Genomic DNA, 57671 nt, shown 5'->3' with positions numbered 1-57671 from the left:
GCGGTAAAGCCTATTGCACCGAAGCTCGGCGTGCAGCCGCCCGTCGAGTGAGCGTTACTGAAGCGTGAAGGAGTCGATCGTGGTCTTGACCGTCGGAGCGCCGTCGGTGCTTCCACCCTCGATGCCCTTGTCCGTGACACCGGAGATCAGCTTGTCGAGACCGCTCGTCACCTTGCCGATGACGGTGTAGCCGCCTGCGGGATCCGCGGGGATCGTCGTGTCTTTGTACACGATGAAGAACTGGCTTCCCTGGCTGCTCGCGTTGCCGCTCTGGCGGGCCATCGCCAGGGTTCCGGCGGGATAGACGTTGTCGGCCGGCGCGTTCTCGATCGGGCCGTACTCGTAACCCGGGCCGCCCTGACCCGTTCCCTTGGGGTCGCCGCACTGCAGCACGAAGAAACCGCCGTTCGTGAGCCGGTGGCAGGTGAGTCCGTCGTAGAACTTCGACTGCGTCAGCGCGATGGTGGAGGAGACCGCCTGGGGCGCCTTGGCGCCGTCCAGCTCGACGCCGAGAGGGATGTCGTTGATCGTGAGCGTTCCGGTCCAGTCACGGTTGCCAGCGAGGGTCTTCGGCGGGAGGGTGTGAGCCTGGGCGGACGCGGAGGGCGAGGCGGATGCGCCGGGCGTCGACGGCTTCGCGAAGTACAGCAGCTGCGTGGTCACGGCGAGAGCGACGACGATGATCACGGCGATGCCGGCGATCCAGTTGTCCCGCACACGGCGCTTCGTCTTGGTCTCGTGCACGGTCTGTCGCGCTTGGTAGGCGCGCAGTCGCTCCCGGGCCTGACGGGCTTCGCGTTCGTTCTGCTGTTTTGGTGCCACGTGATTCCTCCGGAGGGCGCGCCATCGTGCTCGAGCAATGCCTGGCGCGGCGTCTCCGGCCGCGGCCAGGATGAACCCTATTGGACCCGGCTATGCCTCACAAAGTCCCGGCTCCCAGTTTCGGTGTCGGCGGCAGCCAGTAGCCTGGGACATATGGTCGACGTGCAACCCGGGCTCCGCGCTGGAGCGACCCCGCTCGCGGTGCGCATGCGTCCCAAATCCCTCGATGAGGTAGCCGGGCAGAGGCATCTGCTGAGGCCGGGTTCGCCGCTGGTCAGCCTCGCGTCAGACCAGAGCGGGGAGACCGGATCGGTCTCGGTGATCCTGTGGGGCCCACCGGGAACGGGCAAGACCACGCTCGCACAGGCGATCGCGCATTCCTCCGGCCGTCGTTTCGTCGAGCTCTCCGCGGTGAACGCGGGCGTCAAAGACGTGCGGCAGGTGATGGACGAGGCTATGTCAACGCGCGACCTCTACGGCGTCTCGACCGTTCTCTTCCTCGACGAGATCCACCGCTTCACCAAAGCCCAGCAGGATGCGCTGCTGCCTGGCGTCGAGAACGGCTGGGTCATCCTCGTGGCCGCGACAACGGAGAACCCGTCGTTCTCGGTCATCTCGCCTCTGCTGTCCCGTTCCCTGCTCCTGACCTTGGAGACCCTCAGCGACGAAGACCTGGGAGTCGTCGTCGATCGTGCGGTCGTCGACGAGCGCGGGCTGGGCGACCACTACACGCTCGACCCCGAAGGCCGTGCCGCGATCATCCGTCTGGCCTCCGGAGACGCGCGCCGGGCCCTCACCGCCCTCGAGGCGGCGTCGGTGAGCGCGGCGTCGTCGACACCGGCGACCTCCAAGAAGAAGCCGGTCATCACCGCCGACGTCGTCGCTCAGGCCGTCGACAGGGCGCTGCTGCGCTACGACCGCAACGGCGACGAGCACTACGACGTGATCAGCGCTTTCATCAAGTCGGTGAGGGGTTCCGACGTCGATGCGTCGCTGCACTACCTCGCGCGCATGATCGAGGCGGGGGAGGACCCGCGATTCATCGCCCGCCGCGTCATCATCCTGGCGTCGGAAGACATCGGCCTCGCCGACCCGCAGGCGCTGGTCGTCGCTGTGGCGGCCGCCGACGCCGTGCAGATGATCGGGATGCCGGAGGGGCGCATCCCGCTCGCTCAGGCGGTCGTGCACCTCGCCACGGCTCCGAAGTCCAACGCCGCGTACATGGCGCTCGACGCGGCGATCGCGGATGTGCGGGCCGGCCGCATAGGCCGGGTGCCGAAACACCTCCGCGACGCCCACTATGCCGGCGCGAAACGTCTCGGCCACGGTAAGGGATACAAGTACCCGCACGACGACGCGCTCGGGGTGCTGCGCCAGCAGTATCTGCCCGACGAGCTCACCGGCACCACGTACTACGAGCCCACGGAACACGGCAACGAACGCGACGTCTCGGCGAGGCTGGCGAAGCTCCGTCGCATCGTGCGCGGAGAGTGACGCGGTTCTGCTAGAATCGACGGGCCTAGAAACTTGTTTCGCGTGCGGCTGCGTCGAAACGGGTTCTCGAAGGGACAGGCCCTGTAGCCGGGCGTCCTCGGCATCATCCCTCTAATTTTTGCAGGACGATCCTGTGTGCCTGCGTAATCCTTATTAGAGAGACAACCGAAAGGAACTCGTGTCTACCAAGTCACGTACCCGTAGCAAGACCCGCCTGTCGCGGTCGCTGGGCATCGCCCTGACCCCGAAGGCCGCCAAGTACCTCGAGAAGCGTCCGTACGCTCCCGGTGAGCACGGCCGCACCAAGCGCAAGGCCGACTCGGACTACGCCGTTCGTCTGCGCGAGAAGCAGCGTCTGCGCGCGCAGTACGGCATCCGCGAGAAGCAGCTCAAGATCGCGTTCGAAGAGGCCCGTCGCACGAAGGGTCTGACCGGTGAGAACCTGGTCGAGCTGCTCGAGATGCGTCTCGACGCGCTCGTGCTGCGCGCCGGTTTCGCCCGCACGACCGCACAGGCCCGCCAGATGGTCGTGCACCGCCACATCCTCGTCGACGGCCAGCTCGTCGACCGCCCCTCGTTCCGCGTGAAGCCGGGTCAGCTGATCCACGTCAAGCAGCGCTCCGAGGGCACCGAGCCGTTCCAGGTCGCCGCGGCCGGCGGTCACGTCGACGTTCTTCCGAAGACGCCGGCGTACCTCGAGGTCGAGCTCGACAAGCTCCACGCTCGTCTGGTCCGTCGCCCCAAGCGCGCCGAGGTCCCCGTGACGTGTGAAGTCCAGCTCGTCGTCGAGTACTACGCGGCCCGCTAGAACAGAAGCGCTCTGCAAGAACAGGGTCGTGGCTTTCGAGCCGCGGCCCTGTTCTTTCGTTGTGCGCCCATTCGTCGTCGAGGAGACTACGCTTGGGGCGTATGCCGTTGACGGAATGGATGGTGACGACGTGTCGTTCGGGGATATCGCAGGACTGATCGCGGCGGTCGTGTTCGCTGTGCTCGTGGGGTTCATCGCGGTGCCCCTGCTGAAATTCGGCCGCGTGCTCGATCAGACCAGGCTCGCGATCAAAGACGCGAGCGATGGCATCACTCCCATCCTCGACGAGACGGCGACGACCATCCAGGAGACCAACAAGCAGTTGGCGCGTGTAGACGTGATCACCAAGAACGTCGCCGACGTCACGGGCAACGTCTCGGCCCTCGTCGCCCTGTTCGCCGCGACGGTCGGAGGGCCGCTCATCAAGCTCGCCGGTTTCAGCGCCGCTGTGCGTGCCGCCTTCCGGGCGACCGGGGGATCGCGCGGGCGCTCGGGCGGAGCTGGGCGCTCGCGCGGGACCACGCACTAAACTGTCCGAGGCGCGCGTCGCGTTCGTGCGTACCGTCGATCGACGGGGATCATCCATGAGGGAGTTATGGGCATGAAGAGTTTTCTGTGGCTCGTCGTCGGCGTCGGGCTCGGATTCGTCGTCGCGCACAAACTGAACGAGACCCAGCAGGGCAAGCAGTTCTTCAGCACGATCGACAAAAAGGCCCGCGACTTCGGCAGTGCGGTCTCCGACGGCTACCACCAGCGGGAGGCCGAGCTCCGTTCGGCCATCGACGGCGACTGACCGCATCCCTCGACACCTTTTCGACCTCGAACACTCGGAACCCATGCAGACTGCTGAAATCCACCGCCGCTGGCTCGACTTCTTCGCCAAGCGCGGTCACACCGTCGTCCCGTCCGCTTCGCTGATCAGCGACGATCCGTCGCTGCTGTTCACCGTGGCCGGGATGGTTCCGTTCGTGCCGTATCTGACCGGTCTCGTGCCGGCGCCGTTCCCGCGCGCGACGAGCGTGCAGAAATGCATCCGCACCCTGGACATCGAGGAGGTCGGCAAGACCCCTCGGCACGGCACGTTCTTCCAGATGTGCGGCAACTTCTCGTTCGGCGACTACTTCAAGGAGCAGGCGATCACGTTCGCCTGGGAACTGCTGACGACCTCCGAGGCCGACGGCGGGCTGGGTTTCCGTCCCGAAGACCTGTGGGTGACCGTCTACAAAGACGACGACGAGGCGCGCGAGATCTGGCGCCGCGTCGCCGGGTTGCCGGATGAGCGCATCCAGGGCCTGGGCATGGAGACCAACTACTGGTCGACGGGGCAGCCGGGCCCGGCCGGGCCGTGCTCGGAGATCTTCTTCGATCGAGGGCCCGCATACGGCATCGACGGCGGCCCCGCCACCGACGACGACCGTTACGTGGAGATCTGGAACCTCGTCTTCATGCAGTACCTGCGCGGCGAAGGCACGGGCAAGGGCGACTTCGAGATCCTCGGCGACTTGCCCAAGAAGAACATCGACACCGGCATGGGCCTCGAGCGCGTCGCCTTCCTCAAGCAGGGCGTCGAGAACTTCTACGAGATCGATCAGGTGCGCCCGGTTCTCGACCGCGCCGCCGAGCTCTCCGGCAAGACCTATGGCGAGGTGCACGACGACGACGTTCGCCTGCGTGTCATCGCCGACCACGTTCGCAGTGCACTGATGCTGATGTCCGACGGCGTGACGCCGTCGAACGAGGGCCGCGGCTACATCCTGCGCCGTCTGCTGCGTCGCACCGTGCGCGCCATGCGTCTGCTCGGCGTCGAACGCCCGACCTTCCCCGAGCTGTTCACGGTCTCGCGTGACGCCATGAAGGCCGCGTATCCCGAGGTCGACGCCGACTTCGCGCGCATCTCGCAGCTGGCGTACGCCGAGGAGGAGACCTTCTTGCGCACGCTCGTCGCGGGAACCGGCATCCTCGACGTCGCGGTGGCCAACACGCAGCGCGCTGGGCACAAAGAACTGGCGGGCGACACCGCCTTCCTGCTGCACGACACCTACGGGTTCCCGATCGATCTGACGCTGGAGATGGCCGAGGAGGCCGGGCTCAGCGTCGACCGCAAGGCGTTCGACACGCTCATGGCCGACCAGCGCTCGCGGGCAAAGGCGGATGCCAAGGCCAAGAAGACCGCCCTCGCGGACCTCTCGGTGTACAGCGCGTTCCGGTCGCTGGGCGAGACCGTCTTCACCGGATACACGGAGCTCGAGACCGAGTCGAGCATTCTGGGTCTGATCGTCGACGGCGCCTCGGTGACCCGGGCGACGGAAGGCCAGGTGGCCGAGGTCATCCTGGGCGCGACGGCGCTCTACGCGGAGTCCGGCGGTCAGGACGCCGACGCCGGAACGATCGTCGGTCCCGGCTACGAGCTCGAGGTTCTCGACGTTCAGAAGCCGGTGAAGGGTCTCATCAGCCACAAGGTGCTCGTGCGCAGTGGCGAGGTCGGGGTGGGTGCTCCCGCGACGAGCCTCGTCGACGGCGACTACCGCCGCGGAGCGCGCCAGGCGCACTCCGGCACGCACATCATCCACGCGGCGTTGCGCCAGGTGCTCGGTTCGAACGCCCACCAGTCCGGTTCCTACAACAAGGCGGGCTATCTGCGTCTCGACTTCTCCTGGAACCAGGCGCTCTCGGCCGAGACCAAGACCGAGATCGAGGAGATCTCGAACAACGCCATCCGGAACAACCTCGAGGTGACGACCCGAGAGATGCCTCTCGCGGAGGCGAAGTCGCTCGGAGCGATGGCGCTGTTCGGCGAGAAGTACGGCGACACGGTGCGCGTCGTCGACATCGGCGGCCCGTGGTCGCGCGAGCTCTGTGCGGGAACCCACGTGTCGTCGAGCGCCGAGATCGGGATGATCAACCTCGTCAGCGAGTCGTCGGTCGGATCGACGAATCGCCGTGTCGAGTCCCTCGTCGGGCTCGAGGCGTTCAAAGACCTCGCGGTCGAGCGCACGATCGTGTCGCAGCTCTCGGGCAGCCTCAAGACGCCGCGCGAGCAGCTGCCGGAGAAGGTGGCCGACCTTCTCGCAAACCTCAAGGCGGCCGAGAAGCGGATAGCCGCGTTCGAAGCGCGTGCGGTGCTGGACAAGGTGCCCGCGCTCGTGCAGAGTGCGACCCGACGCGGCTCCGTGCTCGTCGTCGCCGAAGATGCCGGAACGCTGAACTCCGCCGACGATCTCCGGCTGCTCGCCACGACCGTGCGCGAACGGATCGGCTCCGATGCCGCGGTTGTGGCTCTCGCGGCACGGGCCGGCGACAAGCCCGTCGTGATCGTCGCGACGAACCCGGCCGCGCGCGATGCAGGGGTCAACGCAGGCGCTCTCGCCAAGACCGCTGCCGGCGTGCTCGGAGGCGGCGGTGGCGGAAAGCCCGATCTCGCTCAGGGTGGCGGAACCGACGTCGAGGCGATTCCCGCCGCGCTCGGCGCGGTCGTCTCGGCGATCGCAGGGTAGGGCGCCGGTGCGCTCGGGAGTGCGTCTCGGCATCGACGTCGGGAAGGTGCGGATCGGCGTGAGCCGGTCAGACTTTCACGGGATGCTCGCCACACCGGTCGAGACCGTCGCGCGCTCCAAAGATGCTTCGGATCGCCGGAGGATCGGCGAGATTGTGACCGAACTCGGAGTTTTCGAGATTATCGTCGGACTGCCTTTGGCGCTCTCGGGAGCGCGGACGGCGTCGACGGCTGATGCGGTCGGCTTCGCCCAAGCCCTCGACTCGGAGATCGACGTTCCGGTGCGGCTCGTGGACGAACGATTGTCGACGGTGTCCGCGCATTCGGCACTCAGAGCGTCGGGAAAGAACTCCAAAAGTGCGCGTCCGGTGGTGGATCAAGTGGCCGCCACGATAATTTTGCAGCACGCCCTCGACGCGGAGCGCGCTACAGGTCATCCGCCGGGCGAACCCCTCGAACCGAACATTGGACCCTAGTTTGTCGCAGAACCCACATCCCCCTGGGACCGGCGAGACCACACCCCCACGGGAGAACGAGCGCGGATTCGACCCGTTCGACTCGCTCTTCGGCGGCGCCGACGAGAGTTCACCCGCGCCCGAGGAGCGCCCGGCCCCACCGGTCTTTCCCGACCTCGGCCGGCCGCCGATGACCCGCCGGGAGGCCCGCGAAGCCCGCGAGGCGCAGGAACGCGCCGCGACTGGCGCTCTGCCGATTCAGGGCGGCGGCGACGCTGCCGTCGCTCCGACACCCGCTCCGACACCGGAGCCGACGCCCGCTCCGGCGCCTGAGCCGACTGCCGCTCCCGTCGCCGCCTCCGAACCCGTCGCGGCAGCGTCATCGGTCGGCAGCGCATCCGACGAACCGACGTTCGCCACTTTCGAGGAGCTGACGGCCAAGCAGGAGTCTCCGCTGGCCTGGCGGCAGCAGAACTATCTCTCGCACGGCGAACCGCCCAAGAAGAAGCGCAGTCTCAAGCCGCTCTGGGCGACGATCATCGTGCTCGCTGTTCTGGGCGGACTCGTGGGCGGCGCATACGCGTTCTTCCAGCCGCAGGTCGCGAAGCTGATCGCCGCCGTCACACCGCAAGACACCGACTACAAGGGCGACGGCACGGGAACGGTGAATTTCACGATCCACTCCGGCGACACCGGATCGGACGTGGCGACGAACCTGCAGAAGGCAGGGGTGACGAAGACCTATGAGGCGTTCTACACGCTGCTGCTCCGTCAGAAGCCTGCGACGGAGTTCCAGCCGGGCGTGTTCAAACTGGCCAAGCAGATGAGCGCGCAGGCGGCGTTGCTCGCGCTGCAGGACCCGGCTTCGAAGGTGCAGAACACCGCGGTCATCCCGGAAGGCACGGCCGAGAAGGACATCCTGCCGATCGTGGCGGAGGCGACGAAGGTTCCCCTGGCCGACCTGCAAGCCGCTGCGGCGACCCCCGCCGACTACGGCGTTCCGGCCGAGGCGAAGACGCTCGAGGGATTCCTCTTCCCGGCGACGTACACGTTCCCGCCGGGGATCAGCGCTCACGACGCGATCAAGACCATGGTCGACCGCAGCTTCCAGGCACTCGACGATGCGGGCGTCGCGCCGGCCGATCGGTGGAAGACCATCGTGCTCGCCTCGCTCGTGCAGCGCGAGGCCGGTCTCGCGCCCGACTACCCGAAGGTGTCGCGGGTGTTCCTCAACCGTCTCGCGCAGGGCTGGGACCTGCAATCGGACGCGACGGTCGCCTACGGCACCGGAAACACGCACACCGTCACGACCACCGACGCCGAGCGCGCAGATGCCGGCAACCCGTACAACACCTACGTGCACCCTGGGCTGCCGGTCGGTCCGATCTCCAATCCCGGAGATCTCGCGATCAAGGCCGCTCTGCACCCGGCCGACGGTTCGTGGATGTTCTTCGTCACCTGGAACCTGGAGACCGGAGAGACCATCTTCTCGACGACCGTCGAAGAACACGATGCCGCAGTCGCCAAGTGGCAACAATGGATGAGAGACAACCCCGGCTATGAGTGACGAACGCGAAACGACCCCGAACGACGAGACGGCCGAAGCGGTGACGATCGAGGAGAACGGCGTCTCGGAGGCGTCGGCCGAGGCCTCGATCGCGGCGCTGGTGGAGGCGGAGCGCCGGGCAGAGGCCGAGGAGGCCGCCGTCGAGGATGCCGAACTCGCCGCCGAGCTGGAGGAGCCGGCCGACCCGGAGCCGGACCACCCGGAGCCGCTGCCCGAGCCCGCAGCGACCACGTCGCCCGCCAAGCCGAAGCAGGCGAAGAAGACGAAGCAGCCGGCTCGCAAGCTGGCCGTGCTCGGATCGCCGATCGGCCACTCGAAGTCGCCCGCGCTTCACCGCGCCGCGTACAAGAAGCTGGGCCTGCCGTGGCAGTACGAGACCGCCGACGTGACCGGCGACCGCCTCGCCGAGTTCATCGATGGGCTGGAGCCCGAGTGGCGGGGCCTGTCGCTGACGATGCCGCTCAAGCAGTCGGTGATCCCGCTGCTGGGCGACATGGACAGGCTCGCCGAGCAGACCGGCGTCGCCAACACCGTCCTGCTCGACGACGGGACGCTCCGCGGGTTCAACACCGACGTCTCCGGCATCGTGTGGGCTCTGGAGGCCGTCGGGCTCGAGAGCGCGACGTTCGTCCACATCCTCGGCGGCGGCGCCACTGCGGCCTCCGCCCTGGTCGCTGCGGCCGAGCTGGGGGCCGAGCGTGTCGACATCTTCGTGCGTTCGCTCGAGCGGAGCGTGTGGCTGGAGCCGCTGGCGCACGAACTCGGGCTGCGGGTGCGCATCCGGCCGCTGAGTCAGGCCGACAGGTCGCTCGACATCCCCGACCTCGTCATCAGCACGCTGCCGGGCGGCGTGTCGACGGATGCGCTTTACACGGATTCGACCCGTCGCCGGTCGGTGCTGCTCGACGTCTCGTACGAGCCGTGGCCGAGCGTGCTCGCGTCGGCGTGGCAGGCAGTCGGAGGACGTGTCGTCTCCGGGCTGGCGATGCTCGCCCATCAGGCGCTGCTGCAGGTGCGCATCTTCGTGTCGGGCGACCCCCTGGAGCCGCTGGACGACGAGGATGCGGTGCTCGCCGCGATGCTCGAAGCCGTCGGCATCGACGAGAGCGGCGCCCCGCTGGCGGATTAGCCCGCCGGCGCTATGCCAGAATCGAATCATGCTTCGTTGGCTCACCGCCGGGGAATCCCACGGCCCCGAACTCATCGCCCTCCTCGAAGGGCTGCCTGCCGGTGTGCCCGTGTCGCTGGAGACGATCCGCGCCGATCTCGCGCGCCGCAAGCTCGGGTACGGCCGGGGTGCTCGCATGAAGTTCGAGCAGGATGCGCTCGACATCTCGGGCGGAGTGCGGCACGGTCTGTCGCTCGGCAGCCCGATCGCCCTGCGGATCGGTAACACCGAGTGGCCGAAGTGGGTCGACGTGATGAGCGCCGAACCCGTCGACGCCGAGAAGCTCGCGGGTGGGCGCGGTGCACCGCTCACCCGCCCTCGCCCCGGTCACGCCGATCTGGTCGGCATGCAGAAGTACGGCTTCGATGAGGCCAGGCCGATTCTCGAGCGTGCGAGCGCTCGGGAGACCGCGGCGCGCGTGGCGCTCGGCGCTGTCGCGCGGTCCTTCCTCGAGCAGCTGGGGATCACCCTTGTGAGTCACACGCTCTCCATCGGACCGGTTCGCGTTCCGGAGGGGTCGCCCCTTCCCGTTCCGGCCGATGTCGCAGCCCTCGACGCCGACCCGTTGCGCTGCTTCGACCCGGAGACCTCGGCGAAGATGGTCGCCGAGGTCGACGCCGCGCACAAGGACGGCGACACGCTGGGCGGGGTCGTCGAGGTGCTCGCCTACGGCGTGCCGCCGGGGCTCGGGTCGCACGTGCACTGGGATCGCCGGCTCGACTCGCAGCTCGCTGCGGCTCTCATGGGCATCCAGGCGATCAAGGGCGTCGAGGTCGGCGACGGTTTTCTCACGACGACGCGACGAGGGTCGGATGCGCACGACGAGCTCGTGCAGACCGCCGGCGAGATCGGCCGCACCAGCGACAAGGCGGGCGGCACCGAGGGCGGGATGAGCACGGGAACCGTGTTGCGGGTGCGGGCAGGCATGAAGCCCATCGCCACCATCCCGCACGCGCTCCGCACTGTGGACATCGCCACGAGCGAAGCCGCTCCCGCGCACCACCAACGTTCCGACGTGTGCGCGGTTCCCGCTGCCGGTGTCGTCGCTGAGGCGATGGTCGCGCTCGTGCTGGCGAACTCGGTGCTCGAGAAGTTCGGCGGCGACTCGATCGAGGAGACGTCGCGCAACCTGCGCGGCTACCTCGACGCCATCCCGGAGAACCTGTCGACGACACGACTGTCGTCGCCGTACGCCTGAATGAACGGCGCCGCCGTTCGGAGTGAGAGCACCACGCACGTGACCATCGTTCTGATCGGGCCGCCCGCCGCCGGGAAGACCCGCGTCGGCAAGCGGCTCGCCAAGCGACTCGGCCTGCCGTTCGTCGACACCGACGCGGTCGTCGTGTCGCAGCACGGGCCCATCCCCGCGATCTTCGCCGAGCTGGGAGAACCTCACTTCCGCCGGCTGGAGCGTGCGGCCGTCGCTGAGGCGCTCACCGGGCCCGGGGTCGTGTCGGTCGGCGGCGGAGCAGTGCTCGACCCGGACACGCAGTCCGACCTCGCCGGCGCCTCGGTGGTGCTGCTCACGGTGCGGCCCGAGGCGATCGCCGCCCGCATCGCGAACTCGAAACGACCGCTCGTCAGCGACCTCGAGTCGTGGAAACGGCTCGTGGCCCAGCGCGCCGACCTGTACTCGTCGCTGGCCGACTACACCGCAGACACGTCATCCCGCCCGATCGAGACGATCGTCGAAGAGATCGCCCACTGGATCGACACCACGCGCGCCTCCGGGCGCGACACCGAGGAAGGACAGCGATGACCGACGCCATCGACCACGACGAGCCCACCACGATCCTGGTGGCGGGAGAAGAGCAGTACCCGGTCGTCATCGGCCGCGGTCTCAGGGCCGACGTCGGTGAACACCTGGGCGCGGGGGTCACGAAGGTGCTGATCGTGCACCCGCCGACGCTCGGAGCCGCGGCCGCCGAACTGCGTGAGTCGCTGGTCGACCGCTACCAGGTTCTGCTCGCCGAGGTTCCGGATGCGGAGGCCGGCAAGCGCGTCGAGGTTGCAGCGTTCTGCTGGCAGGTCATGGGGCAGGCCGACTTCACGCGGTCGGATGCCGTGATCGGCTTCGGCGGCGGCGCCGTCACCGATCTCGCCGGTTTCGTCGCGGCGACCTGGCTGCGCGGAGTGCGTCTTGTCCAGATCCCCACGACGCTTCTCGGAATGGTGGATGCAGCGGTCGGCGGCAAGACGGGCATCAACACGGCGGAGGGCAAGAACCTGGTCGGAGCGTTCTACGCCCCGGCCGCCGTCATCTGCGACCTCGACACCCTCGCATCGCTGCCGCGCAACGAGATCCTCGCCGGCTTCGGCGAGGTCGTGAAGTACGGTTTCATCGCCGACCCGGAGATCCTGGACATCATCGAGCGCGATGTGGACCGCGCCACCGATCCGAACACGGCCGAGTTCCGGAGGCTCGTCGAACTCTCGATCGGCATCAAGGCCAGGGTGGTGGGGGAGGACTTCACCGAGCAGGGTCTGCGCGAGATCTTGAACTACGGTCACACGCTCGGCCACGCGATCGAGCACGCCGAACGCTACCAGTGGCGGCACGGCGCGGCTGTATCGGTCGGCATGATGTTCGCCGCCGAGCTGGCCAGATTGAGCGGTCGTCTCCCAGACGAGGTCGTGGACCGCCACCGGCGCATCCTCGAGTCGTTGACGCTGCCGACGACCTACCCTCTCGGCCGCTGGCAGACGCTGCTGGCCACCATGCAGCGCGACAAGAAGGCCCGCGGAAACCTGCTTCGCTTCATCGTGCTCGACGGCCTCGCGCGGCCGACCGTTCTCGCGGGGCCGGATCAGAGCCTGCTGTTCGCCGCGTACCAGGAGATCGGCGAGTAGCCCTGGGCTGCGGGCGACCGCCGGCCCTGCGCCGCTAGGGTAGCGACATGAGCAGTGAGACTTCGCCCAGCATCCTCGTTCTGAACGGCCCCAATTTGGGGCGGCTGGGAACCCGCGAGCCGGACGTCTACGGAGCGGGGACGCTCGGCGATCTCCGCGAGCTGCTCGAACAGGACGCTGCCGAAACGCCGCCCGGGCGGTCGATCGACCTGCGGCAGACAGAAGACGAGGCGGAGCTGCTCCGCTGGCTGCACGAGGCCGCCGACTCGGGCTCGCCGGTCATCCTCAACGCCGGTGCTTGGACCCACTACTCGTTCGCTCTGCGCGACGCCGTCTCGCTCGTGACGAAGGCCGGTGGCACCGTCATCGAGGTGCATCTCTCGAACCCGCACGCGCGCGAGGAGTTCCGCCACACCAGCGTCATCACGGCGGTCGCGAGCGGCGTCATCGCCGGCTTCGGGTTCGACTCCTACCGGCTCGCCCTGGCGCACATCCTGCGAAAAAGCCCGACCATTCGCTGAATCGGGCGGCGCCAAACTAGAATCTTCTGTGGCCGTCGCCCTCCGTCGCCGGACGGGCCCGACCGTCGTGGGCCGCCCAGCGCGCGCACCCACCCGAAACTTCTCCCAATCGAACGGAACACAGGTATGGCTACAACCGCTGACATCAAGAACGGCATCGTGCTCAACATGGACGGCCAGCTCTGGACCGTCATCGAGTTCCAGCACGTCAAGCCGGGCAAGGGCGGCGCCTTCGTTCGCACCAAGCTGAAGAACGTCACCTCGGGCAAGACCGTCGACCGCACGTTCAACGCGGGCTCGAAGATCGAGACCTCGAACGTCGACCGCCGCGACTACCAGTACCTCTACCAGGATGGCGAGAGCTTCGTGTTCATGGACACGAGCGACTACGACCAGCTCACCGTCTCGGGTGTCGTCGTGGGCGACGCCGCCAACTTCATGCTCGAGAACCAGAACGTGACCATCGCGCTGCACGAGAACGAGCCGCTCTATGTCGAGCTGCCCGCCTCCGTGGTGCTGGAGATCACTTACACCGAGCCTGGCCTTCAGGGCGACCGCTCGACCGGCGGCACCAAGCCGGCGACCGTGGAGACCGGCTACCAGATCCAGGTTCCGCTGTTCCTCGAGACCGGCACCAAGGTCAAGGTCGACACGCGCACGGGGGACTACCTCGGCCGCGTGAACGACTGAGCCCGGCAACCGGACACCGCTGACCCATGAGTGCTCGCACCAAGGCCCGCAAGCGCGCTCTCGACGTGCTCTACGGGGCCGACATCCGTCAGATCTCGCTGAGCCAGGCGTTGGCCACCGAGGCCGAGCGCGCTGCGAACGAACCGCAGCGCGAGTCCTCCTGGCTGTACGCGAGGGAGATCGTCGACGGCGTCGTCGACAACCTCGAAGAGATCGACGAGCAGATCGAGACGTACTCGCAGGGCTGGACGCTCGCCCGGATGCCGATCGTCGACAGGGCCATCCTGCGGATCGGCGTGTGGGAGGTCGTCTTCAACGACGAAGTACCCGACGGGGTCGCGATCTCCGAGGCCGTCGAGGCGGCCACCGTGCTGTCGACCGACGACTCCGCGGGATTCATCAACGGGCTCCTCGCCAAGATCTCCCAGAGCAACACCAAACAGAACAAGCAGCACAGCACCGGCACGGAGCGCTGACCCACACGGAGCACTGACCCACACGGAGCACCGACCCATCGGGTCAGATTCCCCTCACCGGCGCAGAGTCACGAAACGAGCAGCATGATACGCACGACCTCCGCCCGTCCCGCCGGCCGACGGGGGATGCGCGCCATCGGCGCCGCGCTCGTCGCGATCGCGCTGCTCGCCGGAACGGCCGCGTGCTCGCTCGGCGGGTCGTCCAGCGTGCCGTCCGCGACCGCGAAGCCGCCGACCGGCACGGCGGGCGCCGTGAACTTCGACAAGGGATACATCCAGGCGGGCACAGGCAGCAAGAAGGTCGACATCTGGTTCGACCCGATGTGCCCGGTGTGCGGCGTGTTCGAGCAGACGAACGGCGACAAGATCACGCAGGCGGTCGCCGACGGCTCGATCACGCTCCGGCTCCACCCGCTCACATTCCTCGACCGGGCCTCGAACGGCACCGGCTATTCGACGCGCGCCGTCGCCGCGCTCACCTGTGTCGCGGTCGACGACCCGGACGGTGTCGTCGGCTACTACCAGGGGCTCTTCGAGAACCAGCCGGAGGAGAACTCCGACGGACTGACGAACAAAGAACTCGCCAAGCGCGCGACCGACCAGGGACTGGCCGACATCTCCGACTGCCTGGCCGACAGCGGGACGTACCAGGCCTGGGCGCAGTCGAACACCGCGGCATCGCAGGCCGGTCCGGTCGAGGCGCCGGGATTCAAGTCCGTGACGATCAAGGGAACCCCGACGGTGCTGGTGAACGGCGAGCAGTTCGCGGGCAGCGTGGACGACGCGAAGGCGTTCAGCGAATTCTTCGCCAAGAACTGACCTCACGCACTGCTAAGCTCGTTCGCGGTAGACAACCTTTAAGAGCCGTCCTGTGAGGCGGGGAAGGGGGTCGGCATGACGGCGCGCACAGTGTTGCACCAAGCTGACATCTCCCGGGCGTTGACTCGGATCTCCCACGAGATCCTGGAGTCCAACCGGGGTACGAACGATCTCGTCATTCTCGGGATCCCCACGCGCGGCGTCGTTCTGGCGCGGCGCATCGCGGAGAACATCCAGCGCATCGAACCGGGCACCGGCGACCTCGTCGGCGCGCTCGACGTGACGATGTACCGGGACGACCTCTCCCGCACCCGCACGCGAACGCCGTCGCCGACCTCGGTGCCGGGCTCGATCGACGGCAAGACCGTGGTGCTCGTCGACGACGTGCTCTATTCGGGCCGCACCATCCGAGCAGCGCTCGACGCCCTCAACGACTTCGGGCGGCCCCGGGCCGTCCGTCTCGCGGTGCTCGTCGACCGCGGACACCGCGAGCTGCCGATCCGCGCGGACTTCGTGGGCAAGAACCTGCCGAGTGCCGCGTCGGAGCGCATCAACGTGCGGCTGACGGAGATCGACGGAGACGAGTCGGTGACGATCGAGGATTCCGCGACGACCGCATCCGACGACGGGGAGGGCGCGGCATGAGGCACCTGCTGTCGACCAAGACGCTTCACCGCGATGAGGCCATCCGCCTGCTCGATGTGGCCGAGGACATGGCCGACGTGCAGGAGCGCGAGGTCAAGAAGCTCCCCACCCTGCGCGGCAAGACGGTGGTGAACCTGTTCTTCGAGGACTCGACGCGCACCCGCATCTCGTTCGAGGCCGCCGCCAAACGGCTCTCGGCCGACGTGATCAACTTCAGTGCGAAAGGCTCGAGCGTCTCCAAGGGGGAGAGCCTGAAGGACACGGCCCAGACCCTCGCGGCGATGGGAGCAGACGCGGTCGTCGTTCGGCACCATGCCTCCGGCGCTCCGCACACGCTCGCGGCGAGCGGCTGGATCGACGCCGGCATCATCAACGCCGGCGACGGAACCCACGAGCATCCGACCCAGGCCCTTCTCGACGCGTTCACGATGCGGCGTCGCCTGCACGGTGCGGCGTCGCGCGGCCGGGATCTCGACGGAGTCACCGTCACCATCGTCGGTGACATCCTGCACTCACGGGTCGCTCGGTCCAACGTGTGGCTGCTGGAGACCCTGGGAGCGAACGTCGCCCTGGTCGCGCCGCCGACCCTCCTTCCCGTGGATGTGAGCGGCTGGCCGGCGACGATCGGCTACGACCTCGACGCCGCGATCGACGCCGGCCCGGATGTCGTGATGATGCTGCGGATCCAGGCCGAACGGATGAACGCCGCTTTCTTCCCGAACACCAGGGAGTATTCGCGTCGGTGGGGGCTCGACGACGACCGTCTCGCGCGCCTCGGCACAGGTAGCATTGTCATGCACCCCGGGCCGATGAACCGGGGTCTGGAGATCTCGGCGGCGGCGGCGGACTCACCCCGCTCGACCGTCAGAGAACAGGTTGCGAACGGGGTGTCTGTGCGGATGGCCGCCCTGTACCTCCTGCTGTCCGGTGCAGATCGGGAGGACGGTTGAGAATGGTGAACGAAACGTATCTGATCAAGGGAGCGACCCTCGTCGACGGTGGCGCGGCCGATCTGCTCGTGCGCGCGGGCCGGATCGTCGAGCTCGGCTCGGGGCTCTCTGCCGCAGGAGCGACCGTGGTCGACGCCGACGGGCTGCTCGCGCTCCCGGGCCTCGTCGACCTGCACACCCACCTCCGCGAGCCGGGCTTCGAGCAGAGCGAGACCGTGCTGACCGGCACCAGAGCCGCAGCGGCCGGAGGGTTCACCTCGGTGTTCGCCATGGCGAACACCTCCCCGGTGGCCGATACCGCCGGAGTCGTGGAGCAGGTGCTGTCGCTCGGCGACGCGGCCGGGTATGCGACCGTCCGTCCGATCGGTGCGGTGACCGTCGGGCTGGAGGGCGAGCGCCTGGCGGAGCTGGGCGCCATGGCCGACTCCCGCGCCGCGGTGCGCGTGTTCTCCGACGACGGCAAGTGCGTCTCGGATCCGCTCCTGATGCGCCGCGCCCTCGAATACGTCAAGGCGTTCGACGGCGTGATCGCCCAGCACGCGCAGGAGCCGCGCCTCACCGAGGGCGCCCAGATGAACGAGGGAGCCCTCTCGGGCGAACTCGGTCTCGCCGGGTGGCCCGCTGTGGCAGAGGAGTCGATCATCGCGCGCGATGTTCTGCTCGCCGAGCACGTCGGCTCGCGACTGCACGTGTGCCACGTCTCGACCGCCGGCTCGGTGGATGTGATCCGCTGGGCGAAGGCGCGCGGCATCGACGTGACCGCCGAGGCCACTCCGCATCACCTGCTCCTCACCGAGGAGCTGGTGCGCGGCTACGACGCCCGCTACAAGGTCAACCCGCCGCTGCGTCGCGACGAGGACGTCCTCGCCCTGCGTGCGGGCCTGGCCGACGGCACGATCGACGTCGTCGCGACAGACCACGCCCCGCATCCCGTCGAGTCGAAGGACTGCGAGTGGGATGCGGCGGCCTTCGGGATGGTCGGGCTCGAGTCCGCCCTCTCCGTCGTGCACGCCTCGGTGGTGCAGAACGGGCTCCTCGGCTGGAGCGACGTGTCGCGGGTGCTCTCGCACACCCCGGCGCGCATCGGGCGGCTCCGGGGCCACGGACACGCGCTCGAAGCCGGTGCCGCTGCCGAGTTCACCCTCTACGACCCGCAAGCGTCGCGCGAGTTCTCGACCGGCGACCTCGCCGGCAAGGGGATCAACTCGCCGTACCTGTCGATGACGCTGCCCGGCCGCGTCGTCGCGACATTCCATCACGGCTACCCGACGGTGTTCGCCGGCGAGGTCGTGGAGGCCGGCGAAGTGGCGGAGAGGGCACGCGCCTTCGCCGTCGACAGTGAGGAGTTCGCTCGTGGATAAGGTTCTTCCGACCATCGTCGTGGTGGTGGTTCTGGTGCTCGCGCTCGGCGCGATGTATTGGGGCTGGCGACGACGCGGGCGCCGCGACGCGAGCGCGGGCGGCGGATATCCGGTGCCGGCCGGGCAGGCCGCGCCGCTGGCCGAGGCGGAGACGTTCTACGTCGCGAGCACGAAGGCGGGCAACCACCTGGAGCGACTCGCCCTTCCCGGACTCAAGTTCCGCGGACGCGCGCGGCTGACAATCTCGCGCGACGGCGTGACCATCGCCATCCACGGCGAAGAGCCGGTCTTCGTGGCCGGAAACGCCATCAGCGCGATCGGCGCGGCCACCACGGCCATCGACCGTGCGGTCGAGAAGGACGGGCTGCTCCGCCTGTCCTGGACCACCACCGGCGGCGTCGCCGCCGACAGTTTTCTCCGGGTCGTCGACCCGGCCGACCGTGCACCGGTGATCGGTGCGATCGAATCTCTTCTCCCCGCCCATTCCCAGGCGGGGTACACGACGGAAAGTGAGGTGTGACGTGGCAGGTGCAGAACCAGCGGTCCTCGTCCTCGAAGACGGAACCCGCCATGTCGGGCGGGCATACGGTGCGGTCGGCCGCACGTTCGGTGAGGCGGTGTTCGCCACCGGCATGACCGGATACCAGGAGACACTGACCGACCCGTCGTACGCGGGCCAGATCGTGCTCATGACGGCGCCGCACATCGGCAACACCGGCACCAACGACGAAGACATGGAGTCGCGCCAGATCTGGGTGGCCGGCTTCGTGGTGCGCGAGCCGTCGCGCATCGTGTCCAACTTCCGGGCGCAGCGCAGCCTCGACGACGACCTGGTCGCCCAGGGAGTTGTCGGCATCAGCGGCATCGACACGCGCGCGGTGACCCGCCACATCCGCTCGGCCGGGGCGATGCGCGCCGGGGTGTTCTCGGGTGCGGACTTCGCGCTCAGCGACGGCGAGCAGCTCGACCTGGTGCAGAACGCCGCCGGCATGACGGGCCGCAACCTGTCGGCCGAGGTCTCGACGCCCGAGCCGTTCACCGTTCCCGCGGTGGGGGAGAAGGTCGGGTCGGTCGCCGTGCTCGACCTCGGTGTGAAGACCTCGACGCTCAACAACCTCGCCGGGCGCGGGCTCGACGTGCACGTGCTTCCGCAGATGGTGTCGGCGCGGGATGTGCTGGAGCTGAAGCCGTCGGCGCTCTTCTTCTCGAACGGCCCCGGCGACCCCGCCGCGTCGGACAAGCACGTCGCGCTGCTGCAGGAGGTGCTTCGCGCCGGCGTACCGTACTTCGGGATCTGCTTCGGCAACCAGCTGCTCGGTCGCGCGCTCGGACTCAGCACCTACAAGCTGCCGTTCGGTCACCGGGGAATCAACCAGCCGGTGCTCGACAAGCGCACGGGCCGCGTGGAGATCACCTCGCAGAACCACGGCTTCGCCGTCGAGGCCCCGGTCGAGGGGACCTTCGACTCGCCCGCCGGGTTCGGTCGCGTCGAGGTGAGCCATTTCAGCCTGAACGACAACGTGGTGGAGGGCCTCAACTGCCTCGACCTGAACGCGTTCAGCGTTCAGTACCACCCGGAGGCGGCGGCGGGCCCGCACGACGCCAACTACCTGTTCGACCGGTTCCTGGACATGATCCGGGGATCGGAGACCGCCGCTGCCGACGCAGCCGGCGCATCCACTGCAGACGAAGAGGGCAAGAACTAATGCCGAAACGTTCCGACATCAGCTCCGTCCTGGTCATCGGCTCCGGGCCGATCGTCATCGGGCAGGCCTGTGAGTTCGACTACTCGGGCACCCAGGCGTGCCGCGTGCTCCGCGAGGAGGGGGTGCGCGTCATCCTCGTCAACTCGAACCCGGCGACGATCATGACCGACCCCGACTTCGCCGACGCCACATACGTCGAGCCGATCACCTGGGAGGTCATCGAGACCATCATCGCCAAGGAGAAGCCGGACGCGATCCTGCCCACCCTGGGCGGCCAGACCGCGCTCAACGCGGCGATCCAGCTGCACGAGCACGGCATCCTCGAGAAGTACGGCGTCGAGCTCATCGGCGCGAAGTTCGAGGCGATCCAGAAGGGCGAGGACCGCCAGATCTTCAAAGAGCTGGTGATCGAGGCCGGCGCCGAGGTGGCGCGGTCGCACATCGCCCACACGGTCGAGGAGGCCGTCGGGTTCGCCGAAGACCTGGGCTACCCGCTGGTCGTCCGCCCGTCGTTCACGATGGGTGGCCTGGGCTCCGGATTCGCGTACACGGAGGCCGAGCTGCGTCGCATCGTCGGCGACGGCCTGCACCAGAGCCCGACCACCGAGGTGCTCCTCGAGGAGTCCATCCTCGGCTGGAAGGAATACGAACTCGAGCTCATGCGCGACACCGCCGACAACACGGTCGTCGTCTGCTCCATCGAGAACGTCGACCCGGTCGGCGTGCACACGGGCGATTCGATCACGGTCGCACCGGCTCTCACCCTCACCGACCGCGAGTACCAGAAGATGCGGGACATCGGCATCGACATCATCCGCGCCGTGGGCGTCGACACCGGTGGCTGCAACATCCAGTTCGCCGTCGACCCGGCGGACGGGCGCATCATCGTCATCGAGATGAACCCGCGCGTCTCGCGGTCGTCGGCCCTCGCCTCCAAGGCCACCGGCTTCCCGATCGCCAAGATCGCAGCGAAGCTCGCGATCGGCTACCGTCTCGACGAGATCCCGAACGACATCACGAAGGTCACTCCGGCGAGCTTCGAGCCGACGCTCGACTACGTCGTGGTGAAGGTGCCGCGGTTCGCGTTCGAGAAGTTTCCGGCGGCCGACCCCACGCTGACCACCACGATGAAGTCGGTCGGAGAGGCGATGGCCATCGGTCGCAGCTTCACGAGCGCACTGCAGAAGGCGCTCCGCTCGCTGGAGAAGCGGGGCTCGTCGTTCCACTGGGCTCCCGTCGACGCCGAGCGGACCGCGAGCCGGGTCGAGGAGCTCCTGGCGAGCATCCGCATCCCCACCGATGGGCGCATCGTCGACGTGCAGCAGGCCCTGCGCCTCGGGGCGACCATGGAGCAGGTGTTCGAGGCGACCAAGATCGACCCCTGGTTCCTCGACCAGATCGTGCTCATCAACGAGGTCGCCGAGCAGATCAGGAACGCCGACACGCTCGACACCGACACCCTGCGCTACGCCAAGGACCACGGCTTCTCGGATGCCCAGATCGGCCAGCTGCGCGGTTTCGGCGAGACCGACGTGCGCGAGATCCGCCACATCCTCGACGTCCGCCCGGTCTACAAGACGGTCGACACCTGCGCGGGCGAGTTCCCGGCGCTCACGCCGTACCACTACTCGAGCTACGACCTGGAGACCGAGGTGCAGCCGAGCGACCGCCGCAAGGTGGTCATCCTGGGCAGCGGCCCGAACCGCATCGGGCAGGGCGTCGAGTTCGACTACTCGTGCGTTCACGCCTCGTTCGCGCTGAGCGACGCCGGGTTCGAGACGATCATGATCAACTGCAACCCGGAGACGGTGTCCACCGACTACGACACCAGCGACCGGCTCTACTTCGAGCCGCTCACGCTGGAGGACGTGCTGGAGGTCATCCACGCCGAGAGCCAGAGCGGAGAGCTCGTCGGCGTCGTCGTTCAGCTCGGCGGCCAGACGGCGCTCGGGCTTGCCAAGGGCCTGGAGGCCGCGGGCGTGCCGATCCTGGGCACGACGCCCGAGGCGATCGACCTGGCGGAGGAGCGCGGCCTGTTCGCCGAGATCCTCGAGAACGCCGGGCTGCTCGCGCCGCGCAACGGCACGGCTCACGACTATCCGGGCGCGGTGCAGGTGGCCGAGCAGATCGGTTACCCGGTGCTGGTGCGCCCGAGCTACGTGCTCGGCGGTCGCGGCATGGAGATCGTCTACGACAGCCCGTCGCTCGCGGACTACTTCGAGCGCGTCGCCGGCCAGGGGATCGTCGACTCGACGCATCCGCTGCTCGTCGACCGCTTTCTCGACGACGCGATCGAGATCGACGTCGACGCGCTCTTCGACGGCGAGCAGCTCTACATCGGCGGCGTCATGGAGCACATCGAGGAGGCCGGGATCCACTCCGGCGACTCGAGCTGCACGCTGCCGCCGATCACGCTCGGCCGCAGGGAGATCGACCGCGTGCGCGACGCCACGCTCAAGATCGCCCAAGGTGTCGGGGTCCGCGGCCTGCTGAACGTGCAGTTCGCGATCGGCGCCGGCGTGCTCTACGTGCTCGAGGCGAACCCGCGTGCCTCCCGCACCGTGCCGTTCGTGTCCAAGGCGCTCGGCATCCCATTGGCCAAGGCCGCGTCGCGAATCATGGTGGGGGAGACCATCGCCTCGCTCATCGAGTCGGGTCTGCTGCCCGCCCAGGACGGCTCCGTCATCCCGATGGATTCCCCGGTCGCGGTGAAAGAGGCCGTGCTGCCCTTCAAGCGCTTCCGCACCAAGGAGGGCAACGTCGTCGATTCGGTGCTCGGCCCGGAGATGCGCTCCACCGGTGAGGTGATGGGCATCGACAAGGACTTCCCCCGCGCGTTCGCGAAGAGCCAGGCGGCCGCCTACGGCGGAATGCCGCTCGGCGGAACGGCGTTCGTCTCGGTCTCCGACCGCGACAAGCGCTCCATCGTGCTGCCGGTGCTGCGCCTGCAGCAGCTGGGCTTCGAGATCCTGGCGACCGAGGGCACCGCGGAGGTGCTCAACCGCAACGGGATCGCGGCGGGCGTCGTCCGCAAGTTCAGCGAGGCCGACGGGGACGACCCGACCATCGTCGATCTGATCAACCGCAACGAGGTGGATGTCGTCATCAACACCCCGAGCGGACGATCGGCACGCGCAGACGGCTACGAGATCCGTGCGGCCGCCGTCGCGGGGGACAAGCCGCTGTTCACGACGATCGCCGAGCTGAGCGCTGCCGTCGCCTCCGTCGACGCCATCCGTGAGGGCTTCGAGGTGCGGTCGCTCCAGCAGTACGCACTCGATCGGGCAGCGCGCGCATGACCTCGGTCGTGGCGGCATTCGGCGACCGGCTCGCCGGCGTCTTCGCCGACCGCGGCCGGCTCTGCGTCGGCATCGACCCGCACTCGCACCTGCTGGAGAGCTGGGGCCTTCCGGTCTCGGCCTCCGGCGTGCGCGAGTTCGGCCTGGCCGTCGTTGACGCGACGGCCGGCCGGGCGGGCATCGTCAAACCGCAGGTCGCCTTCTTCGAGCGTTTCGGGGCAGCGGGATACGCGGCACTGGAAGAGGTGCTCGCGGCAGCCCGCGCCGCAGGCCTCCTGGTGATCGCGGACGCGAAGCGCGGCGACATCGGCACGAGCGTCGCGGCCTACGGCGAGACCTGGCTCACGCCGGGGTCGCCGCTCGAGGCCGACGCGATGACCATCGCGGCCTTCCAGGGCGTCGGCTCCATCGAGGAGCCGATGCGGCTCGCCGAATCCGCCGGCAAGGGACTGTTCGTGCTCGCCGCGACGTCGAATCCCGAGGCGGAGAGCATCCAGAAAGCCGTCGTGCAGTCCGGTCCGCGTGCGGGCCGGACGGTGGCACGTGCGATCATCGAAGACGTGACTTCTTTCAATCGCGCGCAGTCGCTGCACGCGTTCGGCTCCGTGGGGCTCGTGCTCGGTGCGACCCTCGACCTGGGCTCCTTCGGAATCGACACGGCCGCACGCGTGGAACTGAACGCCGCTCCTGTGCTCGCTCCGGGCTTCGGGCATCAGGGCGCCAAGGTGCAAGACCTGGCCCGGGTGTTCGGTTCCCTGAGCGACGGTGTCATCGTCAGTGAGTCGCGCGGACTGCTTCAGGCGGGCCCCGCCGGCCTCGCCGACGCGGTCGCGAAGCGAAGCGACGAGGTCCGGGCTCTCGAGGCGGCAAGGCGATGACGGATCCACAGGCGGTCTCTCCTCGACCGGCGCCCCCCGAGGTCGATCGTCGCGCCGCATCCCAGGCCGCCGTCGCGGCCCGCCGTGCCCGCGCCGCCGTCAAAGCGGCGATCGCCGCCCACGAGGTGTCGCCGCTGGCCGTGCTCGACAAGGCCACAGCAGACCCGGAGGGCGTCGAGGGGCGCCTGAGGGTTACCGAGTTCCTGCTCAGCGTTCCGGCCATCGGCACGACGAAGATGAAGGACGCGCTCGAACGTCTCGCGATCTCGCCGGCCAAGCGGCTCGGCGGCCTGGGCCGCCACCAGCGGCTGCGGCTGAGGGAGTTCCTCATCGAGCGGGAGTCGCGCAGCGGGCGGCAGAAGCACCATCTCATCGTGCTGGCCGGGCCGACGGCGGTCGGCAAGGGCACCGTCTCCACGTACATCCGGGAGAACTATCCGGAGGTGCTGCTCTCGGTGTCGGCGACCACCCGCGCACCGCGCCCGGGCGAGGTCGACGGCGTCAACTACTACTTCGTCGACGACGCCGAGTTCGACAGGATGATCGCCGACGGCGAGCTCCTCGAATACGCGACGGTGCACAACGCCTACCGCTACGGCACACCGCGCGGCCCCATCGACAAGGCGCTCGAGGCGGGCAAGAGCGTTCTGCTCGAGATCGACCTGCAGGGCGCGCGAAGCGTTCGGGCGGCCATGCCGGAGGCGAGACTCATCTTCCTGCTGCCTCCCACCTGGGAAGAGCTTGTGCGTCGGCTGATCGGTCGCGGCACCGAAACTCCCGCTGAACAACAGCGCAGACTCGAGACTGCCAAGGTCGAATTGGCTGCTCAGGATGAGTTCGACCACCGTGTCGTGAACACCGACGTGGCCGAGGCGGCGCGGGAGGTCGTAGACTTGATGAAGATCCGCGCGGCGCCGTCGCGCTCGTAGGCCGTATTCTCGCGTCGGCACTGACGCACGAAGCGCCGCCGCACTCAGCATCGCTGCACTCGTCCACCAGGACGACCGGAACCGTTTGAGCCACCACCTGGCAAGGAGCACTACCCGCATGGCACTCAGCAACAAAGGCATCATCGACCCGCCCATCGACGACGTTCTCTCGAAGGTCGAGTCGAAGTACGCTCTCGTGATCTTCGCGTCGAAGCGCGCGCGCCAGATCAACGACTACTACGCCGACCTCCACGAAGGAAGCCTGTTCGACAACGTCGGACCGCTCGTCGACTCCAGTGTCGACGACAAGCCCCTCTCGGTCGCCCTGCACGAGATCAACGAAGACAAGCTCACCATCAAGCCCATCGTCGAGTAACCGGCCCCGAGCCGTCGAGACAGCACAGCTTCTGAAAAGGCGCAGCCGCTAAGGTTCTGCCGCCGGGCGAGTGGCCCGGGATGTGTGAGGAGATGCCGCCGTGAGCGCACGATTGACCATTGTCGTCGGAGTCACCGGCGGCATCGCCGCGTATAAGGCCGTCGGGGTGATCAGGTCCCTCGTGCTCGAGGGGCACTCCGTTCACGTCGTCGCCACCGAGGCCGCGCTGCGGTTCGTCGGGCGTCCGACGCTCGAGGCGATCAGCCGCAACCCTGTGGCGACCGACCTCTACGAGGGCGTCGCTGAGGTGCGGCACGTGGCGATCGGTCAGTCGGCCGACCTCATCGTGATCGCTCCGGCGACGGCCAACACGATCGCGAAGCTCGCCGCGGGTCTCGCCGACGATCTGCTCGGCAACACCGTGCTGGCCAGCACGGCTCCGCTGGTGATCGCACCGGCGATGCACACTGAGATGTGGCGCAACCCCGCAACGGTGCACAACATCAAGACCCTGCGCGACCGCGGTGTCACCGTCGTCGGGCCCGCCTCAGGCCAGCTGACGGGCAAGGATTCCGGGCCGGGCCGCATGGAGGAGCCCGCGACGATCGTCCGCGCGGCTCTCGAGGCCGTCGGCGCGCATCCCGAGGCCGCGCGGCACGAGGCGCTGGAGGCCGCTGACGAGGCGCTGACCGCGTCGGAGGACGCCGCGCTGACCGACGCCGTCAACGAGGTCGTCGTGCTCTCCGAGCGTCGCCGGGCGAACGAAGCGGCACGCCGGCCCCGCGGCGGCAACGACCTCGCGGGCAAGCGCGTCGTCGTCACAGCGGGAGGCACCCGGGAACCGCTCGATCCGGTCCGCTTCCTCGGCAATCGGTCCAGCGGCCGTCAGGGCGTCGCCCTGGCGCAGGCCGCCAGGGAACGCGGCGCCGAGGTCACCCTCATCGCCGCTCATCTCGAGGTCGAGCCGCCGAGCGATGTCGAGGTCGTCGACGTGCAGACGGCGCTCGACCTGCAGCAGGCCGTCACGGAGGCCGTGGCGAACGCCGACATCGTGGTCATGACCGCGGCGGTCGCCGACTACCGGCCGGCCGAGGTGCGGGAATCGAAGATCAAGAAGGCCGACGAGGGGGAGAGGCTGACGATCGACCTCGTCGCCAATCCCGACATCCTCGCCGGTCTCTCGCGCGACAAGCGCGACGGCCAGGTCATCATCGGGTTCGCCGCCGAGACCGAGCCCGACCCGTCTTCGCTCATCGACCTCGGCCGTCACAAGCTCGCGGCCAAGGGATGCGACTTCCTCGTGATCAACCAGGTCGGCTGGTCGCAGGGCTTCGCCACAGAGAGCAATGAAGTCGTCGTGCTCCGAAGGGGCGGAGATATAGTGATGGAGGCCTCCGGCACCAAGCTGTCGGTGGCCGATCGTATTCTCGACGTCATCGTCTAAAGAGTCTTTCGGGTGCTGCCCGATGAGGGAGAACCATGGCAGATCTGCGCCTCTTCACGTCCGAATCCGTCACCGAGGGGCACCCGGACAAGATTTGCGACCAGATCTCCGACAGCATCCTGGATGCCCTGCTCACCGTCGACCCGCACAGCCGCGTCGCCGTCGAGACCCTGGTGACCACCGGGCTCGTGCACGTCGCAGGTGAGGTCACCACGAACGGGTACGTCGAGATCCCCGCGCTCGTGCGCGACAAGATCGTCGAGATCGGCTACGACTCGTCCGACGTGAGTTTCGACGGCAACCAGTGCGGTGTCTCGGTGTCGATCGGCGCGCAGTCGCCCGACATCGCCCAGGGTGTGGACAACGCGCTCGAAACGCGCGCCGAGCAGAGCAGCGACGACATCGACCGCCAGGGGGCGGGCGACCAGGGCATCATGTTCGGGTACGCCACCACCGAGACGCCGCAGCTCATGCCGCTGCCGATCTGGCTGGCGCACCGGCTCGCCGAGCGGCTGGCCTCGGTGCGCAAGGAGGGCATCCTCGACTACCTGCGCCCCGACGGCAAGACGCAGGTCACCATCGGGTACGAGGGCATCGTGCCGAAGTCGGTGCAGACCGTGGTGCTCAGCACCCAGCACGCTCCGAGCGTGACCAACGAGACGCTGCAAGCCGAGGTGGTCGAGGAGATCATCGCTCCCGTGTTGCACGAGGCGGGTCTCGAATCCTCGCACGTGCGTACGCTCATCAACCCGACCGGTCGCTTCGAGATCGGCGGGCCCAAGGGCGACGCGGGCCTCACCGGCCGCAAGATCATCGTCGACACCTACGGCGGCGCCAGCCGTCACGGCGGCGGCGCGTTCTCGGGCAAAGACCCGTCGAAGGTCGACCGCTCCGCTGCCTACGCCATGCGCTGGGTCGCCAAGAACGCGGTGGCGGCCGGGTTCGCCGACCGGCTCGAGGTGCAGATCGCGTACGCCATCGGCAAGGCCGCGCCGGTCGGTCTGTACGTCGAGACGTTCGGCACGGGCAACGTGCCCGACGACCGCATCATCGAGGCGATCCGCGAGGTGTTCGACCTGCGCCCCGCCGCAATCATCCGCGACCTCGACCTGCTGCGGCCGATCTATGCGCAGACGGCGACCTACGGGCACTTCGGCCGGGAACTGCCCGACTTCACCTGGGAGCGCCTCGACCGCGTGGACGACCTCCGGTCGGCCGCGAGACTCTAACCGTGGCGGCGGCCGGGCGGGTCGCTCGCGTCGTCATCGACTCGGCTCTCCCGCAACTCGATCACTTCTTCGACTACGGCATCCCCGACGAGCTCGCCGATCAGGCCGTTTCCGGCGTGCGGGTCAAGGTGCCGCTGCGCACGGCCGGCCGGATCGCCGACGGGTACATCGCCGAGGTGGTCGACGCGTCCGACGGCGCCTTCGACGGTTCGCTGAGCCCGATCGACTCGGTGGTCTCGCCCGTACCTGTGCTCTCGCCGGAGGTCTGGGCACTGGCGCGTCGGCTCGCCGACCGCAGCGCGGGCACAGCGAACGACATCCTTCGGCTCGCCGTTCCCGGCCGCCAGGTGCGGGTCGAGAAGGCCTGGCTGGCCGCCGACCGGGATGCAGGGGAGCCGACTGAGCATGCCGCTGCCGAGCCGGCGGTGCGCGGCTACGGCGATCGCGTGCTGGAGACGGCCGTCGCCGCGCACGAGAGGATCGCGCTCTTCGCCATCCCGCGCCCGGCGCGGCTTCCCGACGGAAGCTGGGTGGGCGAGTGGGCGGTCACCCTCGCCACCCTGGCGACGGGATGCTGGGCGCGAGGGGAGTCCGCCATCCTCGCGGTACCCGACTACCGCGACCTCGACCAACTGGCCGCCGCGCTTGCCGCGATCGCGCCGCCGGACGCCGTGGTGCGTGCGGACGCCGCCCAGTCGAATCCCGACCGTTACCGGGCCTTTCTCGCCGCGCTGAGCGGCCCGCGAATCGTCATCGGAAACCGTTCGGTCGTCTACGCCCCGGCCGCGCGTCTCGGGATGATCGCGGTGTGGGACGACAGCGACCCGCTGCACGCGGAGCCGCTGAGCCCCTACGTGCACAGTCGCGACGCCGCGCTCGTGCGCCAGGAGCTGCAGGAGTGTGCGCTCGTCTTCGCCGGCCACACGCGGAGCGTCGAGGTGCAGCGGCTCGTCGAACTCGGCTGGCTGAAGGATGTCGCACCGGAGCGCGCGGTGCTGCCCAAGGTCGTGCTCACCGCGAATCAGCCGGCGGCCGAGCCGATCGCCCGGGCGGCGCGCATCCCGTCGACCGCGTGGCAGGCCGCTCGCACCGCGCTCACGGGCGAACGAGGCGACCCACAAGGGCCGGTGCTCATCCAGGTGGGGCGCCCGGGATACGCGCCCGTTCTCGCCTGCGCCAAGTGCGGCCACGCAGCCCGCTGCAACCGGTGCGACGGCCCTCTGGGGCAGTCCCGCGCCGGCGCCACGCCGTCGTGCGGGGTGTGCGGCGCGCTCGCCACCGACTGGCGCTGCGACAACTGCGAGCACGACAGATTCCGGATGGTGACGGTCGGCGCCGGGCGCACCGCGGAGGAGCTCGGGCGCGCGTTTCCCGGCGTGCGCGTGATCGTGTCCGACGGCGAGCATCCGGTGCAGACCGTCGGTGGCACACCGGCCATCGTCGTCGCCACCCGGGGCGCCGAGCCGATCGCTGCCGAGGGCTACCGCGCGGTGCTGCTGCTCGACGGGGAGAGGATGCTCGCGCGAGAGACGCTGCGCGTCGCCGAGGACTGCCTGCGCTGGTGGTCGAACGCGTCGGCCCTCGCCGCTCCGGGTGCGCCGACGATCCTGGTGGGGGTCTCCGGACCGCTCGCCCGCAGCTTCGCCACCGGCCGAACGGCCGAGTACGCGCGCACCGAGCTCGCCGGTCGACGCGAGCTGCGGTTTCCGCCCGCGGTGCGGCTGGCATCCATCACCGGGGCAGCAGAGGTCGTCGCCGAGGCCGTCGCCGCGGTCGACCCCGAACTGCTGATCGACGTGCTGGGGCCGGCGCCGCACGGCGATGGCCAGGTGCGCAGCACGCTCCGCTTCGAATATGCCAAAGGTCAAGATGTCGCGACCGCCGTGCGCGCGGCCTACGTGCGGAATGCGACGCGCCGCCGCCGTGCCCCCGCGGGCAAGTCCGGCTTCCGCCCCGCGCCGAACCTGCGCGTTCGGTTCGACGACCCCGACATCCTCTAGCCGAACCGCCCGCGCAGGGCGGCCGCCAGGCGTTCGGGTGCCGGGTCGGCGGGTAAAATCGTTCCCGACCTCCTCAGAACCGAAAGAACCTTCATGCGCCTCGTCTTCGCCGGCACTCCTGCCGCCGCCGTTCCATCGCTGCGGGAGCTCGCGGCCCGGCACGAGATCGTCGCGGTCATCACCCGCCGGGACGCCGAGGTGGGGCGCAAGCGCGTGCTCACACCGTCGCCCGTCGCGGTCGCCGCCGCCGAGCTCGGCCTGGAGACGATCAAGGCCAACCGGCTCGACGCGTCGGTGACGGCCCGCATCCAGGAACTCGCCCCCGACCTCGGCGCGATCGTCGCCTACGGCGGCCTCGTGCGGGAGCCGCTGCTCTCGACGCCGCGGCTCGGTTGGATCAACCTGCACTTCTCGCTGCTGCCTCGCTGGCGCGGGGCCGCGCCGGTGCAGCGCGCCGTGATCGCCGGCGAACGCGAGACGGGCGCCGCGGTGTTCCAGCTCGTTCCCGAACTGGATGCGGGTGCCGTGTTCTCCGTACTCCGCCGGCCGATCGAACCCGACGAGACCTCGGGAGCCCTCCTCGACTCCCTTGCCCTGTCGGGCGCCGCGCTGCTGGCGAGCACCGTCGACGACCTCGCCGCCGGAGCCGCTGTCGCCGTGCCGCAGCAGGGCGAGCCGACGCTCGCGCCCAAGCTCGGCCTGGCGGACGCGCACCTCGATTTCACGCTGCCGGGGGATGCCGTCTACGCCCGCCTTCGCGGTGTCACGCCGGAACCGGGTGCGTTCGCGCTGCTGGCCGGCGACCGGTTCAAGATCCTGGCCGCTCGCGCCGCGGCATCCGACGACGACGACGCCGCCGCGGCTGCCGGCGACGGTGACTCTCCCGCGCCTGGCGCTGTGGAGCTGCGCGGCAGGAGGGTACTCGTCGGCACAGGAACGCATCCCCTCGAGCTGCTCACTGTTCAGCCGGCGGGAAAGCGCGCGATGGCCTCCGTCGACTGGTGGCATGGCCTCAACGGCGAGAAGGTGGTGCTCTCTTGACCGAGCGCGACAATCGCGGACCCCAGCGAGGGCGCACGCAGCGCGACGGGCGTTCGCGGGACAGGCGAGACGCGCACGATCAGCGGCCGTCGACGGTACAGCCGGCGCGCCGTGTGGCCTACGACGTCATCTCCGCCGTGCGCGAGTCGGACGCGTACGCGAACCTGCTGTTGCCGACCCGGATCTCCCGGGCCGGACTGTCGGCGGCCGACGCGGGTCTCGCGACCGAGCTGACGTACGGAACGCTCCGGATGCAGGGCTACTACGACCGTGTCATCGCCCGAGCGTCCGGTCGTCCCGTCGAGAACATCGACCCGCCCATCCTCGACGTGCTGCGGCTCGGCGCCCACCAACTGCTGTCGACCCGGGTGGCTCCGCACGCGGCGGTGAACGAGTCCGTCGCACTCGCGCGCGGCGTCGGATCGCGGTCGGCGACCGGCTTCACCAACGGTGTGCTTCGCGAGATCGGGCGGCACACGCCGGAGGAGTGGCGTGAACGCGTTCTCGCCGACGCCCGCAACGGCGATGACGCGCTCTCCGCTCTCACCTCGCATCCGACCTGGGTCGTGCGGGCGTTCCGCCGGTCGCTGGAGGCGGAAGGCCGCGAAGACGAACTGGATGCGCTGCTCGCCGCCGACAACGACGCACCCAAGGTGAACCTCATCGCGCTTCCTGGCATCGCCGAAGCCCCGGAGGGTTCGCAGCCCGACGCGTTCTCACCGGTCGGATTCACGAGCGGAGGGGGCGACCCGTTGCGCTTGATGGAGGAGCACGGGGGCCGCGTCCGGGTGCAGGACGAGGGGTCGCAACTCGCCGCCCTCGCGCTCAGTCGCGCCCGCCCGATCGTCGAAGGCGAGCGCTGGCTCGACCTGTGCGCCGGCCCCGGCGGCAAGGCGGCATTGCTCGCGGCGGAGGCCCTGGCCGGCGGCGCGACCCTCGTCGCGAACGAGGTTGTGCCCGCCCGCGCCGAACTGGTGCGCAAGGCCATCGCGTCGGTGCCGCTCGACGTGACGGTGTGGGAGAAGGACGGCACGACGGTCGGCGGCAGCGACCCGGAATCGTTCGACCGCATCCTGCTCGACGCACCGTGCACCGGCCTCGGGGCGCTCCGCCGCCGACCGGAGGCGCGCTGGCGCAAGACCCCGCGCGATGTCGCTGAGCTCACGGTGCTGCAGGCCGACCTGCTCGATTCGGCCGTCGCCGCTCTGAAGCCCGGCGGGATCCTCGCCTACGTCACCTGTTCGCCGCACATCGCCGAGACGCGTGCCGTCGTCGCCGCGGCCCTCGACCGCCATGCCGGCGGGCTCGAACCCGTCGAGACGGCCGCGGTGCTCCAAGACGTCGCCTCTTCCCGTCTGGACCTCGCCGGCGAACCGACCCAGGTGCAGCTCTGGCCGCACCGCCACAACACCGACGCCATGTTCATCGCGCTCCTCGCCAAGCGCGCCTGACCCTCCCGACGCTCCCGACGCTCCCGACGCCTGAGCATCCAGGGGTCCCGACACGCCGTCAGGCGCATCCTCGAGACGGCGTGTCCGGACCCCTGTGCGTAGGCTGGAGGCATGCCCGCACGGATCAATCCCAGCATCCTGGCCGCCGACTTCGTGAACATGGAGCGGGACCTCGACCGGATAGCGTCCGCCGATCTCGTGCACGTCGATGTGATGGACAACCACTTCGTGCCGAACCTCACATTCGGCCCGCAGATGGTGGGTCGTATCCAGGATGTGTCGAAGATCCCGCTCGATGTGCACCTGATGATCGACGACCCGGATCACTGGGGCCTCCAGTACGCGGAACTCGGTGCATACTCGGTCACCTTCCATGCCGAGGCCGCCGCTGATCCGATCCGGCTGGCGCGCCGCCTGCGAGCGATCGGCGCCCGCGCGGGGATCGCGCTGAAACCGGGAACGCCGGCCGACGGCTACCTCGACCTGCTCGAGGAGTTCGACCAGGTGCTCGTCATGACGGTCGAGCCGGGATTCGGCGGCCAGTCGTTCATGGCGGAGACCATGCCCAAGCTCGCGTCGTTGCGACAGGCGGTCACGGCTCGGGGGCTCGACGTCTGGCTGCAGGTCGACGGCGGCATCACCGAGGAGACCATCGTCACCGCTGCCGAGAACGGCGCCGACACGTTCGTGGCAGGCTCCGCCGTGTTCCGCGCGGAGAACACCGCCGAGCAGATCAGTCTGTTGCGGGAGACGGCGGCCCGGCACCTGCACCAGGCCGCGACCTCCTAGACTGGTGTGGTGAAAACCTTCGACGACCTCTTCGCCGAGCTCAGCGAGAAGGCCGCGACCCGCCCGGAGGGTTCCGGTACGGTGCGCGAGCTGGATGCGGGCGTGCACGCCATCGGAAAGAAGATCGTGGAGGAGGCCGCCGAGGTGTGGATGGCCGCCGAGTACCAGTCCGACGTCGAGACGGCCGAGGAGATCTCGCAGCTGATCTACCACCTGCAGGTGCTGCTCATCGCGAAAGGCCTCACCCCGGCCGACGTGTACCGACATCTGTGATTCAGGCCCCGCCGTTCTGATCACCTCGAGTACACGAAAGTCTTCCCATGCTGAGAATCGCCGTCCCCAATAAAGGGTCTCTCTCCGAGACCGCCGCGCAGATGCTGTCGGAGGCGGGCTATCACGGCCGCCGCGACCCGAAAGAGCTGATCGTCGCCGACCCGCGCAACGATGTCGAGTTCTTCTACCTGCGCCCCCGCGACATCGCCACGTACGTCGGATCGGGTGCGCTCGACGTCGGCATCACCGGGCGCGATCTGCTGCTCGACTCCGAGTCGCCGGCTGCCGAGATCGCGTCGCTCGATTTCGCCGCATCGACCTTCCGGTTCGCCGGCCCGACGGGCGTGTTCAGCGAGCTCGCCGACCTCGAGGGCAAGCGCGTCGCGACCAGCTACCCGGGCCTTGTCGGCGCCTTCCTCGCCGACAACGGCATCGACTCCGAGCTCGTCAAGCTGGACGGGGCGGTCGAGTCCGCGGTTCGTCTCGGTGTCGCGGATGCGGTCGCCGACGTCGTCGAGACGGGCACGACGCTGCGCAAGCAGGGTCTCGAGATCTTCGGGCCGGTGATCCTCGAATCGGAGGCCGTGCTGATCTCGTCGCCGACGACGGTCGCGGGCGTGGACACGCTGCTGCGCCGCCTCCAGGGTGTGATGGTCGCGCGCCAGTACGTGCTGATCGACTACAACCTGCCGGTCTCGCTTCTCGAGAGCGCTGTGGCGCTGACCCCCGGCGTCGAATCGCCGACCGTGTCGCCTCTCGGCGAGCCCGACTGGGTCGCCGTGCGTGTCATGATCGAGCGCGATCAGACCAACCTGATCATGGATGCGCTGTACGAGCTCGGCGCCCGCGCCATCCTCGTCACGTCCATCCACGCGGCGCGCATCTGATGAGCGTCGCGGTCAGGGTCATCCCGTGTCTCGACGTGGCTGACGGCCGCGTCGTGAAGGGCGTCAACTTCCAGAATCTGCGGGATGCCGGCGATCCGGTCGCCCTCGCACGCTCGTACTACGAGCAGGGCGCCGACGAGCTGACGTTCCTCGACGTCACGGCGACGGTCGACAACCGGTCGACCACCTACGACGTCGTGCGCGCGACGGCGGAGCAGGTGTTCATCCCGCTGACGGTGGGCGGCGGCGTGCGCAGCACCGATGACGTCGCTCGGTTGCTCGCGAGCGGCGCCGACAAGGTCGGCGTCAATTCCGCGGCGATCGCACGGCCCGCGCTCGTGGCCGAGATCGCCGACAGGTTCGGCGCCCAGGTGCTGGTGCTGTCGCTGGACGTCAAACGCTCCGCGGCCACCGCCTCCGGTTTCGTGGTGACCACGCACGGCGGTCGCACCGAGACCGAGCTCGACGCACTGGAGTGGGCGGCGACGGCGATCGAGCTCGGCGCGGGCGAACTGCTCGTGAACTCGATCGACGCCGACGGCACGAAAGAGGGTTTCGACACCGAGCTCATCGGGCTGATGAAGCGGATCAGTTCCGTGCCGGTGATCGCTTCGGGAGGCGCGGGAAAGGTCACCGACTTCGCGCCCGCCATCGCTGCGGGGGCGGATGCGGTGCTCGCCGCGAGCGTCTTCCACTCCGGCGAGATGACCATCGGTGACGTCAAGGATGAGCTCGCGAAGGCGGGCCTGGAGGTCAGATCATGAGCGCGACGGAGACGAACGTCGACCCGGCGATCCTCGAACGGGTCGCCTTCAACGGCGACGGCCTCGTGCCCGCCGTCATTCAGCAGTGGGACAGCCTCGAGGTGCTGATGATGGGCTGGATGAACGCGGAGGCCCTGCGCCGCACCCTCACCGAGGGCCGCGTGACGTTCTGGTCGCGGTCACGCCAGGAATACTGGCGTAAGGGGGACACGTCGGGCCACGTGCAGTACGTGAAGAGCGCGGCCATCGATTGCGACGGCGATACCCTGTTGGTGACCGTCGACCAGATCGGCGCCGCCTGCCACACGGGCACCCGCACCTGTTTCGACGCTGACCAGCTCGCGCCGGTCGTGGGCGAGGCGCCCGGTTCCGCGCCCGCCGGCGAGACGGCATCCACCGCTCAGACATCGGAGGCACCGTGATCGCCACCGCCGCGACAGGCACGACGAGCCGCGACGCCTTCCGCGCCCTGCTGGCGGACCATCGGGTCGTGCCTGTCGCGCGGGAGCTGTTCGCCGACGGCGAGACGCCGGTCGGCATCTATCGCAAGCTCGCGGCCAACCGGCCGGGATCGTTCCTGCTGGAGTCGGCCGAGCAGGGCGGCATCTGGTCGCGCTTCTCGTTCGTCGGCGTCTCCTCGTTCGGCGTGCTCACTCAAGAGGGCGACACGGTGCGCTGGCTCGACTACGGCGTGCCCGCCGAGCGCGCGATCGGCACGGCTGCCGACCTCCCGCCGTTGGAGGCGCTCGCGGCGCTCTACGCCCGGTGGCAGACCCCCCGGATTCCGGGGCTCCCACCGCTGACCGGCGGCCTCGTCGGCTTCATCGGCTGGGAGGCCATCCGGCAGATCGAGCGTCTCCCTCACCAGCCACCGGCCGACTACGACCTGCCCGGTCAGGCGCTGGCGTTCTGCGCAGACCTCGTCGTGATCGACCATCGATCCGGCACGGTGCAGCTCATCGCCAACGTGCTGAACGACGGTGTCGACGACGCGGACGCGCTCTGGGATGCGGCCCAGCAGCGTCTCGACGCGATGCAGGACGGCCTCGCCCAGCCCGCGGAGGCCTGGCTCGCGGAGGTCGATCTGTCGACGCCGGCGGACCCCGTGTCGAACACGGAGCACGACGACTTCCTCGCTGCCGTGGTGACGGCGAAAGAGAGGATCGTCGACGGCGACATCTTCCAGGTCGTCATCTCGCAGCGGTTCGAGCTGGAGTGCACGGCGCACCCGCTCGACGTCTACCGGGTGCTGCGAACGCTGAATCCGAGCCCGTACATGTATCTGCTCGCTCTGGAACGGCCGGACGGCGGCGCGTACTCGATCGTCGGTTCGTCACCCGAGGCCCTGGTGAAGGTGCAGAACGGGCGGGCGTTCACGCACCCCATCGCCGGTTCGAAGCCGCGCGGAGCAACGCCCGAGGAAGACCTCGACCTCGAGACCACGCTGCTCGCCGACGACAAGGAGCGCGCGGAGCACCTCATGCTCGTCGACCTGGCCCGCAACGACCTGTTGAAGGTGTGCGAGGCGGGATCGGTCGAGGTCACCGAGTTCATGCGTGTCGAACGGTTCAGCCACATCATGCACATCGTCTCCTCGGTGGAGGGCGACCTGCTGCCGACGGCGACCGCGATCGACGTGTTCCGGGCCACTTTTCCGGCGGGCACCCTCTCGGGCGCCCCGAAGCCGCGGGCACTGGAGATCATCGACGAGCTGGAGCCGTCGCAGCGCGGGGTGTACGGGGGAGTGATCGGCTACTTCGGGTTCGCCGGCGACGCCGATCTCGCGATCGCCATCCGCACCGCGACCATCATGGATGGGGTGGCCCGCGTTCAGGCCGGCGGTGGCCTGGTGGCCGACTCCATCCCCGAGAGCGAGTTCCAGGAGTCGCAGAACAAGGCGGCGGCCCCGTTGCGAGCCGTGGCCGTGGCCAATGCGATGAGGCGGGTGCGCGGTGGCCGACACGACTGAGCCGAGCGGTGACCCGCGGGCGGCCGAGGGCGCCGATGCCGCAACGGATGCGCCGGCGGCTCGTCGCGGCTCGCGCGGCGCCAAATACCTGACCCTGCTCCTTGTCGTGATCGGCAGTGGCCTGACGTTGCTCGCGGCAACGCAGACCTGGTTCTCCGTGCTCCTCGTGCCGGGCGCCGGTCACGCCGGCGCGATCGTCGTGCAGGGTTCTGCCGCGGCGCCGGCTCTGACGGCTCTCTCGCTCGCGGGCCTGGCACTCACGGCGGCGCTCGCGATCGCAGGGCCCGTGTTCCGCATCGTGCTGTCCTTGCTCGGTGTGCTGCTCGGTGCGAGCATCCTGATCTCCGCCGTGAGCGCGCTGGCGGCGCCGATCCAAGCGGCGTCGTCGGCGATCACCGGGGCCACCGGTGTCGCCGGGGACAGCTCGGTCGACCATCTCGTGGAGCGCGTCGACACCCAACTCTGGCCGTCGATCGCCATTGCCGGTGGAGTCGTGCTGATTCTCGCGAGCGCGATGGCGCTGATCACGTTCCGTCTGTGGCCTGGGCCGTCGAAGCGCTACCAGACCCGGTTCGTCGACGAGAGCGGAACCTCGGCGGACGACCTGTTCGCGGCCTCCGGCGAGGAGGGCGCGAACGGCGAGGTGTCCGATGCGGCCGAGGCGCGGGCCCTGGCCGAAGCGGCAGAGGCCGGTGACAAGGATGCGCCGGGCGCGCCCGCGATCGAGCGGGACAGGGCGATCGACAGCTGGGACGAGCTCAGCCGCGGCGAGGATCCGACGCGCTGACCGCGGTGCCGGCGCCGCGGGGTCCTTCGCTAGACTTGACCGGTACCCCCACTGAAACAACCGTGTGCGGCCGCAATCGCCGCACACCTCACGAGCAGGAGTCCCATGAGCAGCACCGAGTCAGCCGAGCCGGGTCACGGTCACTCGCCGGCGGCGTGGACGGCCGTCATCATCATGCTTGCCGCTTTCACCATCGGCGCGATCGCCTTCTTCTACGAGCTGCCGATCGTCGTCTGGTCGGCCGCAGGACTCGCCATCGTCGGGCTGATCGTCGGTTGGGCCATGAAGCGCGCCGGCTACGGCGTCGGTGGCTCGAAGTACCAGGCGAAGGGCCACTGACGCGTGCTCGACGACCTCGTCGCCGGCGCACTTGAAGACGCCGAGCGACGTCGCTCCGAGCGTCCCCTCGCTGCCGTCGAGGCCGCGGCCGCCGATCGTGCGCCCGCTCTCGACGCGCTGAAAGCCCTCGCGCCCGCCGAGCGGGTGAAGATCATCGCCGAGGTGAAACGCTCGAGCCCTTCGCGCGGAGCCCTTGCGGAGATCGCCGATCCTGCCGCTCTCGCCGTCTCGTACGAGACGGGTGGGGCGAGCGCGATCAGCGTTCTCACGGAGGAGCGCCGCTTCAACGGCTCGCTCGCCGACCTGGAAGCGGTACGCGAGGCGGTGTCGATCCCGGTGCTGCGCAAAGAGTTCATCGCCGATCCCTATCAGGTGTTCGAGGCCCGTGCCGCGGGCGCCGACCTCGTGCTGCTGATCGTCGCGGCTCTCGATCAGAAGACCCTGGTCTCGCTGCACGAGCTCATCACCTCGCTCGGCATGACCTCGCTCGTCGAGGCGCACACCGCCGATGAGCTGAGCCGCGCGCTCGACACGGGCGCGGGACTCGTGGGCGTCAACGCCCGCAACCTCTCGACCTTCGAACTGGATCGTGACCTGTTCGGCTCGCTCGCCGACAGCATCCCCTCCGGTGTCATCCGCGTCGCCGAATCCGCCGTGAAGTCGGCGGACGACGTTGCGCACTACCGAGCGGCCGGCGCCGACGTGGTTCTTGTGGGCGAGGCCCTCGTCACGAGCGACCCGATCGCCACGCTCGAGGAATTCCTGGTGCACTGATGTCTCTGCCTTCTGACGGTTCCCTCCGCTCGCAGGTCGGCCCGTACTTCGGCGACTTCGGCGGGCGGTTCGTTCCCGAGTCGCTCATCGCCGCGCTCGACGAGCTGTCGGTCGCCTGGGAGGAGGCGAAGGTCGATCCGGCGTTCATCGCCGAACTCGACGAGCTCAACCGCACGTACACCGGGCGCCCGTCGCTGATCACCGAGGTGCCCCGGTTCGCCGCGCACGCCGGTGACGCCCGCATCATCCTGAAGCGCGAAGATCTGAACCACACGGGTTCGCACAAGATCAACAACGTGCTGGGCCAGGCCATCCTCACCAAGCGCATCGGCAAGACCCGTGTGATCGCGGAGACGGGCGCCGGTCAGCACGGCGTGGCGACGGCGACGGCTGCGGCCCTCTTCGGGCTCGACTGCACCATCTACATGGGCGAGGTCGACACCGAGCGCCAGGCCTTGAACGTGGCGAGGATGCGCCTGCTCGGCGCCGAGGTCGTCGCGGTCAAGACAGGCTCCCGCACGCTCAAAGACGCGATCAACGATGCCATGCGCGACTGGGTCACGAACGTCGAGAACACCAACTACATCTTCGGAACCGTCGCCGGTCCGCATCCCTTCCCCGCCATGGTGCGCGACCTGCAGAAGATCATCGGCGAGGAGGCGCGCCAGCAGGTGCTCGACCTCACCGGCAAGCTCCCGGATGCCGTCGTCGCCTGCGTCGGCGGCGGTTCGAACGCGATCGGCATCTTCCACGCCTTCCTCGACGACGAAGACGTACGCCTGGTGGGCTACGAGGCCGGCGGCGAGGGGGCGGACACGCCGCGTCACGCCGCGACGATCACGAAGGGCAGGCCGGGCGTGCTGCACGGCGCCCGCAGCATGCTGCTGCAAGACGAAGACGGCCAGACCATCGAGTCCCACTCCATCTCGGCCGGGCTCGACTACCCGGGCGTCGGCCCCGAGCACGCGTGGCTCGCGAGCATCGGCCGCGCCACCTACCAGCCGATCTCCGACGCCCAGGCGATGGATGCGCTGCGCCTGCTCAGCCGAACCGAGGGCATCATCCCGGCCATCGAGTCGTCGCACGCTCTCGCCGGTGCGCTCGAGCTCGGCAAGGAGCTGGGCCCGGATGCGGTCATCCTGGTGAACCTCAGCGGCCGCGGTGACAAAGACATGGAGACCGCGGGCCGGTACTTCGAACTGATCGACGAAGACGCGGTGCAGTCATGACCGGAACCACGGCAGTGAGTCGCGTCGCCGACACCATCGCACGCCGCAACCAGGAGGCGGCCGGCGCGTTCGTGGGCTACCTGCCCGCCGGGTTCCCCGATCTGCAGACGAGCATCGACGCGGCCGTCGCCATCGCCGAGAGCGGCGTCGACGTCATCGAGCTGGGTCTTCCCTATTCCGACCCGGTGATGGACGGCACGGTGATCCAGGCGGCGACGCAGAAGGCGCTGTCGAACGGATTCCGGCTGCGCGACGGCTTCACGGCCGTGCGCGAGATCACGGCTCGGGTCGATGTGCCCGTTCTGGTGATGACGTACTGGAACCCCGTCGTGCAGTACGGCGTCGAGCGGTTCGCCGACGACCTCCTCGCTGCCGGGGGAGCGGGCCTCATCACTCCCGACCTCATCCCCGACGAGGGTGCGGACTGGCTGGCAGCTTCGGAGCGCACCGGCCTCGATCGCGTCTTCCTCGCAGCGCCGTCGTCGACCGAGGCGCGTCTGCGTCAGGCTGTCGAAGCCAGCCGGGGGTTCGTGTACGCCGTGTCGACGATGGGCATCACCGGCGCGCGGTCGGATGTGGACGCCGCCGCGCGCTCGCTCGTCGCCCGTCTCCGAGCGGTCGGCGCGACCAGCGCCTGCGTCGGCGTCGGCATCTCGACCGCCGAGCAGGTGGCCGAGGTGCTCGGCTACGCCGACGGCGCGATCGTTGGTTCTGCGCTGGTGAAGGCTCTCGCCGACGGCGGCGTCGCCGGAGTCGCCGAGGTGGCGGCAGCACTGTCAGAGGGCACCGCCAAAGCGAAATAGACTATGGTGGCCGCGCGCCGAGTTTCGTGCGGTTCCCCCAACTTGAAAGGTGAGTCATCGGGTGTTTGCGACGATGAGCAGCTGGTACGCGAGCATTCCCAGCCCGGGGCCCGAGTGGCAGCAGATCCCGATCGACATCTTCGGTCTGCACTGGCGAATCCAGACGTACGCGATCTGCATCCTGATCGGTATCGTCGTCGCCGCCATGTGGACCTCGCGCCGGCTCTCCAAGCGGGGCGGCGAGCCGGGGGTCGTGCTCGACATCATCCTCTGGGCCGTGCCGCTCGGCATCATCGGCGCCCGGTTCTACCACGTGATCACCCACCCGGCCGACTACTTCTTCCCCGGCGCCGACCTGCTGAAGACGCTCTACATCTGGGAGGGCGGCAACGCGATCTTCGGCGCCCTGATCGGTGGTGCGGTCGGTGCATACATCGGCTGCCGCTGGTCGGGCGTTCGATTCTGGTCGTTCGCGGACGCCCTGGCTCCAGCCATGCTGCTCGCCCAGGCGCTCGGCCGCCTCGGCAACTACTTCAACCAGGAGCTCTTCGGGCTGCCCACCAACCTGCCGTGGGGTCTGCAGATCGACTCCGGCAACAAGGCGATCCCGGTCGGCCTTCCCGATGGCACCCTGTTCCAGCCGCTGTTCCTCTACGAGATCATCTGGAACATCATCGGAATCGCGGTCATCCTCTGGCTGGAGCGCAAGTTCCGGCTGCGCTGGGGCAAGGCGTTCGCCGTCTACCTGATCTGGTACGGGCTGGGCCGCTCCTACCTCGAATCGATCCGGATCGACCCGAGCGAGTTCAACTTCCTGGGTCTGCAGAGCAACGTCTGGGCAGCCTTCGCCGCCGTGATCCTCGGCATCGTGCTGCTCATCGTGCAGACCCGCCGTCACCCCGGACTCGAGCCCAGTGTCTACCGACCGGGTCGTGAATGGGTTCGGCCGAATGCTGAGGTAGACTCTGACGACACCGATCCGGACGACGAGGTCAGTGGCGATGATGCTGCTGAACCCGAAGGATCGGGCGCAGCCAAAGCCACAAGCTCACTCGGCTCGTAGTTCACACAGCCGAGGCATCCCGAAAATACTCTCGGACAGAACCGTCTCCCCGCACCGCACCTGGTGAAACGAGCGGCGAACCTCCCCTTGTTCACGGGCCGATGGCGTCCCTCCGTAAGAAACGTCTAGACGTGAGGACGGTCGACAGATGGCGCTTACGCCTCCCCACTCCCGCTTCGGTTCCTTCCCCGTGAAGCAGGGTCTCTACGACCCTGCCATGGAGAAGGACGCCTGCGGCCTCGCCATGGTGGCGACCCTGCGCGGCACCGCGGGCCACGACATCATCGACGCGGCCCTGAACGCGTTGCGCAACCTCGAGCACCGCGGGGCCGTCGGCTCCGATGCCGGCACCGGTGACGGTGCGGGCATCATCACCCAGGTTCCGGATGCGTTCTTGCGCGCCGTCTCGGGGTTCGAGCTGCCGGCCGCCGGCCGCTACGCCGTCGGCAACGTGTTCCTGCCGGTGGTCGCCCCCGAGCGCGATGAGGTCAAGGCCTCCATCGAGTCGATCGCAGCCGAGCAGGAGCTCGTCGTGATCGGCTGGCGCGAGGTGCCGGTGAACGCGGACGAGATCGGCACCCTGGCCAGGGATGCGATGCCCGCCATCGAGCAGCTCTTCGTTTCGAGCACCCGCACGGGCGACTCCGGCGAGCCGGTCGGCGGCATCCTGCTCGACCGTCAGACGTTCTTCCTGCGCAAGCGGGTCGAGCGTGAGCTCGACGTCTACTTCACCTCGCTGTCGAGCCGCACCCTGGTCTACAAGGGCATGGTCACCACGCTGCAGCTGGAGCCGTTCTACCCCGACCTCTCCGATCAGCGGTTCGCGTCGAGGCTGGCCCTGGTGCACTCGCGCTACTCGACGAACACGTTCCCGTCGTGGCCGCTCGCCCAGCCGTTCCGGATGATCGCGCACAACGGTGAGATCAACACGGTGCAGGGCAACCGCAACTGGATGCGGGCCCGGCAGTCCCAGCTCGAGAGCGAGCTGCTCGGCGACCTGAGCCCGGTGCTCCCCATCGTCACGCCCGGCGCCAGTGACTCCGCCTCGTTCGACGAGGTCGTGGAGCTGCTGTCGCTGTCGGGAAGGTCGCTGCCGCACGCGGTCATGATGATGGTTCCGGAGGCGTGGGAGAACCAGGCCGAGATCGACCCGGCGCGTCGCGATTTCTACGAGTACCACTCGATGCTCATGGAGCCGTGGGACGGCCCCGCCGCGATCGTGTTCACCGACGGCTCCGTCGTCGGCGCGACACTCGACCGCAACGGCCTCCGGCCAGGACGCTACGTCGTGACCACCGACGGGCTCGTCGTGCTCGCGAGCGAGATCGGCGTGCTCGACATCGAGCCGAGCCGTGTCGTTCGCAAGGGCCGCCTGCAGCCCGGCCGGATGTTCCTCGTCGACACCGTCGCCGGTCGCCTGATCGAAGACGACGAGATCAAGGCCGAGCTCGCCGCGAGCGAGCCGTTCGGGGAGTGGCTCGATGAGGGCCGCATCAACCTCAAAGATCTGCCGGAGCGGGAGCACATCGTGCACACGCCCGCCTCGATCACGCGCCGTCAGCGCACCTTCGGCTACACGGAGGAGGAGGTGCGCATCCTGTTGAAGCCCATGGCGACGACCGGCGCGGAGCCCCTCGGCGCGATGGGCTCCGACACGCCCGTCGCGGTGCTCTCCGACCGGCCGCGGCTGCTGTTCGACTACTTCACCCAGCAGTTCGCGCAGGTGACGAACCCGCCGCTCGACTCCATCCGCGAAGAGGTCGTCACCTCGCTGAAGCTGGGGCTCGGACCGGAGCGCAACCTGCTCTCCGCCGGGCCGGAGCACGCCCGCCAGGTCGTTCTCGACTTCCCGGTCATCGACAACGACGAGCTGGCGAAGATCCAGCACATCGACCCGCGCCCGGGCAGCAGGCTCACCACCACGGTGAAGGGTCTCTATCGGTTCGATTCCGGTCCCGACGCTATGGAACGGCGTCTCGCCGAGATGTGCGACGAGGTCGACGAGGCGATCGAGGCCGGCGCGCAGTTCATCGTGCTGAGCGACCGCGACTCCACGAAAGATCTGGCGCCCATCCCGTCGCTGCTGATGCTCGCCGCGGTGCACCACCACCTCATCCGGGCTCAGAACCGCATGAAGGTGGGCATCATCGTCGAAGCCGGGGATGTGCGCGAGGTGCACCACGTCGCGCTCCTCATCGGCTACGGCGCCTCGGCGATCAACCCCTACCTCGCGATGGAGACCTGCGAGGAGCTCGTACGCAGCGGACTCATCACCGGCATCACGCCGGAGAAGGCAGTCAAGAACGTGATCAAGGCGCTCGGCAAGGGCGTGCTCAAGATCATGTCGAAGATGGGCATCTCCACCGTGTCGTCGTATGCCGGTGCGCAGGCGTTCGAGGCCGTCGGCCTGAGCCAGGAGCTCGTCGACCAGTACTTCACGGGCACGACCAGCAAGCTCGGCGGCGTCGGCATCGAGGTGCTCGCCGCGGAGAACCTGGCGCGTCACGTCGGTGCGTACCCGGCTGAGGGTGCGGCGCTCGCCCACGAGCGCCTCGCGACCGGCGGCGAGTACCAGTGGCGTCGCGACGGTGCGCCTCACCTCTTCAACCCCGAGACGGTGTTCCGCCTGCAGCACTCGACGCGCACGCGCCGCTACGACATCTTCAAGGAGTACACCGACCTGGTCGACAACCAGGCCGAGTCGCTGATGACCCTGCGCGGCATGTTCAAGCTGCAGACCGGGCTGCGGCCGCCGGTGGCGCTCGACGAGGTCGAGTCGGTGGAGAGCATCGTCAAGCGGTTCTCCACGGGCGCCATGAGCTACGGCTCCATCTCGAAGGAAGCCCACGAGACGCTCGCCATCGCCATGAACCGGCTCGGCGGCAAGTCGAACACCGGAGAGGGCGGCGAAGACCTCGACCGTCTGCTCGACCCTGAGCGCCGCAGTTCGATCAAGCAGGTGGCATCCGGCCGCTTCGGTGTCACGAGCATGTACCTCACACACGCCGACGACATCCAGATCAAGCTCGCCCAGGGCGCCAAGCCCGGCGAGGGCGGTCAGCTGCCGCCGACCAAGGTGTACCCCTGGGTCGCGCGCACCCGTCACGCCACGGCGGGAGTCGGCCTGATCTCCCCTCCGCCACACCACGACATCTACTCGATCGAAGACCTCAAGCAACTGATCTTCGATCTGAAGCGCGCGAACCCGAACGCTCGGGTGCACGTGAAGCTCGTGAGCGAGTCGGGCATCGGCGCGGTCGCGGCCGGCGTCGCCAAGGCGCTGGCGGATGTCGTGCTCGTCTCCGGGCACGACGGCGGAACGGGCGCATCCCCGGTCAACTCGCTCAAGCACGCGGGCACGCCCTGGGAGCTCGGCCTGGCGGAGACGCAGCAGACCCTCATGCTGAACGGGATGCGCGACCGCGTCGTCGTGCAGGTGGACGGCCAGCTGAAGACAGGACGCGACGTGATCGTCGGCGCCCTGCTCGGCGCCGAGGAGTTCGGCTTCGCCACCGCGCCGCTCGTGGTCTCGGGCTGCATCATGATGCGCGTCTGCCACCTGGACACGTGCCCGGTCGGTGTTGCGACTCAGAACCCGGAGTTGCGCTCCCGGTTCTCCGGCAAGCCCGAGTTCGTCGTCAACTTCTTCGAGTTCATCGCCCAGGAGGTGCGCGAGTACCTCGCCGAGCTCGGTTTCCGCAGCCTCGACGAGGCGATCGGCCACGCCGAGCTCCTCGACGTGAACGGTGCGATCGATCACTGGAAGGCGTCCGGTCTCGACCTGTCGCCCATCCTGAGCGGACCCGACTTCCCCGAGAGTGCGCCGCGCAAGAACGCCCGCAAGCAGGACCACGAGCTGGAGAAGCACTTCGACAACCAGCTCATGGAGGCCAGTGCGGATGTGCTGGCCAAGGGCGGACACGTCGCGATCGACCTCCCCATCCGCAACACGGAGCGCGCGGTCGGCACGATGCTCGGCCACGAGGTCACTGTGCGCCACGGCGAGAACGGTCTGCCGACCGGCTCGATCGAGGTCACGCTCACGGGCTCGGCCGGGCAGTCGCTCGGCGCCTTCCTGCCGAGCGGCATCACGCTGCGGCTCGAGGGCGACACGAACGACTACGTCGGCAAGGGCCTCTCGGGTGGTCAGATCGTCGTGCGCCCCGACCGCAACAGCGGTTTCGCGGCCGAGGAGAACGTGATCGCGGGCAACGTGATCGGGTACGGCGCCACGCAGGGCAGCATGTTCATCCGCGGCATCGTCGGCGAGCGGTTCCTGGTGCGCAACTCCGGTGCCACCGCCGTGGTCGAGGGCGTCGGCGACCACGCGCTCGAGTACATGACCGGCGGACTCGCGGTCATACTCGGCGGCACGGGCCGTAACCTCGGCGCCGGCATGTCGGGCGGAACCGCTTATGTCTACGAGCTGAAGAACGAGCGCGTGAACCGCGACTCCCTCGCGAGCGGGGAGCTCGAGCTCCTGCCTCTCGGCAGTGCCGACGTGGAGATCGTGCGCGACCTCCTGGAGCGTCACGTGGCCGAGACGGAGTCCGCGCTCGCAACACGTCTGCTCGCGAACTTCGACGATACGGTCACGAAGTTCGTGAAGGTGCTGCCGCGTGACTACGCGGCCGTGCTGCAAACACGTCAAGACGCCGTGGACGAGGGTCTCGACCCCGACGGCGACATCGTCTGGAACAGAATCCTGGAGGTGACCAATGGCTGACCCGAAGGGCTTCCTCAAGGTTACGGAGCGCGAGCTCCCCAAGCGCCGCCCGGTCTCCGTGCGCCTGATGGACTGGAAAGAGGTCTACGAGGCGCAGGAGTCGGGAGAGCTCCGCCGTCAGGCCGGCCGCTGCATGGACTGCGGTGTGCCGTTCTGCCACCAGGGATGCCCGCTCGGCAACCTGATCCCGGAGTGGAACGACCTCATGTGGCGCGGCGAGGGCCGTCAGGCCATCGAGCGACTGCACGCCACGAACAACTTCCCCGAGTTCACGGGTCGCCTCTGCCCGGCGCCCTGCGAGTCGTCGTGCGTGCTGGGCATCAACCAGCCCGCGGTCACGATCAAGCAGGTCGAGGTGTCGATCATCGACCAGGCGTGGCAGAACGGCTGGGTGCAGCCGCACCCGCCGGAGCGCCTCACCGGCAAGACGGTCGCCGTCGTCGGTTCCGGCCCCGCCGGTCTCGCCGCCGCGCAGCAGCTCACGCGTGCCGGTCACACCGTCGCCGTGTACGAGCGCGACGACCGCATCGGCGGACTGCTGCGCTACGGCATCCCCGACTTCAAGATGGAGAAGAAGCACCTCGAGGCGCGTCTCAACCAGATGATGGCCGAGGGCACGCGCTTCCGCGCCGGTGTCAGCATCGGTGTCGACATCACCTGGGAAGACCTGCGCGCACGTTACGACGCGGTCGTCATCGCCACCGGTGCGATGGTGCCGCGCGACCTGCCGATCCCGGGCCGCGACCTCAGCGGCGTGCACTTCGCGATGGAATACCTCGTGCAGCAGAACAAGGCCGGCGCTGGCGACCAGGTCTCCGCGCAGATCACGGCGGAGGGCAAGCACGTCGTCGTTCTCGGCGGCGGCGACACCGGCGCCGACTGCATCGGCACCGCGCACCGCCAGGGCGCGGCATCCGTCACCAACCTCGCCATCGGCAAGCAGCCGCCGAGTGAGCGCCCTGGCCACCAGCCCTGGCCGATGACGCCGACCCTGTTCGAGGTCTCCAGCGCACACGAGGAGGGCGGCCACCGCGAGTTCCTCGCCTCGACCGTCGAGTTCCTCCCCAACGAGTTCGGCGAGGTGCGCGCCATCCGCGTCGCCGAGACCGAGTACCTCGACGGACGCCGCGTTCCGAAGGCGGGCACCGAGCGCGAGATCCCTGCGGACCTCGTTCTGCTGGCGCTCGGCTTCACCGGCCCCGAGTCCGACGACCTCTCCTCGCAACTGTCGGTGCCGTTCGACGAGCGCGGCAACGTGCAGCGCGACGGCCAGTACCAGACCAGCCAGCCGGGCGTGTTCGTTGCCGGGGATGCGGGCCGCGGACAGTCGCTCATCGTCTGGGCGATCGCCGAGGGCCGTGCAGCGGCATCCGCCGTTGACCGGTATCTTGAGGGGGAGACGCAATTGCCGTTCCCGGTCCGACCCACCGATCGGGGCATCCTCGTCTGATCGTATGGACGTGCTGCGCGCGGTACCGCCGCGCGACGTCATCACTGAATCGAGCGCCGTCAGGGGCGCAGAATCACGGAGCAAGAAGAAAAGTATGAGACGGGCCAAAATCGTCGCGACCCTAGGGCCGGCGACCTCGAGCTATGAGAACATCCGCGCGATCATCGACGCGGGTGTAGACGTAGCCCGCATGAACCTCAGTCACGGCAGCTACGACGTCCACGAGGGCGTCTACGCGAACGTGCGCAAGGCAGCAGACGACGCCAAGAAGCCGGTCGCCGTGCTGGTCGACCTCCAGGGTCCCAAGATCCGTCTCGGCAAGTTCGAGGCCGGCCCCTACGAGCTCGCCGAGGGTGACATCTTCAAGATCACCATCGAAGACATCATCGGCACCAAGGAGATCTCCTCCACCACGTTCAAGGGTCTCCCGAACGACGTGAAGCCGGGCGACTTCCTCCTCATCGACGACGGCAAGGTGCGTGTCAAGGTTCTCGAGACCGACGGAACGGTCGTGACCACCGAGGTGATCGTCGCCGGCCCCGTGTCGAACAACAAGGGCATCAACCTGCCGGGTGTCGCGGTCAACGTGCCCGCACTGTCGGACAAGGATGAGGCCGACCTGCGCTGGGGGCTCAAGCTGGGCGCCGACCTCATCGCGCTCTCCTTCGTGCGCGACGCCTCCGACATCCAGCGGGTGCACGAGATCATGGCCGAGGAGGGCCGCAAGGTCCCCGTCGTCGCCAAGATCGAGAAGCCGCAGGCGGTCGACGCGCTGGAGGGCATCATCGAGGCCTTCGACGCGATCATGGTCGCCCGTGGCGACCTCGGCGTCGAGCTCCCGCTCGAGGCGGTGCCGATCGTGCAGAAGCGCGCGGTCGAGCTCGCCCGGCGCGCGGCCAAGCCGGTCATCGTCGCCACCCAGATGCTCGAGTCGATGATCTCCAGCCCGGTGCCCACCCGCGCCGAGACATCGGATGTCGCGAACGCGGTTCTCGACGGAGCCGACGCCGTGATGCTGAGCGGTGAGACCAGCGTCGGCGAGTATCCGGTGATCACGGTGCAGACCATGGCCCGCATCGTGGAGTCCACCGAGGAGCACGGGCTGGAGCGCATCGCGCCGCTCGGCACGCGTCCTCGCACGCAGAGCGGCGCGATCACGCTCGCCGCCGTCGAGGTCGCCGACTTCGTCGAGGCCAAGTACCTCTGCGTCTTCACCGAGTCGGGCGAGTCCGCCCGTCGCATGTCGCGCCTCCGCAGCAAGATCCCCATCCTCGCGTTCACGCCCGAGGAGTCGGTGCGTCGCCGCATGTCGCTCAACTGGGGCGTCGAGTCGTTCGTCGTCTCGCGCGTCACCCACACCGACCAGATGGTCGCCCAGGTCGACGAGGCGCTGAAGTCGACCGGCCGCGCCGTGAACGGCGACAAGGTGATCATCATCTCGGGTTCCCCTCCCGGAATCCCCGGAACCACCAACGACATCCGCGTGCACAAGGTCGGAGACGTGCTCTAGAGCGACGTCCGTCAGCACGCCGATGTGTGACACAGCCCCCGAGAGATCGGGGGCTGTGTCGTTGCCGGGGCCGGCGCCCTCTCACCGAGTTGCCAGCAACCCGCGGGTGCAGCGGGCGGCGACCGGCGTAGTCTCGAAGGCATGAAACGTCGCTGGGTCCGCTGGTTGCCTGCCGCCGTCGTTCCGGCCGTGATCGGAGCCGGGGTGCTCATCGCGCCGCTGGCTGCCGGCGCCGCCGATCTGCCAGCGAAGTCTCCGCAGGAGGTACTCGCGCTCGTATCGTCGAGCGATTCGCGCGCCTTCTCCGGAACGATCGAGCAGACCTCCGACCTCGGGCTGCCGACACTGCCGAGCACATCGCCCGGTTCAGGCGATGTCGCGGGCTCCGGGTCGAACGGCGGGGCCGACGCGTCGTCGGCGCTCGAACTGCTCACCGGCTCGCATAAGGCTCAGGTCGCCGTCGACGGCCCCACGAAGGTGCGGGTGCAGGTGCTCGACCAGCTTGCGGAGCGGGATGTCGTGCGGAACGGTGACGATGTCTGGCTCTACGCGTCGAAGGGGCAGCAGGTCACACACGTGACGCTTCCGTCGGCGGATGCCGCCGACCCGGACGCCGCCGTACCGGACGCGTCGTCGCTGACGCCGTCCGCGCTGGCCCAGCGGTTCCTCTCCGCCGTCGACCCCAGCGCCGCGGTGACTCTCGGTGCCGACACGAAGGTCGCCGGCCGCGATGCGTACGACCTCGTGCTGACGCCGCGCACCGCCGCGACCCTCGTGGGGTCTGTCTCGATCGCCGTGGACGGCAGCACCGGCATCCCGCTGCGCGTGCAGGTGGAGGCGCGAGGGCAGAAGAACCCGGCCGTCGAGGTGGAGTTCTCCTCGTTCAGCGCCGACACGCCGTCCGCGTCGCGGTTCGAGTTCACACCGCCGTCCGGCGCGACGGTGACGGAGAAGAAGCTCTCCGCCGGTGACGCGGACGGCGCGCGTGCAGAGGTCCGCGCGCATCCGAGGCCCGCTGTCACAGGAAGCGGCTGGGACGCGATCGTGACGCTTCCGGCAGGCACGGCCTCCGGCGATATCACCTCGTCGCCGTTGTTCGGCCAACTGACGACGGCGGTCGACGGTGGCCGCGCGCTCTCGACGGCGCTCGTGTCGGTGCTGATCACCGACGACGGCCGCGTGCTGGCCGGGGCGGTCCCCGTCTCGGCGTTGCAGGCAGTCGCCGCGCAGTGACCGCGCCGGACGACGCGATCGCCACGAGCGGTCTGTCCAAACGGTTCGGCTCGCGCACCGTCGTCGACGCCATCGACCTGAGGGTGCCCCGGGGCGCCGTTTTCGGTTTTCTCGGGCCGAACGGGTCGGGCAAGACCACGAGCATCAGGATGCTGCTGGGTCTGGTCGCCGCGAGCGACGGCGATATCCGCCTGTTCGGCGAGCCCATGCCCGACGGGGGCGCTCGCGTGCTTCCCCGCGTGGGCGCTCTCGTGGAAGGCCCGGCCTTCGCGCCCTATCTGAGTGGCACCGCCAACCTCCTGCGGCGGGACTCCGCCGACCTCTACGCTCCCGCCGCCACGCGCCGGCGCCGGGTCGCCTCCGCCCTGGAACGCGTCGGACTCTCGCACGCCGCCGACCGTCGGGTGAAAGCGTATTCGCTCGGAATGAAGCAGCGTCTCGGCATAGCCGGGGCGCTGCTCACCGAGAAGGAGCTTCTCGTGCTCGACGAGCCGACCAACGGGCTCGATCCGCAGGGCACCCGCGAGGTGCGCTCGCTCATCCGCTCCCTCGCGGACGGCGGCACGACCGTCTTCGTCTCCAGTCACCTCCTCGCGGAGATCGAGCAAATCTGCAGCCACGCTGCGATCATGCGGAGCGGACGCCTCGTCGCCCAGGGATCGCTCGACGAGTTGCGCAGCACAGGCGCCCCTCGCGTGCGTGTGGTGACACCGGATGTCGACCTCGCCATCGCCGTCCTCGCCCGCCTGGGCGTCGTCGCTGACGGCGGGAGCGACGCTGCGGCGGGGGAGTCGCTCGGTGCACCGGGCGCGGAGCACGACGTCGTGCTGGAGGGGACGCTTCCGCATCCCGCCCCCGCGGCTGAGGACGTGGTCGGCATCCTCGTCGCCGAGGGCGTTCGAGTGCGCGGTTTCGCGGTGCACGGATCGTCGCTCGAGGAACGCTTCGTCGCGCTGACCGGGGAGGGCTTCGATGTCGACCGGTGAGGCGGCTGCCGTGCCCCGCCGGAGAAGCGCGGGAGGCGCGCTGCTCGGCTCGGAGATCTCGGTGCTCTTCCGCCGCTGGCGCACCTGGGCGATGCTGGCGGCGCTGGCGGCCGTGCCCATCCTGATCGCGGTCGCTGTGCGGGTGCGCGGGGGAAGCGAGTCGGGCCGCGGGCCGCAGTTTCTCGATCAGATCACCGCGAACGGACTCTTCGTCGGGTTCACCGCGCTCGTCGTGTGCGTGCCCCTGTTCCTTCCGCTGACGATGGGCGTCGTCGCGGGCGACACGATCGCGGGGGAGGCGAGCCACGGAACCCTGCGCTATCTGGTGATCGCACCGGCCGGGCGCCTGCGCCTGCTCGCCGTGAAGTTCGTGGGTGCGGCGGTGTTCGGCATCGTCAGCACTCTCGTCGTCATCGTCGCGGGTGTCGCGGTCGGCGCCGCCCTGTTCCCGGTCGGTCCGGTCACCTTGCTGTCGGGCACCGTGGTCAGTTTCGGGGAGGCGCTGCTGAGGCTTCTGCTGATCGCCGCCTTCGTCGCCGTCTCCCTGCTCGGTCTGTGCGCGATCGGACTGTTCTTCTCGACCCTCACCGACGTGCCCGTCGGCGCGATGGCTGCCACGATCGTGCTCTCGGTGGTGTCGCAGGTGCTCGACCAGCTGCCGCAGTTGGAGGCCATCCACCCTTGGCTGTTCAGTCACTACTGGTTCGGCTTCGGCGACCTGTTGCGCGATCCGATCTCGTGGGATTCGTTCGGCAGCAACGCCGTTCTGCAGCTCGGCTATGTCGCTGTCTTCGGTGCGCTGGCGATCGGCCGGTTCACGACGAAGGACATCCTGTCGTAGGCGCCCGCCCTCAGGGGATGGTCTCGGCCGTGCTTTCGAGGTCGGAGCGGGGTCGCGGCCGCGCGGTGGCGATCGTGACGGCGGCCGCCGCGCACACGACCACGATGCCGAGCAGCTGCACCGGGGTGAAACGCTCGCCGAGCACGATGACCCCGAAGACCGTCGCGACGACCGGGCCGAAACTCGTGATGATCGCGTAGAGGCGGGGCGGGATGCGGCGCAGGATGAAGGTGTCGAGGCTGTACGGGATCGCGGAGGAGAGCAGACCGGCGGCGACGAGCAGGCCGATCACGCCCCAGTCGAGGCGCGAGTAGTCGACGACGACCAGAGCGATCGGCAGCAGGATGACCGTCGCGACGACGCTGGCGACGCTCAATCCTTCGAGCCCGGGCAGCCGGAGCGCGACCTGGCGGGTCAACAGGATGTACGCCGCCCAGCTGGCCGCGGCGGTCAGGGCGAGCAGCACACCCAGCGGATCGATCGCTCCCGCGGTGCCGGTGAGGAGCACCACGCCGGCGGCCACCACGAACGCGCAGACCACATCCAGCAGCCGACGCGACCCGACCAGTGCGAGTGCGAACGGGCCGAGGAATTCGATCGTGGCCGCGATGCCGAGCCCCAGCCTGCCGATGGACTCGTAGAAACTGAGGTTCATGGTCGCGAGCACGACACCGAGAGCGAGTGCGGGCCACAGCCGGCGCCAGGTGAGCTCGGCGCGTTTCGGCCGGTAGAACGGAAGCACGGCGATCGCGGTGATGATCTGCCGCACAGCCACGACTACCACGGAACCGACGATCGGGATGAGCAGCCCGGCGATCGAGGAGCCGAAGTTGATGCTGACCTCGGTGGCGACCTGCGTTCCCGCGCCGACGAGCGTGCGACGGGTCGCGGGGTCGCTGCTCGGGGTCACCACTCGAGCTTAGGGTCTCACGCGGCGGGCTCGAACCGCATGACCGCGCGCGTGGCCGACGGCCGGCGCACCTCGTGGAACCCTGCGGATTCGAACAGAGAGACCGTGCCGTGATATCTCTCTGCGCTCGACAGCGAGGGTCGCACCGCCGTGTCGACCGGGTATCCCTCGACGACGACGGCGCCCTGGGCCGTTGCATGATCGACCGCGCCCCGCAGCAGCGCGGCGGCGACTCCCCGCCGCCGGAAGTCGTGACGAACGACGAAGCAGGTGACCGCCCAAGGGTCGAGCGGATCGTCGGCCAGGCGTTTCGTGATGGGCGAACGACCCAGACTCGGGTACGCACTGAACGGCTCGACGGCCGCCCAGCCGACCGGCTCGTCGTTGATCCACGCGATGACCCCGGGCGCGGGGTCGCCGGCGATGCTCTCTCGCAGACGCGCCGCCTTCGCATCCCGGGGCAGCTCCCGGTTCTGCGTGCCCGTGAGCTTGAACCACTGGCACCAGCACCCCGAGGCATCACCGGGCTCGCCGAACACCTCCGCCAGCTGCGGCCAGAGATCGGCACGGATCGCTTCCACTTTGATGTTCTCCGTCTCCATGCGGACAACCTACCGGGCGTGCAGCACTCCGCACAGGAGGCTGGGATGCTCGATGTGCCCGAAGTGGCCGGTCGAAGGCACGACCACCGCCTGGTAGCCCGGGATGGTGGCGGCGAGCAGGGCGTCGTCGTCCCGTCCGACGAACACGTCGTCGTCGCCGTGCAGCGCGAGAACGGTGCACCGGATGCGCGCCCAGCGTTCGCGTGCCGGGTAGGTGCGCGCGACCGCCATCGCCCGCACGAAGGCTCCGGGGCGCAGATCCCGCGCGAGTTCGTGCACAGCGCCGCGGTCGACCCGAGTGAACAGCGGAGCCGCGAGCATCGGCAGCAGTTCCCAGCGATCGAGCAGCCGCACGAACCGGGCCGCCAACGGTCCCAGCAGCAGGAGGCAGCGCATCCCGAGCAAGAGGCCGACGAGCGCCGGGTAGTGCATGAAGCGCCCGACCGCGGAGAGTGTGTCGCCGCGGCCACCGAACGTCGTCGCCGATACGAGCGCCACCGACCGGGTGGCGTTCGGTTCCTGCGCGGCGAGTTCGAGCGCCACGAACCCGCCGAGCGAGTGCCCGACCAGGCGCCAGTGGTGGTAGCCGAGCGACCGGGCCACCGTGGCGATGGAGGCGGCGAGTGCCGACGCATCCAGCGTTCTCAGGTCGTCGACGGGGGAGTCTCCCCAACCCGGCAGGTCGGGAATGACGAGATCGGTCACGGCCCCGCTGTCCTCCGCGGCGGCGATGGCGGCGGCCCAGGTCGTCCACGATCCGGCCGCGCCGTGCAACAGCACGGTCGCGGTATCGCTCTCGCGCGCGCTGTGCCGAACGGCCACGGGGCCGAGGCGGGTGTCGACGGTTGTTCTCTCCACGGTCATTGTTCGGAGCGGACCCGCGCGTAGGATGCCCAACAAGTGGTATTCCCTGCGGAAGGAACTCGATGAGCGCTCGACAGACCACCGTTCTCTCGCCCGAGATGCTCGACAGGTTGGACGCCTGGTGGCGTGCGGCGAACTATCTGTCGGTCGGCCAGATCTACCTGCTCGACAACCCTCTGCTGCGGACGCCTCTCACCCGTGACCACATCAAGCCGCGGTTGCTCGGGCACTGGGGAACGACGCCGGGTCTGAACTTCATCTACGCGCACCTCAACCGCGTCATCCAGGAGCGCGATCTCGACACGATCTTCATCGCCGGCCCCGGGCACGGCGGGCCGGGTGTGGTCGCCGGCGCCTACCTGGACGGTACGTACAGCGAGATCTACGGCACCATCGACAAGACCGAGGAGGGCTTGCGCAGGCTGTTCCGCCAGTTCTCTTTTCCGGGCGGCATCCCGAGTCACGCGGCGCCGGAGACCCCGGGGTCGATCCACGAGGGTGGTGAGCTGGGATACTCCCTCTCGCACGCGTACGGAGCGGCGTTCGACAACCCGAACCTGATCGTGGCGGCCGTCGTCGGTGACGGCGAGGCCGAGACCGGCCCCCTTGCGACGGCCTGGCACTCGAACAAGTTCCTGAACCCGGTGACCGATGGCGTGGTGCTGCCGATCCTCCACCTCAACGGGTACAAGATCGCGAACCCGACCGTGCTCGCGCGCATCCCGGAGTCCGAGTTGTTCGAGCTGATGCGCGGCTACGGTTATACGCCGTACCTGGTGTCGGGCGGCTTCGACGGTGAGGACCCTCGTGCCGTTCACGAGCGGATGGCCGAGACGCTCGACCAGATGCTCGACCAGATCGCCGGCATCAAGCGTGCGGCGCAGGCGGGCGAGCTGTCGTCCCGTCCCGCCTGGCCGATGCTCATCCTGCGGACGCCGAAGGGCTGGACGTGCCCGAAAGAGATCGACGGGCATCCGGCGGAGAACAACTGGCGGTCGCACCAGGTGCCGCTGTCGGATGCGCGCGACACCGAAGAGCACACGAAACTGCTCGAGAGCTGGCTCGCCTCGTATCGCCCGGAAGAACTGTTCGACGACGCGGGCGCTCCGGTCGACCTGGTAAGTGGGCTCGCCCCGCTGGGGGATCGGCGGATGAGCGCGAACCCGGTCGCCAACGGCGGTCTGCTGCGCAAAGAGCTGCGGCTGCCCGACTTCCGCGACTACGCCGTCGACGTTCCGTCGCCCGGCGAGACGGTCGCTGAGGCGACGAAGGTTCTGGGCGAGTGGCTGCGGGACGTGATGGTGGCGAACCCCGACGACTTCCGGTTGTTCGGGCCGGACGAGACGGCATCCAACCGACTGCAGGCCGTGTTCGAGGTGACCGGCAAGCAGTGGAACGCCGAGCGCTGGCCGATCGACGACGACAACCACCTCGCCACCAGCGGCCGAGTGATGGAGGTGCTGAGCGAGCATCAGTGCCAGGGGTGGCTCGAAGGGTATCTGCTCACCGGGCGGCACGGGGTGCTGAACTCCTACGAGGCGTTCATCCACATCGTCGACTCCATGTTCAACCAGCACGCCAAATGGCTGAAGACGTCGAGGAAGATCGAGTGGCGTCGCCCCGTCGCGTCGCTGAACTACCTGCTCAGCTCCCACGTGTGGCGGCAGGACCACAACGGCGCCTCGCACCAGGACCCCGGGTTCATCGACCACGTCGTCAACAAGAAGGCCGACGTCGTGCGGGTGTATCTGCCGTTCGACGCGAACACGCTGCTCTCCACCTACGACCACTGCCTGCGCTCGGTCGACTACGTGAACGTCGTCGTCGCCGGCAAACAGCCCGCGCCGAACTGGCTGACCATGGAGCAGGCGATCGACCACTGCACCCGCGGCATCGGCATCTTCGACTGGGCGGGCACCGAGAAACCGGGAGAAGAGCCGGATGTGGTGCTCGCAGCGGCCGGTGACATCCCGACCCTCGAGGTGCTCGCCGCCGCGTCCATCCTCCGCGAGCACGTGCCCGACCTCAAGGTTCGCGTGGTGAACGTCGTCGACCTGATGCGCCTGCAGACGGAGGGCGAGCATCCGCACGGTCTGAACGACAGCGCATACGACGCGCTGTTCACCACCGACAAGCCGGTGGTGTTCGCCTACCACGGGTATCCGTGGCTCATCCACCGGCTCACCTACCGTCGCCACGGGCACGACAATCTGCACGTGCGCGGCTACAAGGAGGAAGGCACCACGACGACGCCGTTCGACATGGTGATGCTGAACGACCTCGATCGGTACCACCTCGTCATCGATGTGCTGGACAGGGTGCCCGGGCTCGCCGCCCGCGAGGCGGTTTTCCGTCAGGAGATGCAGGACGCACGCGTGAGGGCGCGTCAGTACACCCGCG

General features: G+C 68.8%; 52 protein-coding genes (1 of these 52 running past the window's edge). 48 read left to right on the top strand and 4 right to left on the bottom strand.

Going from position 1 to position 57671, the window contains the following annotated elements; translation table 11 throughout:
- Positions 1-54: 54 nt before the first annotated feature.
- Complete coding sequence (locus ACFVWR_RS05460; RefSeq protein ID WP_387208816.1) at positions 55-822, bottom strand: peptidylprolyl isomerase; 768 nt, start codon at positions 820-822, stop codon at positions 55-57.
- A gap of 153 nt (positions 823-975) precedes the next feature.
- On the opposite strand from ACFVWR_RS05460, the gene ACFVWR_RS05455 reads away from it, so the two are divergent.
- From ACFVWR_RS05455 to ACFVWR_RS05225, 47 genes are all read left to right on the top strand, one after another.
- A complete protein-coding gene (locus tag ACFVWR_RS05455) occupies positions 976-2316 on the top strand; it encodes a replication-associated recombination protein A (protein ID WP_387208814.1) in 1341 nt (446 codons plus the stop codon).
- Between the two features lie 178 nt (positions 2317-2494).
- Positions 2495-3124 (top strand): 30S ribosomal protein S4, encoded by a 630-nt coding sequence (gene rpsD / locus ACFVWR_RS05450; protein WP_387208812.1) that lies wholly within the window; start codon positions 2495-2497, stop codon positions 3122-3124.
- Positions 3125-3254: 130 nt separating this feature from the next.
- Positions 3255-3653, top strand: coding sequence for a DUF948 domain-containing protein (locus ACFVWR_RS05445; RefSeq protein ID WP_387208810.1), 399 nt, complete (start codon positions 3255-3257; stop codon positions 3651-3653).
- A gap of 72 nt (positions 3654-3725) precedes the next feature.
- Complete coding sequence (locus ACFVWR_RS05440; protein ID WP_387208808.1) at positions 3726-3917, top strand: hypothetical protein; 192 nt, start codon at positions 3726-3728, stop codon at positions 3915-3917.
- A 43-nt stretch (positions 3918-3960) separates the two neighbouring features.
- Positions 3961-6618 carry an alanine--tRNA ligase gene (alaS, locus tag ACFVWR_RS05435; protein WP_387208806.1) on the top strand — a complete coding sequence of 886 codons (2658 nt, stop codon included), beginning with the start codon at positions 3961-3963 and terminating at the stop codon, positions 6616-6618.
- 7 nt (positions 6619-6625) lie between these two features.
- Positions 6626-7093 carry a Holliday junction resolvase RuvX gene (gene ruvX, locus ACFVWR_RS05430; protein WP_387208804.1) on the top strand — a complete coding sequence of 156 codons (468 nt, stop codon included), beginning with the start codon at positions 6626-6628 and terminating at the stop codon, positions 7091-7093.
- Between the two features lies 1 nt (position 7094).
- The gene (gene mltG, locus ACFVWR_RS05425; protein ID WP_387208802.1) at positions 7095-8639 is read left to right on the top strand and encodes an endolytic transglycosylase MltG; all 1545 of its coding nucleotides are present in this window, start codon (positions 7095-7097) and stop codon (positions 8637-8639) included.
- Positions 8632-9768: a shikimate dehydrogenase gene (locus ACFVWR_RS05420; RefSeq protein WP_387208800.1), complete on the top strand. Its 1137-nt coding sequence runs from the start codon at positions 8632-8634 to the stop codon at positions 9766-9768. The genes mltG and ACFVWR_RS05420 overlap by 8 nt, the downstream gene beginning before the upstream one ends.
- A gap of 28 nt (positions 9769-9796) precedes the next feature.
- Positions 9797-11005, top strand: coding sequence for a chorismate synthase (aroC, locus tag ACFVWR_RS05415; RefSeq protein WP_387208798.1), 1209 nt, complete (start codon positions 9797-9799; stop codon positions 11003-11005).
- Positions 11006-11566: a shikimate kinase gene (locus ACFVWR_RS05410; protein WP_387208796.1), complete on the top strand. Its 561-nt coding sequence runs from the start codon at positions 11006-11008 to the stop codon at positions 11564-11566.
- On the top strand, positions 11563-12657 hold the full coding sequence (gene aroB, locus ACFVWR_RS05405) for a 3-dehydroquinate synthase (RefSeq protein ID WP_387208794.1): 1095 nt from the start codon (positions 11563-11565) through the stop codon (positions 12655-12657). Before ACFVWR_RS05410 ends, aroB begins: the two co-directional genes overlap by 4 nt.
- A gap of 47 nt (positions 12658-12704) precedes the next feature.
- On the top strand, positions 12705-13178 hold the full coding sequence (locus ACFVWR_RS05400; RefSeq protein WP_387208792.1) for a type II 3-dehydroquinate dehydratase: 474 nt from the start codon (positions 12705-12707) through the stop codon (positions 13176-13178).
- Positions 13179-13304: 126 nt separating this feature from the next.
- Positions 13305-13868 carry an elongation factor P gene (gene efp, locus ACFVWR_RS05395; protein WP_387208790.1) on the top strand — a complete coding sequence of 188 codons (564 nt, stop codon included), beginning with the start codon at positions 13305-13307 and terminating at the stop codon, positions 13866-13868.
- Positions 13869-13894: 26 nt separating this feature from the next.
- Positions 13895-14344: a transcription antitermination factor NusB gene (nusB, locus tag ACFVWR_RS05390; protein WP_387208788.1), complete on the top strand. Its 450-nt coding sequence runs from the start codon at positions 13895-13897 to the stop codon at positions 14342-14344.
- An 84-nt stretch (positions 14345-14428) separates the two neighbouring features.
- Positions 14429-15163 (top strand): DsbA family protein, encoded by a 735-nt coding sequence (locus tag ACFVWR_RS05385; RefSeq protein ID WP_387208786.1) that lies wholly within the window; start codon positions 14429-14431, stop codon positions 15161-15163.
- Positions 15164-15238: 75 nt separating this feature from the next.
- Complete coding sequence (pyrR, locus tag ACFVWR_RS05380; protein WP_387208784.1) at positions 15239-15808, top strand: bifunctional pyr operon transcriptional regulator/uracil phosphoribosyltransferase PyrR; 570 nt, start codon at positions 15239-15241, stop codon at positions 15806-15808.
- Entirely contained in the window at positions 15805-16758 is a 954-nt protein-coding gene (locus tag ACFVWR_RS05375; RefSeq protein ID WP_387208782.1) for an aspartate carbamoyltransferase catalytic subunit, read from the top strand. The genes pyrR and ACFVWR_RS05375 overlap by 4 nt, the downstream gene beginning before the upstream one ends.
- 2 nt (positions 16759-16760) lie before the next feature.
- Complete coding sequence (locus ACFVWR_RS05370) at positions 16761-18119, top strand: dihydroorotase (RefSeq protein ID WP_387208780.1); 1359 nt, start codon at positions 16761-16763, stop codon at positions 18117-18119.
- Positions 18112-18639, top strand: a complete 528-nt coding sequence (locus tag ACFVWR_RS05365; protein WP_387208778.1) for a hypothetical protein — start codon at positions 18112-18114, stop codon at positions 18637-18639. Before ACFVWR_RS05370 ends, ACFVWR_RS05365 begins: the two co-directional genes overlap by 8 nt.
- Before the next feature lies 1 nt (position 18640).
- Positions 18641-19825 carry a glutamine-hydrolyzing carbamoyl-phosphate synthase small subunit gene (gene carA / locus ACFVWR_RS05360; protein ID WP_387208776.1) on the top strand — a complete coding sequence of 395 codons (1185 nt, stop codon included), beginning with the start codon at positions 18641-18643 and terminating at the stop codon, positions 19823-19825.
- Complete coding sequence (carB, locus tag ACFVWR_RS05355) at positions 19825-23124, top strand: carbamoyl-phosphate synthase large subunit (protein WP_387208774.1); 3300 nt, start codon at positions 19825-19827, stop codon at positions 23122-23124. The genes carA and carB overlap by 1 nt, the downstream gene beginning before the upstream one ends.
- Entirely contained in the window at positions 23121-24002 is an 882-nt protein-coding gene (pyrF, locus tag ACFVWR_RS05350) for an orotidine-5'-phosphate decarboxylase (RefSeq protein WP_387208772.1), read from the top strand. The genes carB and pyrF overlap by 4 nt, the downstream gene beginning before the upstream one ends.
- Entirely contained in the window at positions 23999-24931 is a 933-nt protein-coding gene (gene gmk, locus ACFVWR_RS05345) for a guanylate kinase (RefSeq protein WP_387208770.1), read from the top strand. Before pyrF ends, gmk begins: the two co-directional genes overlap by 4 nt.
- A 118-nt stretch (positions 24932-25049) precedes the next feature.
- Positions 25050-25307, top strand: coding sequence for a DNA-directed RNA polymerase subunit omega (rpoZ, locus tag ACFVWR_RS05340; protein ID WP_387208768.1), 258 nt, complete (start codon positions 25050-25052; stop codon positions 25305-25307).
- A 112-nt stretch (positions 25308-25419) separates the two neighbouring features.
- Positions 25420-26751, top strand: coding sequence for a bifunctional phosphopantothenoylcysteine decarboxylase/phosphopantothenate synthase (locus tag ACFVWR_RS05335; RefSeq protein WP_387208856.1), 1332 nt, complete (start codon positions 25420-25422; stop codon positions 26749-26751).
- 35 nt (positions 26752-26786) lie between these two features.
- Positions 26787-27980: a methionine adenosyltransferase gene (gene metK / locus ACFVWR_RS05330; RefSeq protein WP_387208766.1), complete on the top strand. Its 1194-nt coding sequence runs from the start codon at positions 26787-26789 to the stop codon at positions 27978-27980.
- 2 nt (positions 27981-27982) lie between these two features.
- Positions 27983-29980, top strand: a complete 1998-nt coding sequence (locus ACFVWR_RS05325) for a primosomal protein N' (protein ID WP_387208764.1) — start codon at positions 27983-27985, stop codon at positions 29978-29980.
- A gap of 93 nt (positions 29981-30073) precedes the next feature.
- Positions 30074-31021 carry a methionyl-tRNA formyltransferase gene (locus tag ACFVWR_RS05320; RefSeq protein ID WP_387208762.1) on the top strand — a complete coding sequence of 316 codons (948 nt, stop codon included), beginning with the start codon at positions 30074-30076 and terminating at the stop codon, positions 31019-31021.
- Positions 31018-32472 carry an RsmB/NOP family class I SAM-dependent RNA methyltransferase gene (locus tag ACFVWR_RS05315; RefSeq protein ID WP_387208760.1) on the top strand — a complete coding sequence of 485 codons (1455 nt, stop codon included), beginning with the start codon at positions 31018-31020 and terminating at the stop codon, positions 32470-32472. Before ACFVWR_RS05320 ends, ACFVWR_RS05315 begins: the two co-directional genes overlap by 4 nt.
- Before the next feature lie 111 nt (positions 32473-32583).
- A complete protein-coding gene (gene rpe, locus ACFVWR_RS05310; protein ID WP_387208758.1) occupies positions 32584-33261 on the top strand; it encodes a ribulose-phosphate 3-epimerase in 678 nt (225 codons plus the stop codon).
- 9 nt (positions 33262-33270) lie between these two features.
- Complete coding sequence (locus ACFVWR_RS05305; protein ID WP_387208756.1) at positions 33271-33534, top strand: phosphoribosyl-ATP diphosphatase; 264 nt, start codon at positions 33271-33273, stop codon at positions 33532-33534.
- Between the two features lie 47 nt (positions 33535-33581).
- A complete protein-coding gene (hisG, locus tag ACFVWR_RS05300) occupies positions 33582-34421 on the top strand; it encodes an ATP phosphoribosyltransferase (protein ID WP_387208754.1) in 840 nt (279 codons plus the stop codon).
- A complete protein-coding gene (gene hisF, locus ACFVWR_RS05295; RefSeq protein ID WP_387208752.1) occupies positions 34421-35185 on the top strand; it encodes an imidazole glycerol phosphate synthase subunit HisF in 765 nt (254 codons plus the stop codon). Before hisG ends, hisF begins: the two co-directional genes overlap by 1 nt.
- Positions 35182-35607: a phosphoribosyl-AMP cyclohydrolase gene (hisI, locus tag ACFVWR_RS05290; protein WP_387208750.1), complete on the top strand. Its 426-nt coding sequence runs from the start codon at positions 35182-35184 to the stop codon at positions 35605-35607. Before hisF ends, hisI begins: the two co-directional genes overlap by 4 nt.
- Positions 35604-37154, top strand: a complete 1551-nt coding sequence (locus ACFVWR_RS05285) for an anthranilate synthase component I (RefSeq protein WP_387208748.1) — start codon at positions 35604-35606, stop codon at positions 37152-37154. Before hisI ends, ACFVWR_RS05285 begins: the two co-directional genes overlap by 4 nt.
- Positions 37138-37941, top strand: coding sequence for a Trp biosynthesis-associated membrane protein (locus tag ACFVWR_RS05280; protein ID WP_387208746.1), 804 nt, complete (start codon positions 37138-37140; stop codon positions 37939-37941). The genes ACFVWR_RS05285 and ACFVWR_RS05280 overlap by 17 nt, the downstream gene beginning before the upstream one ends.
- 105 nt (positions 37942-38046) lie before the next feature.
- On the top strand, positions 38047-38280 hold the full coding sequence (locus tag ACFVWR_RS05275) for a DUF6704 family protein (protein WP_387208744.1): 234 nt from the start codon (positions 38047-38049) through the stop codon (positions 38278-38280).
- A gap of 3 nt (positions 38281-38283) precedes the next feature.
- Positions 38284-39054, top strand: coding sequence for an indole-3-glycerol phosphate synthase TrpC (gene trpC, locus ACFVWR_RS05270; protein ID WP_387208742.1), 771 nt, complete (start codon positions 38284-38286; stop codon positions 39052-39054).
- Positions 39054-40283 carry a tryptophan synthase subunit beta gene (gene trpB / locus ACFVWR_RS05265; protein ID WP_387208740.1) on the top strand — a complete coding sequence of 410 codons (1230 nt, stop codon included), beginning with the start codon at positions 39054-39056 and terminating at the stop codon, positions 40281-40283. The genes trpC and trpB overlap by 1 nt, the downstream gene beginning before the upstream one ends.
- Entirely contained in the window at positions 40280-41086 is an 807-nt protein-coding gene (gene trpA / locus ACFVWR_RS05260; RefSeq protein WP_387208738.1) for a tryptophan synthase subunit alpha, read from the top strand. The genes trpB and trpA overlap by 4 nt, the downstream gene beginning before the upstream one ends.
- Before the next feature lie 73 nt (positions 41087-41159).
- Complete coding sequence (gene lgt / locus ACFVWR_RS05255) at positions 41160-42149, top strand: prolipoprotein diacylglyceryl transferase (RefSeq protein ID WP_387208736.1); 990 nt, start codon at positions 41160-41162, stop codon at positions 42147-42149.
- 148 nt (positions 42150-42297) lie between these two features.
- Positions 42298-46875 (top strand): glutamate synthase large subunit, encoded by a 4578-nt coding sequence (gltB, locus tag ACFVWR_RS05250; RefSeq protein ID WP_387208734.1) that lies wholly within the window; start codon positions 42298-42300, stop codon positions 46873-46875.
- Entirely contained in the window at positions 46868-48325 is a 1458-nt protein-coding gene (locus ACFVWR_RS05245) for a glutamate synthase subunit beta (RefSeq protein WP_387208732.1), read from the top strand. The genes gltB and ACFVWR_RS05245 overlap by 8 nt, the downstream gene beginning before the upstream one ends.
- Positions 48326-48419: 94 nt before the next feature.
- On the top strand, positions 48420-49835 hold the full coding sequence (pyk, locus tag ACFVWR_RS05240; RefSeq protein WP_387208730.1) for a pyruvate kinase: 1416 nt from the start codon (positions 48420-48422) through the stop codon (positions 49833-49835).
- Positions 49836-49976: 141 nt separating this feature from the next.
- Positions 49977-51068, top strand: a complete 1092-nt coding sequence (locus ACFVWR_RS05235) for an outer membrane lipoprotein carrier protein LolA (protein WP_387208728.1) — start codon at positions 49977-49979, stop codon at positions 51066-51068.
- Positions 51065-52054, top strand: coding sequence for an ABC transporter ATP-binding protein (locus ACFVWR_RS05230; protein ID WP_387208726.1), 990 nt, complete (start codon positions 51065-51067; stop codon positions 52052-52054). The genes ACFVWR_RS05235 and ACFVWR_RS05230 overlap by 4 nt, the downstream gene beginning before the upstream one ends.
- The gene (locus ACFVWR_RS05225) at positions 52041-52895 is read left to right on the top strand and encodes an ABC transporter permease (protein WP_387208724.1); all 855 of its coding nucleotides are present in this window, start codon (positions 52041-52043) and stop codon (positions 52893-52895) included. The genes ACFVWR_RS05230 and ACFVWR_RS05225 overlap by 14 nt, the downstream gene beginning before the upstream one ends.
- A 10-nt stretch (positions 52896-52905) precedes the next feature.
- On the opposite strand, the gene ACFVWR_RS05220 is transcribed toward ACFVWR_RS05225, so the two are convergent.
- The 3 genes from ACFVWR_RS05220 to ACFVWR_RS05210 are packed head-to-tail and all read right to left on the bottom strand — an operon-like array spanning position 52906 to position 55265.
- A complete protein-coding gene (locus ACFVWR_RS05220) occupies positions 52906-53805 on the bottom strand; it encodes a DMT family transporter (protein ID WP_387208722.1) in 900 nt (299 codons plus the stop codon).
- Positions 53806-53822: 17 nt separating this feature from the next.
- Positions 53823-54407, bottom strand: a complete 585-nt coding sequence (locus ACFVWR_RS05215) for a GNAT family N-acetyltransferase (RefSeq protein WP_387208720.1) — start codon at positions 54405-54407, stop codon at positions 53823-53825.
- Positions 54408-54416: 9 nt separating this feature from the next.
- Entirely contained in the window at positions 54417-55265 is an 849-nt protein-coding gene (locus ACFVWR_RS05210) for an alpha/beta fold hydrolase (RefSeq protein WP_387208718.1), read from the bottom strand.
- Positions 55266-55333: 68 nt separating this feature from the next.
- Here ACFVWR_RS05210 and ACFVWR_RS05205 point away from each other — a divergent pair, with 68 nt between their 5' ends.
- On the top strand, positions 55334-57671 hold the 5' portion of the coding sequence (locus ACFVWR_RS05205) for a phosphoketolase (RefSeq protein ID WP_387208716.1). The gene runs 95 nt beyond the window's last position; only the first 2338 of its 2433 coding nucleotides appear in the window; the start codon lies at positions 55334-55336; its stop codon lies beyond the right edge, outside the window.

It is taken from the genome of Leifsonia sp. NPDC058292 (genome assembly GCF_042880955.1).
Lineage (GTDB): Bacteria > Actinomycetota > Actinomycetes > Actinomycetales > Microbacteriaceae > Leifsonia.
The sequence above is the reverse complement of the archived record's forward strand: the minus strand, read 5'-3'. Positions and strand labels throughout refer to the sequence as shown.

Bases quoted from the DNA above. Each gene is read 5' to 3' on its own strand.
- ACFVWR_RS05400 (WP_387208792.1), top strand. From the start codon at position 12,705: ATGAGCAGTGAGACTTCGCCCAGCATCCTCGTTCTGAACGGCCCCAAT.
- metK (WP_387208766.1), top strand. From the start codon at position 26,787: ATGGCAGATCTGCGCCTCTTCACGTCCGAATCCGTCACCGAGGGGCAC.
- aroC (WP_387208798.1), top strand. From the start codon at position 9,797: ATGCTTCGTTGGCTCACCGCCGGGGAATCCCACGGCCCCGAACTCATC.
- ACFVWR_RS05215 (WP_387208720.1), bottom strand. From the start codon at position 54,407: ATGGAGACGGAGAACATCAAAGTGGAAGCGATCCGTGCCGATCTCTGG.
- lgt (WP_387208736.1), top strand. From the start codon at position 41,160: ATGAGCAGCTGGTACGCGAGCATTCCCAGCCCGGGGCCCGAGTGGCAG.
- rpoZ (WP_387208768.1), top strand. From the start codon at position 25,050: ATGGCACTCAGCAACAAAGGCATCATCGACCCGCCCATCGACGACGTT.
- gmk (WP_387208770.1), top strand. From the start codon at position 23,999: ATGACGGATCCACAGGCGGTCTCTCCTCGACCGGCGCCCCCCGAGGTC.
- ACFVWR_RS05455 (WP_387208814.1), top strand. From the start codon at position 976: ATGGTCGACGTGCAACCCGGGCTCCGCGCTGGAGCGACCCCGCTCGCG.
- ACFVWR_RS05440 (WP_387208808.1), top strand. From the start codon at position 3,726: ATGAAGAGTTTTCTGTGGCTCGTCGTCGGCGTCGGGCTCGGATTCGTC.
- hisF (WP_387208752.1), top strand. From the start codon at position 34,421: ATGAGCGTCGCGGTCAGGGTCATCCCGTGTCTCGACGTGGCTGACGGC.
- trpB (WP_387208740.1), top strand. From the start codon at position 39,054: ATGTCTCTGCCTTCTGACGGTTCCCTCCGCTCGCAGGTCGGCCCGTAC.
- trpA (WP_387208738.1), top strand. From the start codon at position 40,280: ATGACCGGAACCACGGCAGTGAGTCGCGTCGCCGACACCATCGCACGC.
- ACFVWR_RS05235 (WP_387208728.1), top strand. From the start codon at position 49,977: ATGAAACGTCGCTGGGTCCGCTGGTTGCCTGCCGCCGTCGTTCCGGCC.
- nusB (WP_387208788.1), top strand. From the start codon at position 13,895: ATGAGTGCTCGCACCAAGGCCCGCAAGCGCGCTCTCGACGTGCTCTAC.
- ACFVWR_RS05370 (WP_387208780.1), top strand. From the start codon at position 16,761: ATGGTGAACGAAACGTATCTGATCAAGGGAGCGACCCTCGTCGACGGT.
- ACFVWR_RS05385 (WP_387208786.1), top strand. From the start codon at position 14,429: ATGATACGCACGACCTCCGCCCGTCCCGCCGGCCGACGGGGGATGCGC.
- ACFVWR_RS05225 (WP_387208724.1), top strand. From the start codon at position 52,041: ATGTCGACCGGTGAGGCGGCTGCCGTGCCCCGCCGGAGAAGCGCGGGA.
- carB (WP_387208774.1), top strand. From the start codon at position 19,825: ATGCCGAAACGTTCCGACATCAGCTCCGTCCTGGTCATCGGCTCCGGG.
- ACFVWR_RS05410 (WP_387208796.1), top strand. From the start codon at position 11,006: ATGAACGGCGCCGCCGTTCGGAGTGAGAGCACCACGCACGTGACCATC.
- pyk (WP_387208730.1), top strand. From the start codon at position 48,420: ATGAGACGGGCCAAAATCGTCGCGACCCTAGGGCCGGCGACCTCGAGC.
- ACFVWR_RS05420 (WP_387208800.1), top strand. From the start codon at position 8,632: ATGAGTGACGAACGCGAAACGACCCCGAACGACGAGACGGCCGAAGCG.
- gltB (WP_387208734.1), top strand. From the start codon at position 42,298: ATGGCGCTTACGCCTCCCCACTCCCGCTTCGGTTCCTTCCCCGTGAAG.
- efp (WP_387208790.1), top strand. From the start codon at position 13,305: ATGGCTACAACCGCTGACATCAAGAACGGCATCGTGCTCAACATGGAC.
- hisG (WP_387208754.1), top strand. From the start codon at position 33,582: ATGCTGAGAATCGCCGTCCCCAATAAAGGGTCTCTCTCCGAGACCGCC.
- rpe (WP_387208758.1), top strand. From the start codon at position 32,584: ATGCCCGCACGGATCAATCCCAGCATCCTGGCCGCCGACTTCGTGAAC.
- ACFVWR_RS05245 (WP_387208732.1), top strand. From the start codon at position 46,868: ATGGCTGACCCGAAGGGCTTCCTCAAGGTTACGGAGCGCGAGCTCCCC.
- aroB (WP_387208794.1), top strand. From the start codon at position 11,563: ATGACCGACGCCATCGACCACGACGAGCCCACCACGATCCTGGTGGCG.
- alaS (WP_387208806.1), top strand. From the start codon at position 3,961: ATGCAGACTGCTGAAATCCACCGCCGCTGGCTCGACTTCTTCGCCAAG.
- ACFVWR_RS05320 (WP_387208762.1), top strand. From the start codon at position 30,074: ATGCGCCTCGTCTTCGCCGGCACTCCTGCCGCCGCCGTTCCATCGCTG.
- pyrF (WP_387208772.1), top strand. From the start codon at position 23,121: ATGACCTCGGTCGTGGCGGCATTCGGCGACCGGCTCGCCGGCGTCTTC.
- hisI (WP_387208750.1), top strand. From the start codon at position 35,182: ATGAGCGCGACGGAGACGAACGTCGACCCGGCGATCCTCGAACGGGTC.
- pyrR (WP_387208784.1), top strand. From the start codon at position 15,239: ATGACGGCGCGCACAGTGTTGCACCAAGCTGACATCTCCCGGGCGTTG.
- ACFVWR_RS05275 (WP_387208744.1), top strand. From the start codon at position 38,047: ATGAGCAGCACCGAGTCAGCCGAGCCGGGTCACGGTCACTCGCCGGCG.
- ACFVWR_RS05375 (WP_387208782.1), top strand. From the start codon at position 15,805: ATGAGGCACCTGCTGTCGACCAAGACGCTTCACCGCGATGAGGCCATC.